The following is a 53508-nucleotide window of genomic DNA, read 5'->3' as shown; positions in this document are numbered from 1 at the left end:
GCCATAGGCTTCCCCTCCTCCATTCGACGCAAACAAGAGGATGCCTGGTGCGTATTTCTCAACCTCATATTCTCGATTGAAGTCTACCAACTCTTCAGCCTTGAAAAAAATTATATAGCTGTCGCCGATGAAGCCTTCACCTCCATTATGCTCCCTAACGAAATCGGCGTAATCCTTCGGCAATGTCACTCCCAGGCTTGCGGGCAGGCCATCGACAACTGCAGCTTGAGCCGGTGGGTCGAAACGTCCCTTAGTTAGTGTATATCCCACTGCTATTCTCCAATGTCTTTTAGTAATTTGTTCCACCAGGGCGTAACCTGCTGCTGATGAACTTCTCGGGGCAGAATCACCTTGTTGGACGGATCGGTCGGACTCCCGCCAAACTTCACTGGCTTAATTTCATGCACATCCACGGGCTGGCCGACAAGTCGTCGCTGCACGCTTCTTGGCATCACCCTTGAAGCAACGGCAGAATCCTCTCATCGAGGAACTCGAGGCGACTTGCCAGCATCTCGGCATTGGCAGGAGTCGCATCGACATTGACTGGTATCAACTTCGCCACGGATTTTCCCTGACGCGCGGCCTCAACCCAATCTTCAAGCGCACCGATGTAGCCATCCAGAGCCTCGAAAGGGGTTTTGGTGTCGTCAGCCGGGTTATATGTCGTTGGCACATCGCCGACGATCACCCAAATCCATCTTGGTATGTCCGGCCTTCCAGGCTCGATCTCGAACAGAAAGATATGATGCCTTCGCCGCCGTAGCCGAGATACTCGCCCTTGATGGACAAAACCCAATCGAAGAATTCGAGGTGTTCGCGAGCCTCGACGCGGGCAGAGTCAAGTTCGCTTTCACCGGTGCCGACATTGGCTGGAGGCAACCTTACAACGGTGGACAGGTCCGGAATTGCGTTGTTCATTTCTCTCCCGCGCCTTCACTCACGCGTTGAGCTTCAAATTATAAAATCCGTCCCATTCGAACCTATCCCATTCGGGATGATGGAACTAACTCAGCGTCGACCCTGGAACCTCGTCAGGCATTTTGGCTCGCTTCCATGGCGAGGTTTTTGCATCGCGCCAAGCATGCCAGCCCAATGGCAGATCCGCCAGCTGTGCAACTGTTTCATCAAGCTCCACGACCTCAACCAAGCCTACCAAAATCAAGTCGTTCTGATCGACTTCAGCTTCATTTCCGTAGAACTGCCACGACTCGTCGTCAGCATCATGTGACGCGTATGCAATCCAGCCGCCGCCACGAAATATTTTACGCGTCGATATGACAGCCAAGTTTCTGGGGTCCTCGAATTTCCATTCGCCCATATTTTAGGCCCTTCTGCCTCGCTTCCATGGCGACGATTTCGTCTCACGCCAAGCATGCCACCCATAAGGCAGGTCGGCCAACTGCATGATAGTATTATCTTTTTCCACAATGTTTCTTAAGCTTAGAATGATAATATCTACATCATCGATATCTTCAGATACATGCGCATGAAACTGCCATGCCCCATCATCATCATCATGCACTACACGGGCAATCCAGCCTCCATCCTGTATGGCCTTTCTATTTACGAAAACAGCTACGTTCTGCGGATCTTCAAATTTCCATTTCATTGTCGCCAACCCTATTTGTTGGATTTTTTTTCTATTTCGTCTTCTTGCTGCCAGACTTGCGTTTCTATAGCTGTTGGTTCCTGGAGATTTGGTCGGATCTGCTGGGTTGAGGGGATTTATGTGATCAAATTGTGCTTCGTTTGGTGGAGGCGTTACACCTTTTTTACTCTTCTGAGGCGGTATCAATTCCTGCCCGTCCTCGTCGTCTCTTAAGACCCCTCGGTTCCATTTTCTATTCTCCTCCGCCATTTTAAACTTCTGCGCCCTTGTAAAATCCTTGCCAGGCGCAACGTTAGGAGGGTCTTCCAAATGTGCATAGGGCCTCCTTATTTCGGGTGCCTGGTCGGTTGAGACTGGAATCTCTTCCGCTTTGACCGGAGGAACCGGGGTTGGATCATTATCTGGGACGGTCGTGGGCTTAGCAACTGCTGCGCGTTTCGCGAGCCGTGCAACCACCTGTCTGCCAATTGAAGCAAGTCCTTCGGCAAGGACATTGCCGGCAGCACCCCAAAGCGCGCCATTCAGGACGCCTTGCGGGACGCTTTCTCCAACATTGTAGGCATATGCCCCACCATAAGCGCCGCCAGTCGCGGAGCCTACCGCGGTTCGAGCTCCAAGACCAGTCAGGCTCTCCGCACCCACGCCGATTCCTGCCCGGCCGAGCACACGGTAGAGGCCGATCGCAGCCCCGTACCCTGCCAAGCCGGCACCGAGGCCCCCGGCCACCCAACCGGCCGAACCGGCCCGGTCCTCGGCATCCTCCGTCTGCTCCTGTTCGAAAGCGAGACGACCTTGGTAGCTTTCACCTGATCCCGATGATGCGAGCTTGGCGACGATTGCATCCGCGCCTCCAGCGGTCGCACCCTTGGCTATGGTCCGGCCAATATCCCCGAATGCCATGCCGAACTGCCGAAACGTCGACATGGTGCTGTACTGGGCCTGAGCCGGATTTTCCCCAATCCACGTCAGACCATTCTTCAGCGCTGCAAGTTGGAGTTCCAATACCTCCGGCGTCATGGTCGGATCTTGGGCGGCCTTGGCTCGCCACCGGGCTTCCGCTGTCAGCAAGATTTGTTTGGCTACTGCCTCGCGCGCTTCCGGATCGCGAACTGCGAGGACAATCGAACTCAACTCCGCGAGACGGGTGTTGAATGGCAAACTTGGGTCGATGTATTTCGCAGCCCACTGGTCAGCTACAGCCCAGGGCAGCGGCAGTCTCGTGTCGAAGCCCATCTGCTCTTGAGCGGCCCTGGCCCAGGTCACCGCTTTCTGGAAATCCTGTGGCGTTGAAACCTTGCTCCAGTCCGGAGCTTCGCCGGGGAACAGTTGGGTGACATAGGCCACGGGATCCCCGCGGCGGGCGGCCATGATCATCTCGGCGGCGCCGGCCCTTATGTCGTAGCGTTTGTGCTCTTCTGGCGTACCCTTCGGGCCGGGTTCGAAATCACGAAGCTCGGCATGTATCTCGCGGTTCGATGCGCGGTAGAAATTGTGAAATGAGTTGGCGGCATCAACCGTCGCCCTGAACTCATCGAAACGCGTCTGCCCGTCTGTGGCGCCGTAGGTACTGACGAAATCCTGAGCGGCTGGCTCTTCCTCTCCCGGGCAATTGCCTGTGAAGGCGATGACAGCGGGCGCGTTTTGTTCGGCAAGCCGCACCCTCGCATGCCCGTCGATCAATCGAGCCGCGGTGGCGGAGTTCGCCTCATTCTTCAATGCGGCAATATCGCTGGACTTAAGGTAGGTGATGGCTTCCAGTGGAATATCCGCTTCGCCATTCGGCGCAGGAGTTCCGCTAGCCTGTGCCCTGCTTTCGTCCAGCGATAGTTTGCCCGACTGTTCCTGCGTCACCGCGGTCGCATTGGATTCACCTGAAACATTCGAGCCGCCTACGGCCGCCGTATCATTTCGTACCCGCCCTCCCACCGGCACCGCACCCAACATTTCAGCAGCGCGCTTCGGGTCCGTGGCGATCATCGCCTGAACCAGCGCCTTGGCCGCGTTGGTGCGCCAGGCTGCTTCCGCCGCTTGCCTGGCAAGCGGGTTGCCGATCTTGGCGATCAGGTCGAGCCCGCTCTGCCGGATCGCTTCGAAGGTCGCGGTGTCGTTCGGGTCGCCTTTTGCGATGGCGATGGCATTGGTTGTCAGCGTCGTGTCGACGGTGGCCTTCTCGTAGTCGTCGCGTTTGGTCCTTTGCCGCAGCGCCATGCGGTATGCGCCAACGAAGCGCTTGTTTTCCTTCTGACCTGCGAAAGCGGCTTGCTGGCTTTCGGGCATCGTCCGTTTCGCATCGTCGAACAGCGTATCGTACAGGCCTGGTTTCACCACCCGGCCGGCGCGCAGGTCGACCTCGCCATACATGGCTTCATGCATGCCTGCGCCATCCGCCGGCGCGTTCGCCGCCACTTCATCTTCGGCCTGCGCGATCCGCGCGTCGAAGCCGCGACGCGCCAGCTCGGCGTCGAACGCGTCCTGCTGGTCCTTCATCTGCTGGTAGCGTTCGGCAAGAGCGGAAAGGTGGTCGCCGAAACCTTGCATGGCGCCGCCGATCGGCGACCCCTGGGGATATTGCACGGCGTTGCCGGTATCGAGCCGGCGCTGGCCGACGGAAAGGGGGATGATGTGTACCATCTAGGTGTTCCCCGCCCACGGAGCCCTGAGGACCGCACTGCCGAAGATCACGGAGCGGCCCGGCACAGCGGCGGCCGCAGCGCTTGACGCTGCCGCTTTCGTCGGGTCGTAGATTTTGGAGAGGCCGCCAACGAGCGCGCTGCCGGCGTTGAAGATCGACGCCGTCACCGCCTGCTTGCCCTGGAAGCGCGAGATGGCGGCTTGGCTGTTGAGATTGTTCTGGCGCAGCTTCGAGCCATACAGCAGCGCGCCGAGATCCGCCTGGCCCTGCCTGGCATTCGCCGCCAGCACCTCGGTCGGCGAGCCGGCTATGCCGACGCCGGACGCGCCGGCCTGGGCGCGCGCCTGCGCCTGCAGCAGGTCCTGCTTGTGGCGCTCCTGGCCTTGCTCGAAGGCGGCGGCTTGAGCGTCCGCCTGCGCCTGCTGCTGATACGCCTTGGCCTGATAGTCGGCCATCTGCTTCGACTGCTGGCCCTCGGCCAGCGCGCCGCCGACGGAAAGAACGGTGCCGAGAAGGGCAAGTGTGCACATGGTCAGCCTCGTTCGCCCAGGGGTTTGATTGCAGGAATGGGTTTTCTCGCGGGAATGGGTTTGATTGCGGGAATGGGTTTGCTTGCGGGAATGAACTTGCTTTTGACGCCGGCGACCGGCGCGCCAAGCTGCGGGCGCGGGTCGAGCGCACCGCCGGTGGCGAGCAGGGACAAAAGCAGCCGGTCGGCCTGCAGGCCGGCGCGGCTGAGGCGAGCGGGTGCGGCTGCCCCTGCGCCGGCCATGGCGGCGCGGCGGGCGGCGGTGAGGTTTATCTTCAGCTCGGCGACGCTGGCGGCGTCGAACAGGCCATTGGCGGTGGCGATGGCACGGACGAGCGCATCGGCGTCGAACAGGCCATTGGCGGTGGCGATGGCACGGACGAGCGCATCGGCCTCGAACAGTTCCTGGCGCAGCAGCTCGACCAGCCGGGCAGCGTTGCGCCAGCGCTCGGTCAGGGTGGCGGCTTTGGCCGCAATCTCGTCGCCAATAGCGGCAATGTCGGCGCGGGCTTCGCTCTCGGCGGCGTCGATGCGGCGCGTGTCGGCGACGCAGATGGTTTTTTCCAGCAAGGTGATGACGTCGTTGCAGGCATCGAGCGCGGCGCGCGCCGCGGCCAGGTCGCCGTCGCCAAAGACGGCCCGGTCCTCGGCCTGCTCCAGCGCGCGCCTGCGGACGACGGCGTCGTTAATGTCGGTGTCGAGCAAGGCGATGACGGCCGCGAAATCGGCAGCCGTCCGCGCCTTGCCGAGGGTCTCGGCATGGGGGGTCATTGGGGTGGGTTCCTTTTTGAGAGGAGCGTTATCTCCCCCCTTGAGGGGGAGATGGCCGGCAGGCCAGAGGGGGTCGTCTCGCGTGGAGCGCTGGCTTCTTTCTCTGCGAGGTGGGCAATTGGGTCGCGTCCGGTCGCACCGACCCTCTCTGTCGCCTTCGGCGACATCTCCCCCTCAAGGGGGGAGATCAGCAGGCCCTACGGCTCGGCGTCGAATACCGGCGTAAACGCCCGGATCGTGCAGGGCGTCGGGTTGACGTGGCGGATGCGGACCCTGCCCTGCCCTTCCCAGCTGTCGTCGACCGGTACATCGACATTGCCGGTGTAGAGTTTCGCATTGCCGTCGGGTGCGACGATGCTCGGCATGCGCACGCTCTCCCAGCGGCCGCGGAGGAAGGACTGCACCTGCAGCCCGGTGGTGTCGGTCTCGAGCAGCGACAGGATGACTTTCGCCACCTTCTTGCGGCGGCCGATGACGGAACCGTCCTGGCCGCCGACGTCGAGTTCCAGCGTGTTGGCCTCGGACTGGAAGGGCAGCCCGACCTGCCACTTCCCAGCTGTGGCGCCGGCGGGCAGCGTCACCTGGCCGGAGGCAACCGGCAGGCCGCGATAGACCTTGCCGCCGGCCAGCACGTCGACCAGTTGGCCGTTGAGATGGCCGAGCCCGGAGACGACGTTGACGGGTGCACCCGAATAGGTCAGTCCGCAATCGACCTGGAAGGCATCCTCCAGCATGCCGTATTCGAATGGCGTGGTCATGATTTCGATGTAGCGCCTGGTCACCCCGCCAATCGTGCGCTTGACGATCAGCCAGATGTCGTCGACGCCGTTCTGGCCAGGCGTCACCACGGCGCTTTCAACGACCGCCCAAGTGGGTTGACCGGGGGCGGATCCAGCGAAGCTGCCGCCGAAGCGATGGCGGTGCATGCCGCGCACCTCCTGGCTCGGCTGGTGGGTGTAGCCGCCAAGTTCGCCATTTTCGAGCGGGAACCACAGCATCGGGTCGGGGTCGGTCTGGAAGGCGAGTTCGACCACGCCTTGCTTGGGGATATGTTCCGAGATCTGGCCGATGTCATCGGAGGTGAATTTGGCTGTAGAACTCTGCGTCAGCTCGGCAATCGATTTGCGCGAGCGGGTGACATAGAGGAAGGACTGCCCGGCATCGACCGGGCGGATGCGGGCGCAGCCAAAGGTGCGCGAACGGCGGTTCTTGAACGAGGACGGGGTGAGTGCCTCGTCGATGCCGGAGCCGGACAGTGCCCTGATACCGCCCGACGTGCCGATCAGCAGCGCACCATCGGAATCGGCGATCCAGACGATGTCGTTGGCCTGGCCGCCGCCGGCCTGGACGAATTCCAGCGCGTCGTCATCTTCCTCGCCGAGCGCGAAATTGTCGAAGTCGCCGGTCGCCGATGCATAGACCGAGAATTTTCGACTGAAGGCCAACCGCTCCTCATAGAGCGAGCCCGCCTCGACATATTTTCCGGGCACGAAGGTACCAAGCCGCCAGCGGCTGATCGGACTGAGATCCGGCAAGGCATGGCCATACAGACGAACGGTAACGACTGTCGCGCTCGTGCGTGCTGCAATCTTGGCCCAGCGCCACCGCCCATCCGAACCGAGCAGCCGGATGGCGCGGCCAATATCCGATGTCTGGAACCCGGTATCATCGTTGATACCGGTGATCGATGACGCCGTCAGATTGAACGGCGTCATAAGGTCGCCGTCCTCGTTCGGCGCCCATTCGGCGAAGTCGGTTCTGGTACTGTCAGAGCCGCCGCCACCGTCCATGTCCATGCGCAGATATTCAAAGGCGGCCTTGTTGAAAAATTCGAAGAACCGGCGCTCGGAGTTACCCCAGCCTATCTGGCCAATCCGCGAGTCGATGGTTGTCCATGTCGATCCGTCGTTCGAGCCCTGGATTTCCCATTGCGTCGGCATGTTTTCTGCTTCCGACGCGCTGTTCATGGCTTGCACCCAGTAGGCGTTGCAAACCTTCTGCGCTCCGCTCGCCTGCCGATATTGGACCCAGCCATTGGTGCCGGCACCGATCTCCGCACCTGTTCTGCTGTCCTTGTCGAAAATCGCCCACGCTGACGCGGAACCGTTGCTGGCCAAAGCCGTTCCGGCCGGAGCCGTCAAGCCTGTCATCTTCGGCACGTACGAGCCGTAACTGGCCGGCGTCATCGTGGTGCCGGTCGTGTTGATTGGATCGTAAGGGCCGTCGAGGAACTCGTAACCTGCCAGCGTCCATGTCGTGTGGGCGGTGCGGGTCAGCACTTTGGGCGCATAGTTCTTGTGGGTGATCCACATCTGGTCGGCTGACTGGACATAGGCGAGGTCGAACAAATCGGCCTCCAGATAGGGCGAGGCCACCTCGACCGTGCCGACGCGGGCGCCATAGGCATAGACGCGGATATAGAGGTCGCCGAACTCCAGGCAGTAGGCCTGCTCGGAGGAGAAGATGAAGGGGATGGCGCGCGTCTTCCTGGCCGAATTCTTCACCTCGTTGACGAAATAGCTGCCGCCGCGGGCGCGGATACCGCCATGCGGCAACGTGACGAAGTTCTCACATTTGGACAGCGCCGCACGATAGAGATCGAGTGAGGCGCGCGCGTGCAGGCGCGGGCTGATTTCGCCACGGGTGAAAACGTCCTGGATAGGGTAGAGCGCGGTCATCGGGCAGACACCCTGAAGTCGCCGCGCTGCTGCGCCCAGGATGAGGTGTAGAGCCGGCCGCCGCGCTGGATGGCGTTGGCGGCGAAGGCCGCGTCCAGCGCCCGGTCATAGGCGGAGCGGGCGATGTCGATCATGCCCGCCTTGTGCGTCAAGGGATGCGCGATCTTGATGGCAAGGGCGGAGACCAGCACTTCGGTGAACAGCGCGTCCCAGTCGTTCGGGTCGGTAAGGTTGGCGATATAACGGATGATCAATGGACCGGACCGATCGCTGTAGATCAGTCCGGCTTCCTGGCGCCACGAGATCGGCACGCCGTTGGGCTCGCCATTTGCGGTCAGCGGCAGCGGCCGCAGGCAATCGGCGGGCAGTTCATAGGCGAAGTTCAAGGTGCAATTGCCGCTGCCGGTGTCGGCGCCGGCGACGCTGGCGGCAAGGATGGCGAACACCCAGGCGTGCCTGGCGAGTTCGGCTTCCCGCGTCAGGTCGAAATGCAGGTTGAGCAGGCGCGCCGCCTTGACGTCCTGGTCGAGACTGTCGATCGGCGCCTCGTCGAGGACGGCGAGCGCCATATTGGCGATGTCGAGCGGGGTGATGGCCATGGATCAGCGCCTCGTGGATGGTGGTTGATTGGGCAAGGGCATATGGCGGAGCGCCAATCTCCCCCCTTGCGGGGGAGATGGCCGGCAGGCCAGAGGGGGGTGCTGTCCCGCCGACCTGACGTAATTTGGAGAAGCGGTTGTGGGTTGAAGGGGGTTGAAAGGGACCGGAAGTTGGCGATCCTTCACACCCCCCTCTGTCCTGCCGGACATCTCCCCCGCAAGGGGGGAGATCAGCAGTTTCGGCGACCCGCTGGCCGGACGAAAGGTACTACGCCTCGGTCGTTTTCAGCGCGATGAACGTCATGCTCTTGACGCTGGAGGCCGTACGGTCCCAGTTTGCCGCCAGCGCGAGTTCGGCGTCGGTGGCGAACTCGCCGGCCGAAGACGCGTCGAGGAAACGGGTGCCGGGCACGTGCGGGACGAAGTGCCTGCGGCCGACCATCTCGGTGACGCCGCCGCCATGGCCCTGGCGCGGCTTGCGGTCGAACTCCAGCGGGCCGCCTTCCGTGTTGACCGGAAGCTCGTTCCACAGGATCGCCTTGTCCTTGAACATGAAGGCGGTGTAGACGCCGGCCGCGACCGGAATGTCGTCATCGACCACGCAGCGCAGCCCCATGTAGTAGGGGATGAGCGGCCCGCCCTGCTCTGACGACGGAACATAGTCGATGAGATCGGCGAGCTTCAGTGCCTTCATCTGCTTGGAGTGCATCCAGATCGTCTTGAACTTGTCCGCGCGGTCGCCCATCAGATAGGCGGCCTCGATGATGTCGGTATCGACGATGGAGGCGCCGGTGACGCGCACCAGGTCGCCGCCGTCATTGGCGATGTTGTCGGCGGCGACACCCTTCAGAATGCCGAGCAGGGTCAGCTTGTTGGCGCGCTGCCAGTACTCGGTCTGGCGCTTGACGATCAGCTTCTGCGGATCGTCGCCGGCCAGGATCGAGGTCAGGTCCGGAACGCCCCAGGCCTGGGCGCGGACATTGCGGGCGGCGACCTCGCGGCGGGCGCCGATCTTCTTCATCTCGATGGAATCGGCCGGATCGTCATTGACCGGTTCGGACGGATCGTTGCCGAGATCCTTCCAGCCGGGCATGTCGACCGAGCGGCCGCCCATCGACAGCTTGGCGGTGATGGCCGGGTCGTTGAACAGGATGCCGGCCTGGAAGATTTCCAGCGACTGGACGTGCTCCTCGAACGAGTACTGGGCATAAACGGACGGAACGATCGCGTCCGCGATACGGGTATAGGCGTCTGCCATTTTTCACTTCCTTTGAGGTTGATGTGGCGGCGAGCTTTGGAGGACTAGAGCGGGTTGTTGGGCATCCAGAGGTCGGGGTTTTCACCGGCCTCGCGTGCCAGCCGCCGGGCGCGGGCGGGGTCGCTTTTGACAAGGGCTGAAATCGCCGAAATGTTGCGGTCACCGGCGGCGTTGCGCTTGAACGGATTGCCGCCGCTCAAAGCCGCGCCGCCGTCGATCGTGTCTTCCCTGAACATCGCCTCGCCGACGGCATGGAACGCCTTGGCGATCTGCGGATCGGTCAATGCGCCGTCCGGCAGCAGGATGCCCTTGGCCTTATAGGCGTCGACCAGTCCGAGCTTCTTCATCGCCCGGTTGGCGACCTCCAGCTTCTGGCGAAAGCCATCACTGCCGGTCGGTCCCCAGTCGCGCACGAGATCGTCATGCGTGGCCTCGACCGAGCGGGCAAGCGCGATGTCCTGGCGCGCGGCCTGTTCGGCCATGTAGCCGACGAAGCGGTCGTGATAGGCCTGCGCCACTTTGGGCGTGGCGCCGGCCTCGACTGCCCAGGCCTTGGACGCCTGGGCAAGCTCGTCCGAATAAGCGAAGTTTTCAGGCAGGCCGTCGGGCCGCCTGTACTCGACCTTGTCGGGCGATGTCAGCGGACGCATGGTCTCCGGCAGCCGGGCATGAAATTTCTGCCAGTCTTCCGGGGATGCGTCCGGTGCGGGAACGCGCAGGCTCTCACCCTGCTGCCGCTCCAGCTCCGCATAGGAATTGAAAACCCGATCGAGGTTTTCGGCCCTGGTCCAGCCCTTGGCTTCAGCGAGCTTGCGGTTGCCTTCGGAAAGACCGTCAAACCAACTTTTGGCCGGAAGCGCGGCGGACCCGTTATCCGCGCCTGCCGGTGGCCATACTGGGTTGCCCGCCGGCTGCGCACGCGCCGCCACGGACCCGGAATCTGCCAGATCTGTCATGAGTGGATTCCTTTGATTGTTGTTAGAAGGAGCCGGCGGCGAAACTGCCAATCTCCCCACCTGTGGGGGAGATGTCCGGCAGGACAGAGGGGGGCGCGAAGGAACGCCAGCGTTCGGGCACTTCGTCAGCCGAAGCCTCTCCGAATAACGCAAGTGTAAAATCGACAGGACAGGCCGGCGGGACAGCGCCCCCCTCTGCCCTGCCGGGCATCTCCCCCACGAGGGGGGAGATTGGCTATATCACCGCCTACGCGTTATCGCCCCAGTTCTCCCACAGCAGCGTGATCGTGCCCGTCACCGCCAGCGTCCCGTCGGCGTCGATATCGGTGCCGGTGGCAAACGCCAGGTTGAGGTAGAGATCCACCGGCGTCGCCGTGCCGTCCAGCGTGGCGGCTGCCGCGACATCCGCGGTCGAGGCCGTCGACAGCGCGGCGCCCAGGCCATCCAGTGTGCGGGCCGTCGAAGCCAGCACATTGACCATGGCGCCGGCCAGCGTCGCACTCGATGCCGCCACAGAGCCCAGCGACCAGGTCAGCGCCGCATTGTCGTTGATGGTCGCCGCGCGGGTGGTCAGTACCGCAAATTGCAGTCTGGCCGTGCCGCCCTTGATGCGCACCTTGCCGTCGGCGAAATCGAGCAGTTTCTGGCTGGCATAGGCCAGCGCGTCGGCGACCGGCACCTGCATGCCGGCAAGGGTGAAGACGGTGCGGTACGAGCCGCCCTGCCCCGTGGTGACGGCCTTGAGGCCGAATTTGGGCGGGGCAGATCCGGCCTCGCGGGCGGCGGCGCGCGACAGCGTCCGGGGAAGACCTCGGGTCATTGGTATCTCCATTTCTGTTCGGAATTCTGGAAAGGACGTTATTCAAAAAGCGCCGGATCAGCGCTGGCGTATCGATTCAAACCGGGGCGCTATGGCCCTGTTCGCGCAAGGCGTTTCCGCTTTGGCGACCATTGTCTTCAAGGCCCGAGAAACCACGTCTCATTTCGTGAGCGGGCGCGCCGCCGTTTGGCCGCAATGCGACAGCTACTGGCAACCATTCGCTCCAATCCGCGTTTGGGGCTTCAAAGGAGTTCCAAGATGATCATCAGACAAGCCATTGCCGCCGTGCTCATGACTGCCGCTCTGGCAGGCTGCGCGACCCAGACCGAACAGCAGCAGAGGGCAACCAACGGCGCGCTCATCGGCGGCGGCGTCGGCGCGCTCGCCGGCCAGGCGCTGGGCGGCAACACCAAGAGCACCGTGATCGGCGCCGCCGGCGGCGCCTTGCTCGGCGCCGTTATCGGCCAGTCGACCACGCCGCAGCGCCGCGGCGAACAGCTCTGCCGCTACCAGGATCGCTACGGCCGCATCTACACCGCGCCTTGCGACGACCGGTATTACAACGGCGATTATTGAGGACGGGTTTCCCCTTCTCCTCGTTCAACGGGGAGAAGGTGCCCGAAGGGCGGTTGAGGGGCAGCGCGATCCTCTGAGAGGCTGGCCCCTCACCTGCTACCGGCATCCTCAATCGTCAGAATTACCTTTTAAGCTCCGGCAAGATTTTTTCGTCGAGAAATTTGAGGCGGCCAGCCAGCATTTCGGCGTTGGCGGGATTTGCGTCGACATTGACCGGTATCAATTTCGCCACCGACTTTCCTTGTCGCGCTGCCTCAACCCAGTCCTCAAGGGCACCGATATAGCCATCAAGAACCTCGAAAGGCGTCCTCGCGTCGTCGGCAGGGATATATGTCGGCGGCACATCGCCAACGATCACCCAGATCCATTGGTTCACATCCGGTCGCGGCTCTATCTCGAACAGGAAAATGTAGATTATTCCTTCCGCGCCATATCCGAAATATTCGCCTTTGATGGATAAGACCCAGGTGTAAAATTCGAGATACTGCCGTGCCTCGATTCGGGCGGCATCAAGATCGTCATCGGCGGTGCTGATGTCGGCCGGAGGCAGACGCATAACGCTGCTTAAGTCTGGTTTGGCGGTCTCTATGGCTAACTCCCTTGCCACCTTCGTCTAGCCCAGCGCACCGAGGCGGTCACCTCAACATCTGCAAAAGCCACGCCCGAAACACCTATCCTCCAAAGGTTCCCGCTTGGCTTGCTCGGTGACAAGATAGCAGGGGAAGCTTGTTATGAGGACGTCACCTATCCAAACGTCAATCTCGTAGTGGAATTTGTGGACAATGGCGGGTGAACGCGATTGTCGAGGAGAGTATTTTTGCCAAAATCACCAGCGGCAAAAGGCTCTACATAATAGTAATCCATTTCTCACCTATATATTCCGAGAAGTGGAATGAGTGACCCAGAATTGGCAACTCTGGTGGATTAGGGTGACTTATTCATTGCATCGGCCCTCGTCATGAGTCTCTTTCGCCAAAAGGCTCAATCACCGCAGAGGGAATTCCTAGTCTTTCAAACAAATCAAGGACTCGCTCTGATATGACGAGATCGTAATTCGAAGCGATGCCAAAATCGTCGCGACCTGCTTGCCCGTCCACTTTTAACCAGACGAAATGTGGCAGTTCCTGCCCAGGCTGCAACTCATGAAATTCCTCCGACTCTGCCACCTCAGCATCGGAAAAATCAGCACCAGATATCCCCATCTTCAGCAACGCCTCCTTTGCTTCATCCGTTACAAGAAAGCATGGAAAGGTTGTGACAAGCGCGTCGCCGAACCATCCTTCTACCTCATAGTGCAGCTTGTGGACGACTGGTGGGTGAACGTCGGTGTCTAAAACCGTATGGTTACCCAGCCCACCAGCCACATCCGGCCTGATATCAAAATATCGCATTATTCACCTATCGGCGGGTCGAACAAATGGCCATATTTCTTGTCGATTTCTGTAATTTTATCAAGCCATTGCTCGCGCGTGAAATTGGGGTTGCGTTTATAGAATTCATCCCATTCAAACCTGATTACCTTTTTGTGTAGGTTTCTATCTCGTTTTTTTGGGATTCCTCGAAGATTTTCGTATGAATTTATTTCTTCTATATTTGTAATTCTTGGATCTCTCTCAACAACCTGCCTCTCGCCAGCATGATGAACAACGTTATCACTGCTCTTTAATTTCGGATTTCTGGCGTAAAAAATCTTGCGGTAATCCTCTGACTCGGCAACGCCTAGTTTTGCGCCGGAGTATCTGACCTTGTCTGGATCCCGGGCGAGCATTGCGCCTAGCATTGCATTGTCAAATGCGCGGTCGGATTTGGGGACCGATTGGAAAGCGAAGCTGGCCAGCCCCTGCTGGTATCGGAGCGTTTGGGCGTCCACGCCACCAACAAGCGCCTCGCCTTCGTCAGCTAACTCGCCCGGCCGCTTGGCGACGAGGCCTTCGGCTCGCTCGGCCGCGATAGCGCTCATAGACTCAACTGCTCGCGGTATGCCTTTCTCGGCGGCTCGGCCAAATCCGGGCACCGGTATCGCCCAGCCGAATGCGTCACCTCCCTGACGCATCATCACTTTCTCGGTGGGATTTGCAGGCTCGTAGTAGCCTTGGCTGAAATCGGGAGGGTCGATTGATCCGAAGGAAAGCCCGTAGCCAACTCCCTTCGTCAATTTGCCCGCGAATATCCCGGCATTTGCACCCGCCTTGCCAAGCGCCTTGGCGTCAGCTCGAAACACCTCGCCCGCTGAAAGGCCAGGCTTGCCGCCGGGGAGTATGCCGCCCAGGCCGGCTTCATCCAATTCCCGGACCAAAGCTGCCCGCGCGACAGGATCTTTGGTGCGCGCAAACAACTCGCTCGCCTTGGCGTAGCGGTCCATCAAGTACGCGCTTCCGCTGTCGCGCTGTTCGGCAAGCTCGAGCAGGTAGGAAAACGTTATTGGCTGAAGATTTTCATCTTCGATGCCCAATACTTTTTGCAGAGCGACAGACAAGGCTATCGTCTGATCGTAAAGGTTCGGATCATAGTTCCCCGGATTCGAAGCCCCGCTGCCAAACACGGCTTCCCAGCCCTCGAAGGTCTTTTGAGACAATCCGCTGACGTAGCCACCGGCACCGACCCGCCGCCTCTCCCGCACCAGCTTTGCCGCGGCGTCGGTGATCTCATAGCGCTCCTGGTCCTCAGGTGAAGCGTTCGGCCCCGGCTCAGCGCTGACAACAGCGGCATCGATCGCCTGGTTCGACATGGTACCCATGTCAAAGATTTTCTTTCCGACCCCGGCTCGCCATTCGAGAACCCGCCGGCGCCTGTCGCCCTCATCGAGGCCATAGATGATCCGGTAGGCATCCTTGCCCGGTATTCCGCCGGAGTAGGCGCCCGTGCGTGCGAACTGGTCCGGCGCTTCCGCCTCGGCGCGACCGATGGCAATGCGCGTCTGGATGTCCTGCGAGAACTTGGCGACCTTTGCCTTTAAGGCCAGGACATCCTGTTCCTCCTGGGGAAGATCGTCCCTGAATGCCTGCGCTATGCGTTCGTCCGGAGTCTGCGTGCCGACGCGGCCTTCTTCCCGGGCGCCATCCTTGGGCCTTCCACAAAGGAGTTGCCCGCAGCCTGCGCGCTGTCGCCCATAGCCCCACTGCCGGCGGCCGGGGTGCCAACGCCAAATATCGCCAGCGCGCGCTTCGGGTCCCTGGAAATCAGCGCCTCGAACCGCGCCTTGGCGGCGGTGCTGTGCCAGTCCTTGGCCAGTTGCTGCCTGATACCAGGATCGACCCCCATCTTGTCGATGAGATCGGGCCCGTCCTGCCTGGCCGCCTCGAAGGTCACGTGGTCGTCGGGGTGCGCCTTGCCGATGGCGATGGCGTTGGTTCGCAGCGCCGTGTCGACTTGGGCCCGCTCATAGTCTTTGCGGCGTTGCAGCTGCTGCGCCGCCATCCGCCAAGCACCCTCGGTGCGCAGCGTCTCCTTGCGAGCGCTGAGGCCGGGGTGCAGCTCGGGCGGCACCTGGCTCAGGAAACCCTTGAACAGGGTGTCGAACCGACCCGTTTGCAGCACGCGCCCCGTGTGCGGGTCGACCTGGCCATACATGCCTTCGTGCAGGCCGGCGCCATCTGCCGGCGCATTGGCTACAGCGTCGGCCTCGGCCTGCGCGATCTCGCCGTTCAACTTGCGTGCGGCGACCTCGGTATCGAAGGCCTGCTGCTGCGATATGAGCTGCTCATAGCGCTCGGCAACCTCCTGCCAGTAGCTGTCGGGCTGCTGGCTTGCCCCGCCTGCCGGCGAGGAGCCAGTACCTTGCGCCGCACTGCCTGACCGACGCCGGGCAACCGAGAGAGGAATGATGTGGACCATGTGTCTGGTTCCTGCCGATGGAGCGCTTTGCCGGAGGCATGGCAAGCCGCAACGCACGCCGATCGCGTCGTTTGCGGACTTTTGGAGTGGCGTTGTTGGAAACACGGCAACGGTTGAGCAGAGCGCCGGTGACAGCTAATCTCCCCCCTCGTGGGGGAGATGTCCGGCAGGACAGAGGGGGGCGCCGTAGAGTGCCCGCATCGGGGCTTTCATAATGCCGCACACACCTTTGCCCCCAAGGCATCGTTCAAAAGCCAGATCGATGCGCAAGGTGATGACCGACGCCGAGTTGAAGCTTTGGAATGAACTTCGCGCGCATCGATTGATGGGGCTTGGCTTCCGCCGGCAATTTCCGATCGCCGGCTACATTGTCGACTTCGCTTGCCCTGAAAAGAAGCTCACCGTGGAAGTTGACGGCTCCCAGCATGCGGAAGCGGATTCAGCCGCGCGCGACGGAGCGAGGACGACGCGCCTTGAGGAAGACGGATGGACTGTTCTTCGCTTCTGGAACGACGACGTCCTTCGCGACATCGATAATGTTTGCCAGCATATCGTGATTGCGGCTGGGCTTGGCGCAGCGCGTTGATTGGGAAATCGATCTGTAGAAACGGCAAACGCTAGCGGGACAGCGCCCCCCCTCTGTCCTGCCGGACATCTCCCCCACACGGGGGGAGATTGGCAGCTTTGCGGATGCCGCCTATCCTTCCGCCCGTGCCGCCTTCTCCAGCGCAGCCAGCTGCGTCTCGTCCAGCGTCAGAAACCCCATAATGTGCTGCACCACCTCAGCCCGCGCATTGCTCAGCGCGCTGTGCAGTTCGAAGCCGTTCGGCGTCCTCGTCCTGGCCATCCACTCGCCATAGGACGGGCGGCGGTAGTAGCCGACGGTTGCCGCGAGATCGGCCAGCACCATTTCGCCGTCCTCGCCGGAGAAGACCCTGAGATAGGCCTTGGTCAGCGCGTCGCGCGCCTTGGCGGGACCGCCGGCCTGACTGGCGCGGGCGAAGCGTTTGCCGCTCATGCTCCCTGCTCACTGTTGGCGGCTGGCGCGGCCGGCACGGCCGTCGCTTGCCCGCCGCCGCCCGCCTGCAGCATCAATGCGTCGAGCAGGCCGCTGTCGCGCGCCTGCACGGCGGCCGGCACGGCATCCTTGGCGACCTTGCCGGCGGAGGCGATCGCCGCCATGCCGGCCTGGGCTTGCTGAGCTTGGGCTCTCGCTCCCCGCAGACCCTCCACCTCCTCCTTGCGCCGAAAGATGCGCTGCGGGCTGCGGCCGGCGCTCTGCACGATCTTCAGCGCCTCGTCGCCGTCAATATTGTCCATGATGCCGGGATCGAACTGCGCCATCTGCATGGCCGTCGTCACCACCTGGATGGTGTCGCGCGCCTCGGCCGAGCGGCGCAGCACATCGAGCGGGCCGGTGAAGGTCGGCCGCACCGCCTTGCCGGCGAGGCTTTCCGGCGGCGCGAAGCGGCTGTCTTCATCATAGAGGCCCTTGTCCTCGAGAATGCCGAGTTCACGGTCGAGATTGCTGGCAAAGCCGGCCTGGATGATCGAACCCGAGGGGCCGAGCAGCGCGCCCTTCTCTTCCTGGCGAATGAGCGCTTCGGTCGCCGTCATCTGCGGGTTCTGCACCAGCGTCTGGAACAGGTTGACGAACATCATGTCGCGGATTTCCTCCGCCCGGCTGGCCGCATAGTTGAAGGCGTAGGTCGGGTTCTGTCCGGTCGCGATCGGCTGGATCAGGGGCCTTCCATTGTCGTCGATGAGGCCGGGATAATTCTCGCCGGGGTTGAGCACCGGGACATAATCGAGCCTGGCCTTGGACGCGGTTGCCGGATCGGTGATCTGCTGCAGGGCGCGCAGGCCCGAGCGGCGCACCGCGTTTTCCTCGCGCACCGTCGTCAGCGCCTCGATGGTCGGCGAGATACCATAGGGATCGCCCTCGTAGCGGCGCCAGTTGAATGTCGACACCGGGAAGGAGCGGAAACCGCTTTCCCTGACGATCTCCTCCTCGTCCTCGATGACGTGATAGGAGGCGAATGCCGTGTCGAGATACTGGTAGTCGCCGGAAAGCCGGTACATCTTGCGCTCGTCGCGCGGCTGGATGCACTGGATCAGCGAGATTTTCGTCTCGCATTTGGCGGGATCGTCGACCAGCATCTTGATCCGCGCCGGCATTTTTTCGTAGCCGAGCAGCTGCGCCGCCTGTCTTGCCGTGCGCTCGTAGCGGCGGTGGAAAATGTCGACCTGGCCCCAGCGGTTGCGGGCGAGATAGCCCTCGACCACGGGGATCGAGGCATAGCGGATCAGCGTGCCGCCAAAGCCTTCCTCGGCATAGAGATAGGCCGGGCCATAGCGCACGACATTGCGCAGGCAGGCCTGCGTGGCCGGCACGAAATTGGAGTTGGCGGAATAGCGCAGCGCAAACAGGAAGTCGCGCAAGCCCTCCGCCCATTCCTTCTCCTCATCGGTCTCCTCGTCGTTCATTTCTGCGGTGGTCAGCCCGTGCCATTTTTCCGACTGCGGGATGATCAGGCTTTCGAGCCCGGCGGCGAGGCGATTGGCGGCCGAGTTGATGGTGTTGGCATAGACGCGGGCACCGCGCCGCTCCTGCCGCTCGGCCTGCGAATCCGGTCCGCCGCTCCTGCGGCCGCTCCAGACATCGGGCGCATCGGGATCGCAAAATTCCGCCACCTGCTCCCACACCGCCTCGTACTGAGAGCGCTCGGTCTCGAGCTCGGATTGGCGAGACAGGATATCGCGGGCACGGGAATCGGTCATGAAGGGCTCGCTGGGTAGGATGTGAATGGACGGCGAAGCAGCTAATCTCCCCACTTGAGGGGGAGATGGCCGGCAGGCCAGAGGGGGTCGCCGCGCGTAGAGCGCTAGCGTCATCTGTCGGTGGTGGAAGGTCGCGTCCGGTCGCACCGACCCCTCTGTCGCCTTCGGCGACATCTCCCCCTCGCGGGGGGAGATCGGCAGCTTCAGCCGACTACGCGCTGCGCTTGATGCCCTCGAGCACCGGCGCAGTTTTCCGGCCAAAGCGCTGGACGACGAAGCGGCCCGCCTTCTGGCCGGGGACCTCGATCAGAGTGTAGGTGATCCAGGACAGCAACGTCACCGTCGGCAGCACAACGGCAACGACGATGGCGAAGCGCAGCGGCGCCGACAATTCGTGGCCGAACTCACTGATGACGAACGCCGCGACGGGCTGCAGCACCAGCAGATGGATCAGGTAGATGCTGAAGGAAAGCTCGCCCATCAGGTGGAAGAACCGGTTGCTGAGCGTCACGGCGATCGCTCGCGCCAGCGTTCCCGCCCTTCCAGGCAGCATGCGGTAGAGAACCAGCGCAAAGAAGCCCGCCACCAGCGCTTCACGCACCAGAAGCTTGCCCAGCCCCTGGTCGCCGCCAAAGGGCAGCGCCGCCAGCAGCAGCGCCAGTGCCAAGTACAGGATAGATCGCGGCTGGCTCTGATGCACGACTCCGGCCAGCAGCATCCCGCACAGGAATATCTGTATCTTGAGCGGCAGAAAGGACGGCATCGGAAAATGGATCGACAACAGCCGCATCGCAAACACGATGACGCAGCCGGCCGCCGCGACCACAAGGGCGCTCCTCATCCAGTCCAGCCTGCGCACCAGCAGCATGACGGCCGGGAACACGGCATAGAACTGCATCTCCAGCCCCAGGCTCCAGTCAGGCAGCGGCGTGCGATAGGCGAGGTTCGGCACCAGCCCAAACAGGAAGGTGAGATGGGCAACGATGTTTTTCAGGCTGCCGTCGAGGTAGCGTTCCGGCGCCTGGTGCGATCTGGAGAGGAAATCGTCGATGATGATCCTGCAATCGTAGAGATAGGGGCCAAGCGCCAGCGCCAGGAAAAGCATGACATAGAACAGCGGCGCGATCCTGAAATAGCGGCGCGTCCAGAATTTCAGCCAGGTTTCCGGTCTTTGCCAAGGCTCCTTTTCCTGGCGCAGCTGATAGTGGAACACCATCAGGAAGCCGGACAGCATGATGAACAGGTCGACGCCGAGATCCGGCTCGCCGACGATCGGAATTTGCCAGCCGGTCAAAAGCATGCAGTGCCCGACCAGCACCCAGATCGCCGCAAGCGCGCGAAGCCCGTCCAGGCATTCGATGCGCGAAGACTTGATGATGCTGGTTTCGTAGCTAGCCATGTTGCACTGCAGCATGGCGCCTGAGGAGCGATTGTCAAGCCGCTGAGAGATGACGAATTGCTACACCCTCTCCCTTGTGGGGAGGGTCGGCGAGTTCGCTTTGCAAAACAAAGCGAGGGAGACGGGTGCAGCGCAGACCCCACCCCGCAGGCTGAACCGCACGTACCGTGCGGCTCAGCCTACGACCCTCCCCACAACGCGGAGGGTAAGATGCGTCACCTCCGCTTCACCAGCCTGGCATGCCGTCGCCAGTACCACCACGCCAGCACGCGCTTGCTGAAACTGCGTTTCATCGCGGTCATGGTCATACCCCCAGCAGAACGCGGCGCTGGCCGGTGAGGTCGCCGGGCGCGAGGTCGGTTTTCACCGTCGCCGCCGTGCCCTGGCGCTGTTCGAGTTCAGTCCGCAGGGCGGCCTCGCGCGCCTGCACGTCCTTGTCTTCAATGGTCGGGGTCGGTGGCAGCGGCTTCAGCGCCGGCGGCTTTTGAAAGAGACACATGGTTCCAGCCTTCTCTTGTCCAGTCGTAGAGGAAAAAGTCTTCGCCATTGCGGCCATATCCAGGCAACCGGCAGCGTTGGGTGGCGCCGAGCCGGCCGAGCCAGCGCAGAGCCAGTTCGTTGGCGGCGAGCGCCCGCGCCTCGACCCGCCAGGCGCCCCGCGCCGCGACCTGCGGCCCGAGCACGGCGTGGAAGTGGCCGGTGATGCCAGGCACGCAGCGCTTCATGCGGCGCGTGCCCCAGCTCCAGGCGATCCACAGCCCGCCGCGCTGTTCGGCAGCGCCGAAGCCGGCCTCCGGATTGCCGTCTAGCTCGGCAACATAGGCAAAGCCCTGCAGCGCGGTGACCGCCAGCAGGGCCGGCGACCAATGGTCAAGCTGGCAGTCGATCTCGGCCCGGTCCTCGGCACGCAGATTCGCGGCGATGTAGGAGAGATCGCGCAGCGTGGCGGGAATGATGCGGACGGCCATGGATATCCCATCCCGCGCGAGGCAGCGTTGCGAAGACCCTCGGAATCCTGCCATCAAAGGCGTCGAAAGATGACGTCAATGCTTTCGCAGCGCTTGCCACAACCATAACAGGGCTATAACGTTCGAAATACAACCATAGGAGGTATCGTTGCGATCGCTCATTCTCGCCGCGATGGCGGTGTTTGCGTTGCCATTTGGCGCGGCTCAGTCGGACGACGTGGATAAGACGGACACTCTGTGGCAAAGCTGCCCAAAGGGCGTGCTCTTCAAGGAACTCGAGTCGGGGATTGTCGTGACCGTCATCAGACAAGGTTCCGGTAAAGCCGCCTTCACGGCGGATAAGAAGCTTTTGCAGCCGGCCACGGCGGCGGAGCTGGTGACGAAAGAGGGCGACCACGGATTTATCAGTGGTCCGATGCCTTCCTATATGTTTGCGGTAGGTCCGGATACAGTCAAGAACTTCAATTGGAGGTCCGCTGAAACTTACCCAGATGCATTCTATACCGTTCGGGACGATGAAGGCGTCGAACCACTACTAAATTTTGTTGATGTTGGCTGCGCGCCGTAGCTGAACGGATGATGATTGTTTTCACAATAAAGGACACCGCCTAATAAAGAGGTGGCCCTTTCTGAGCGGCACCGATATCGATCTATTTTACGGCCAAGCTGAATAGTAGTCCTCTGGTAAATTGATACCAAATTTTCCCGGAAGGAACCGCAGCAAATCGGGAGGCGTACCATGCAAATGAAGACCACGCTTCATTTTAATTTCAGTAACCACTTAAGACCAGATTCGCCTGCATAATCTGGACTACCATAGCTAAGATTATCATCAACCGATGACGGCTCGCCTGATGCACGCTGCATTAGGTATTCGTCAACTATCCTCGATGCTTTAGGAAAACGTGGGTCGCCGATGGGTACTTGATCGATGTCGGATCGATTATGCTTAGACCTGGAGGTCGGACCATTAACGTCTGAGAATTGATCCTTGCTGTTTACTACGCTTTCAATGCTGTAGCCCCAATCCGTGTCCTTGCCGTGCTATCCCGCCACGCGGCTTCGGCCTGCAACTTGCCCTGCGGGTCGAGGCCCATCTTGTCGAGAACATCGAGGCCGCGCCGGCGAGCGGCGTTAAAAGCCACAGTGTCGTTGGGATTGCTTTGAGCGATGGCGTCAAGCTCGGCGCGCTGGACCCCGGACCATTGGTTCTGTTCATAATCCTTGCGCCGCTGGAGCTGCCGCTGCGCCATGCGCACCGCGCCTGCCATGCGCATCGCCTCCTTCTGCTTGGCAAAGTTGGCGCGTTGGCTTTCGGGCATGCTCGGCAAGACCTCGCCGAACATCTTGTCGAACAGACCGGGCTTCACCGCTCGGCCGTCATACGGGTCCAGCTGGCCGTACATGGCCTCGTGCATGCCCGCGCCGTCGGCCGGCGCCTTCGCCGCCACCTCGTCTTCGGCCAACGCGATCCGGCCGTTGAATTGGCGGCGCGCGATCTCGGCGTCGAAGGCCTCCTGTCGCTCTGTCATCTTCCGGTAGTGCTCGGCCAGTGCGGAAAGCTCGTCGCCAAAACCCTGCATGGCGCCGCCGATGGGCGACCCTTGCGGATACTGCACTGCGTTCCCCGTATCGAGCCGTCGCCGACCAACGGAGAGTGGGATGATGTGTACCATTGTTGGCTGCTCCCTGGCTTTGAACAAAGGCGCGCAGCGCTGGCGACCACAGCAGGGCCGGGCCACACGCGTTCGCCCGCCCGCCTCGCGGGCTTTGTCGGATCGAAGACTCTTGGAAAGATCGAGGGCGCTTGCCCCTCACCGAAACGCCCCCAGCGGATCACTCTGCCCGGTCGTCCGCCTTCGCGCCGCCCTGAACTCCGCCGGATCGACCACCGCTTCCCGCAGCATCATCAAGCCGTAGCGCGTCGCCGCCATCAAATCGTCGCGCAGCTTGACCACATGGCCGTCCTTGCGGTGGTAGAGGCGAAACTCCTCGAACCAGGGCAGCAAGGTCGAAAACACCTTGAAGCGGCCGGACTGCATGCGGTCGAGCATTTCCATCAGCCCGGCCTCGACCGAGACCGAGCCGTCGGCAAAGCGGGCGTGGCCGGTGAGCATGTTCAAGCCGTGGGCGGCATATTGCCTGGCGAGCGCCGTGCCCGCCCCTTCCAGCGTCTCGCGGCGGCCGTCGCGCGGCCAGGCCCAGGGCAGCCATTCGCCCCATGGCTTCAGCGCCAGCACCTGCATGGCCGGCGTCTGCTGCGAGGCCCGCGCCGCCTTGGAGATATAGACGACATCGGCCTCCGTATCCCAGGCCAGCTCGACCGCGGCCGACGGATGGTCCCAGCCGAAATCGAGCGCGCCGATCCGCGGCCAGTAGCGCGGCAGCCGGAACGGCTCGCAGGCGATCAGCTCCTCGGCAATCGGAAAGATGCGGCCGGAGCCCAGCACCGGAATGCCGCGCGCCCGCGCCTCGCGCTCATGTTCGGGATAGGCGGCGACGATCGCGGCGCGCTCGTCAGGCGAATAGTGTTCGACGTCGTCTATGGTCATGAAGGTGACGTGACGGGTCATGCAAGCATGCTCCAATAGAGTGTGGCCATTGATACCAGCGCTCATCAATGCGAAGCTGACCCAAGACTTGGGGGAACACATGATTCGGATTGCAATCGTTGTCGGCATTGCCGCCAGTGCATCGGCATGCACCAGCCAGGCGAATGTTCCTTACGATACTAGTAAAAAAATCTGCAGAACCCGTACCGATCCAGGAACAGGGTTCAAACGCGAGGTCTGCGTCCCCGACACTCCCAATCAATCCTGTATGCTCTATATATATCAGTATACCGGTCGAGAGAAAATATTGTGCGGCCCATTAACGCGCAAATCGCCAACCGCCGAAGGTCGTGCCAGGCAACTTGCCGGCACCAAATACCCCTGATTCGACTTATCAACTGGGTTTGATGCGGATCACCTTTGGCGCCTGCGCATCCATGAACATGTAGCACCTGCCAAGCAGCGCCTCTTTGCCGAGCTCATCGAACACATTCTGCCCCAGCGGCGTGATCAGCACCTCGCCCGTAGCCAGCCCATCCTGGTGGCGGGCCTCGATCTCTTGCCAATGCGCATTCGCAACGTCGGAAAGCACGACATTGAAGGCTGGATGATTGTAGCTGACCAGCACGTTGCCATCATCCATGTCGGACGGCTTCATGTCCGGGTGATAGTTGTAAATCATGGCAAGCGTCTGGATGGCGGCCATGGCTGCCGCCTCATCGGACAGGCCGGCTTCCGTCAGCACGCAGGTGCCGTTTTCAAGGATGGCAAAGTCACGGCCTCTGTCGAAGTAATAGCCGAACCGTTCCTCGATGCGATCGATGGGTTGTGAAAACGAGGGTCGCCATTTGGGCACCTGGGGCTTTGATACCTCAGCACCACCCGCCGGCGACACGACAAGCGACGACAAACCGCCTGTCAATACCTGCCGCCTGTTCATGGACTTGGTTCCTCGACAACCTGGCCACCAGTCTAGTCGCGGTTCGCGATTCCGCAACGCGCCGAAACGGGAAAGCTTCGCTCTCATCTTTTCCTTTATCGCTTTATGCGGTAGGTCTTGCCGTGCATCGGCGACATCGATGCGTCTGGGCTGGTGCATTCTGCGCGGCCTGTACTCTACGCGGGTGGGACAGCCACTCTTTGCCATGACAGATCTATTCGAGGCGATGCGCCTGTCCGCCGAGGACAGCGAGGTTGCTCATCTTTTTTTCAGCGAAGGCGGTAAGATCCTGCTGCCACTCGGCAAATCGACAAATGCCATGACAGGTCAGGAGATGCTGGAGCGGCTGCTGTCGTCCCCGCATGATGACGATGGCGCGCTTGCCAACGACCTTCTCGGCGAGCTCGGCAAGACGGTGCCGTTGGAAAGCCTTCGTCTCCTGCTGACATCTGCCAATGCTGAGACGCGAGCGGCGGGTGCGTTTATTGCCACCTTTCAAAACCAGAACATAAGTTCGATGGTGGGTGAGCTGGCCGCGCTGCTTGGGGACAGCAACCCGCGCACGCGCTTCGATGCCGTGGAGTCTATCTTGCGATGCAGTACGCGGAACGATGGTCAGCATCTCGCGCAGGCGTTGTTTGCCCTTGATGATTATCACGATGGTGTACGCATGGGAGCCGTCAAATTTGTGCGCTTTGCAAAAGACTGGCAGTTAAAGCTTGCGCGTCAGCACGCCGCGTTGCTCAGGCCGCAAACGCCGTTTTCGGCGATCGCCGATATCTCCGGGCAATGGCGAGGTGATGCATCAGGCATGATCCGTGCTATGCTCGACCATTCAGAGCCGGTAGTGCGCCGTTACGGCTTGGGGCTGGCCAGCCGGGCGAGGTTGGTCGTTGTTGACGCGTTCGTCGAATGGGCGCAGGCGTCCGCCGATCCTGAAATCAGCAAACTGGCAACCGATTGCATCGAGCACAACCAGATATCGCACCACGCCGTATGGCAATCATCATTGCCGGCAATCGCCTGAGGCACCGCTGATCTCGGGGTCAAGATAGCGACGTGACAGGACGTAGAGCCTGCCGAACTGATTCAAAGTAATGTCGTATGATGTTGTCCGCGCACGATATTTGCGCCGGGCGTGGCGGTTCTTACCTTCTCCCCTTGTGGGGTGAGAAGCGGTCCGCGTGGCGGACGAAAAGCCAATTGCTTGGCTTTTCGAGCTTCGAACGCCCTGAGCCTGCGAAGGGCCGGGTGGTGGCCGATCCAACCTGCCGGGTCCCCGCCGCTCCGCAGCGTCCCGGCGTTCGCCGGCCTTTCGTCGTGCCACTGGCACGACGAATTCGCTTCGCGAACCAGCTGCTCACCCCACAAGGGGGGAAGGGAGAACCTCCTGCGCCGTCAAGAACCGCAACACCACGTCGCTCATGCCCAGCAGCGGCGTGAACGTCACGATGGTGATGCCGCCCGTCGCGTTGGTGCGGGTCAGGCCTTCGGAATAGATATCGAGCGGCGGCTCCTCGTCGAACCAGACGCCGTGCAGGGTTTCGCCCTGCCACTTTTCGCGGCCCTTCTCATAGCTCTTGAACGAAAGCACCGATTCATCGGCCTGCACGTCGCCGCCGCCGCCCCAGCGCACCACGATGCTGTCGAGCGCGCCCGGGGCGCCGCGGCCCATCGTCGTGTGCAGGATGGCGTTGGCCGGGATCATGCCGGTGCCCCATGCCGCCTGCTGCTGCGGCGGGCCGACCAGCACGCGCTGCGGGTTGTCGCGCGTGCCCTCGCCCGTCACGCCGGCAGCCCATAGCCTGACGGGGGTGTCGAAGGTCTTGCCCTGCCACCACGCGGGGTAGCGGCCGGTGAGATGCATGGCCCATTCGGCGCCGCCGGCCCTGGTCTTGCCGAGCTGGTTGCCGGCCATGAACAGACGTTCCCGGTTCTGCGCGCCGGCGGCGTGAAACTGAGCCTGCCTGGGATAAGGCCGGTAGGCGGCAAGCTGGTTAGTCCTGTGCCTGCGGTCCAGCTCCTGCAGCAGCGCCAGATAGTGGCGGCGCGTCTTCAGGCTGGTCGCCAAACGGCCCGAGGACGGCTTCGAAGCCACGGATGCGGCGGCGGATCTCGTCATCGCTCAGGGCTTCCAGATTGTCAGATGAAACATGCAAATCCTTGGCCAGATCCTTGGGCAGCACCGATTGCACGATCTTCAGATACTGGTCGGGCTTGTCGGCCCGGACCGCGGCAATCACGCCGGCGCCATGGGCGCGGAAATCGGCGCGAACCGCGTCGAGGAAATCATCGCCAAGCGTCTTCTTCGTCCGCTTCGGCTTGGCAGCGGCGGCAGTCGCCTTGCGGCCAGGGCGCGCACGCAGCGCCGTCCGGTCAGCCATGATCCGAGATCCCGGCGGGCTCGGCGGTCGCTGCCTGCTTCGCCTGCTTTGCCGGCCTTGCCCGCTTGATCTTGCCGGACTTGATCTTGCCGGACTTGCGCCGTGCCGATTTTGGCCCTGACCGTCTTGGGGCGGCCTTGCGGGCTGCATCAGCGGCCGGCGCGTGGCGCTTTCCGGCAGACGCGGCTTTCAGGCTTGCCCTGGCGATCGCCCTTGCGTCGTGCGCGCCGCGCGGAAAGCCGAAGCCGCCGATGGCATCGACAGGACCACCGCGAACCATGCCGATCAGCACGCCCGGCACGACCGGCTCGATACGGCCGATGCGCGCCTGCGGGGCAGCGCCCTCGAACACGCCAATGGCGCTGACGACCTCGCGGCCGTCATCGTCGGTGATGATGGTGGCATAGCGGTTGGACAAGGGAGGCCTCGCGGATAAGGCAGAATGAACCGAGGATAGCGTTCCTTCACGCCCCCCTCTGTCCTGCCGGACATCTCCCCCTCAAGGGGGGAGATTGGCAGCTCCAGGGTCGCGACCAATTTGCAGCGCTGACGATTGGCGAAAGCAAGGCGGCAGTCCGATCTCCCCCTTTGAGGGGGAGATGGCCGGCAGGCCAGAGGGGGGTGCTGTCCCGCCGACATCCGATATCCGCACGTTGTGGCATCAGGAAAACAAAACCCGCCTCGTGGGCGGGTCGGTGGCGCAAATCAGCACCATGGACAAATCATAGCAAAGCTGCCCTCACCCGTCAATGCAGATAAGAAATAATTCCTACTCCAGTCAAAGCCTCGTCCTTTGGCGCCGCCAGCATTGCGCGAGGGCCGCTTCGATGGGATGCTGGGCCTCGTCGGAGAGCGCAATGAGCAATGTGACCAGTCACTATGGCAGCGGCGGCATCGTCGAGCGCATCCTGTCGGCTGTGCCGGACGCCAGGGCCGGCAGCCTCGCAGCCAAACAACTCTATCCGTTCGATCAGCTTCATGGCCGCGAGCTGATCGCCACGCAGGAGCATGCCGCGCGTCTTGCGCCCTCCGCTGGCGATCGGGTTCTGGACATCGGCAGCGGCATTGGCGGCCCGGCCCGGTTCCTTGCCGAGACCTATGGGTGCAGCGTCGACGGCGTCGACCTGACGCAGGCGTTCGTCGAGGCATCCCGCCGATTGACCGAGCTCTGCGGCCTCGGCGACAAAGTGCGTTTCCATGAGGCCGATGCGACAAGGCTGCCTTTTGCGGACGACACATTCGACGCGGCAATCTGCTTCTATGTCGGCATGAATATCGCTGACAAGGCGGCGGTCATTGGGCAAGCGTGGCGCGTGCTGAAGCCGAAAGCCAGGCTTGTCTGGACCGAGGCGGTGCTGGCGGACGGCGAGCCTTACTATCCCTTGCCTTGGGCGGTGTCGTCGGCGGCCAGCCATCTTGTCGACGGCGAGACCCTGAAGGCTGTGTTTGCTTCAGCCGGATTCCGGGTCGACGATGTCATCGACGAAACCGGCGATCACGTCGAGCTGGCGTTGAAACGGGCAAATTCCAGCATCGTGCCCTCGCCCGCCCAGCAGCAGGCCAATGAGATCGTGCTCGGCGCCGAGTTCGTGCATCGGCGAAAAAACTACATAAGCAGCCTGAGCGAGGGAAAACTCGCGTCACTGGCCGTCATCGCTTCCAAGCCGGCCTGAAAAACAAAACCCGCCTCGGCGGCGGGTCGGCGGCGCAAATCAGCACCATGAACAAATCATAGCATAGCTGCCCTCACCGGTCAAGATATGTCAGGAAAGAATTCCTACATCGACATCGATCGGAGACTCGGCGATGCTAGCGCTACCACATCCGGCGTCAAGTCATATGCATATGTTCTAAAGTGCCATGCCGTCGGCGGATGTTGTCTGATAATTTGCCCTTTGGCATCAAGGGGGCAAAAGAAGCCATGTCTGAGGACAAAATCCGAAATATAAATCTGACCGCCGACATCGTCGCGGCATTCGTGCGCAACAATTCAGTGCCTCCGGATAGCCTGCCGGCGTTGATCGAGAGCGTCAATGCAGCGCTCGCGGCCGTGGACAATCCCGTTGCTCCGCCGCAACCTGCGCCTGAGCCCGCGGTCAACCGCAAGCGCTCGGTAACGCCGAATTTCATTTACTGCCTCGAGGATGGCAAGAAGTTCAGGTCGCTGCGGCGTCATCTCGGCTCCGCCCATGGCATGACGCCGGAAGCCTATCGCGCCAAATGGGACCTGCCCGGCGACTATCCGATGACGGCGCCCAGCTACGCCGCCAAGCGATCGGAGCTGGCAAAGGAGTTCGGGCTCGGCATCAGGACACCCGAGGCGCCGGCCGCCAAGGCGCCGGCCAAGAGCAAGACCAAGGCGTAAAGGCACGCCCCCTCCGTGCCGTACGCCTGCTGGAGGACGATCGTGGTGGCCGGAGAGCCCAATGACGTTCGCGTGGAACGTGTCGACCGCCGCCAATGGGCGGTGCTGGTTGCCGAGAATGGCACGGTGACCCAGCATCTGTTCATGGCCCAGGAAGCGGCCGAGGAGTTTGCCGACGGCGAGCGGACAAGGCTCGGCCTTCCCGCCAGGCCGCCGGCGGCGGATCCGCTGGCCTGAACAGTCCTTCAACCGGCTGCAGGATACAAGACGCAGCCTTCGACAGGCCGTCTAGCGACTGGTCATTAGCTGGCTCTTATGGAATCATTCCACTCCAACTCGGGGGAGAGCGGGATGGACAAACCAGCCATGGCATCCGTGTTCAGGATGCGGCAAGCGCCAGCCACTGTTTCGGGCGTTCGCAGCGTCGGCCAAGGCCAGGCCGATCCGGTCATCGGCAGAAGGCCGCTCGGCGAGGCGATCCGCTTCGTCATCGACGCCCATCCCCATTACGACATCAGCGGCGTTTCGATCGCCTATGGCGACGGCTCGGCCCCGCGCCTCGGCAGCCGGGAGGTCAAGGCGCTGTGGGCCGAATATGGCCGCCGCTGGATGGAAGAGTAGCGCAGGCCATCGGCCGACGCCTATCGCTTGCATCCCCGTCCGGATCGTAACAGCGGCTCATGCGTTGAGCGTGAGCCAAATGGGAGCAACAGCCATGAACGTCGCCAATCTGCAACTCGAAGGCCTGCTGATGGCCGTCGCCTCGATCAATCAGGTGCTGGTGCGCAAGGGTCTGCTCACGGTGGAGGATATCGACATTGCGCTGCGCAAGGCCGAGGCCATCGAAACCGGCGAGGAGCGGTCCGACGGCATGTCGGAGTCCAACCGCGACGCCGTCAACTTTCCGATCCGACTGCTGGAACTGGCCAATCAATGCCAGCCGGAGGCGGACATGCCGTCCTTCTCGAAACTGGCCCGCATGGTCGGTCAGATGAAGGAACCCTACAACGACCAGATGTGAGGCGGTCTGCCGACGCGGGGCCTCACCCTCGGCCAATCTTCGAGGCCAGCACGCTGCCCGGTCCATGCACGGCGGCGAACAGCAGGCCGGCGGCGAACGGGAAATGGGACATGAAGGCGCCGAACTCGGCCTGGTTGCCGGTCCAGTGCGACGGACCGTGGAAGGCAAAGCCGAGGAAGACCACGTAGACGGCGGCGACCAGGGCGGCCGGCGTGAAGAACGCTCCGGTCAGCAAGGCGATCACCAGCAGCGTTTCGAGGATCGCGGCGCACCAGGCCAGAAACAGCGGGAACGGGAAGCCGGCGGCGGCGATGTAGCCGGCGGTCATGTTCATATCCATGAACTTGAAGGCTGCTCCCATCGCGAACATGGCGGCCAAGGTCAGGCGGGCGATGAGAATGGCCGCGGTCTGCCACGGCGATTGAACGGCTTCCATGATGTGCTCCAAAGGTTTGCAACGGGTTTCGCCCCAAGGACGGGCGCCACGCCGCCGATCCTACACCAGCCCGCGAAATTCTTTCGCGGCAAAGCCGGACCTCGCAAAAGGAGGCGCTTGCAATCCTCTTGCCGCGCGTGGCCGCTCAGAGCTTCGCCATCAGCTCCCGCCCCAACCGTTTCGGCGGCTCGGCGCGCAGCACCACATTGGTCGTCACCGCGCCGTAGCGGCCGATGGCATCGACGATGCTTTCGAGGTCGGGCGGCGACGGCACGACCACCTTGACCAGAAAACAATCCTCGCCGGTCACCCGCAGCACCTCGACCACTTCCGGCATGGCCGCGAATTTCTTCAGGCAGGTCTGGATGTGCTCATGCGTGGTGCGCAGGCGGATCATGGCCATGGTGCCGAGACCGAGGGCGGTGGGATCGATCGCGGCCCGGTAGCCGGCGATGATGCCGCGCTCCTCCAGCCGCTTCACCCGCTCCGACGTCGCGGGCTGGGACAGGCCGACGCGGCGGCCGAGTTCGGAAATGCCGATGCGGCCATCCTCCTGCATGATCTCGATGATTGCCATGTCGGTGGGGTCGAGCCGTGGCCGGTAATCGCCGTTTGCCATGAACACCTTCAATCCATCGGAATTCTTCATCGCTTTCCGATGATCTCTCATTCCGCGAACAAGGAGAAGCCCTAGGATTGGGACATCATCTGCGGCGAAGAAACAGGATTTTCCATGACCGACTTCATCATTCTGCCGGGCAGCGGCGGATCGGGCGAGGCCCACTGGCAGACACGCTGGCAACAGGCCGACCCGGCGATGCGCCGCTTCAGCCCGGCAAGCTGGGAGCTGCCGGATTTCGACGACTGGGTGGCGGCGCTGGACGTCGCGGTGTCACAGGCACAGACCCCGCCGGTGCTCGTCGCCCACAGTCTCAGCTGCCTGCTGGTCGCGCATTGGCAGGCGGTGTCGAGCCGTCGGATCGGCGGGGCGTTTCTGGTTGCGGTTCCCGACCCGGCCTCGCCGGTCTATCCCGCTTACGGAATTCCCTTCGCCGATACGCCGCGCGGGCCGCTTCGCTTCCCCTCGCTGATCGTGGCCAGCACCGACGATCCCTATGATCCGAACGGCTATGCCGGTGAGAAAGCCACACAATGGGGCAGCGAACTGCACATCGCCGGGCCGCTTGGTCACATCAACAGCAATAGCGGGCTGGGCGACTGGCCGGCGGGAATGGAGCTGCTGACGGCCTTCGTGAGAGACAGACAGGCCGACCACGCAATCGCACCGTAGGCGCCCGAAGCGTGCGCGCGGGCTTGCCCCGACTTGTCCCGCCAGCTATCTCTCGGGAGGGGCGTTTGTGAGGGAGCCTGCGAATGGTGTCCGTCCGATATCTGGTCCGCGATGTCGATCTGTCCATCGCGTTTTATACGAGCTATCTGGGCTTCGCGCTGAAGCAGCAATTCGGTCCGGCGATGGCCATCCTGACGCGCGGCGACCTCTCGCTCTGGCTCGCCGGTCCCTTGGCGTCGGCAGCCAGGCCGATGCCGGACGGCCGGACACCCGAGCCGGGCGGATGGAACCGCTTCGTGCTCGAGGTCGAGCAATTGCCGTCAATCGTGACTAAGATGGTCGAGGCCGGCGTGCGGTTCCGCAACCAGATCGTCGAAGGTCCGGGCGGGCGACAGATTCTTTGTGAAGACCCGTCCGGCAACGTGATCGAGCTGTTCGAGCCCAGCTAGACTTCGGCCGTCGCCTCGGATTCGGCGCCGGGCTTTGCCTGGCCTTCCCACTGCCGCTCCGCCTCTGCTTTACGCTTCGGACAATCCTCGTAGTCATGCTCTCGCGAACCGCAATAGGAGCAGCATTTTGCCGGCGTGTCGGTTCGAAGCATTGTGGCCATGCACAAGAATGCACGAAAATTCATCCGGTTGCAGCAGCGTCCGCGACGTCGCTGCTGGGATGCGTGACCGCCAGCCTGGCACCGCCCTCAATAGCCGCCGCCGAGGATCGGCAGAATCTCGGCGGCAGACATTGCGCGCGGCGCGTATTCGTCCGGCCTATATCAAAGTTAAATGCGGATGCTGGGCGTGAGGTGGTAGGTGATCGCGATGGGGGGACTCTCAACGCGCTCGAGGTGTCCCATGGACGTTCGAAATCTGATTGCCAAATTGTCAGCCGCGGTATTGCACCGCCGCGCCGCGTCTTCGCCGATACTGTTCAGGCCGATCCGCAACTCGCTCGCCGACATCCCGTTGAAGCCGGCGCCGCGGCCGCCTTATCGTCCGCATCGGCCGATCTGGCCGGCAAGCAACATGTAGCTCGCCGGGCTGCAACCAGTTTGTGATTTCCTCGTTTATGGCGATCCCGTTTTCAAGGAGGCAAGTGATGAGATCGATCCGGGCGAGGCGCGAATGGTTTGGATGGTGAGCGCATGAGCCGTTTTCTGCCCCTGACGATCAGATTCGTGGACGGCAGCGCGATGACGGTGTCGTCGATCGCCGACGCCAGGAGGGCGCTAGGCGGAACATGGAAGAACAAGCAGACGGCGGCCTACAAGGCGGCCGACAGGCTGGTGGATGACGCGTTGAACGGCATTTGCCGCCCGGACATCGCCTTTGCCGCTTTCCAGAATGCCGCCGCCCAACAAGGCTTGCTGAAGCCGGCGAAGCCAAGTGCCGCCCTTGCCATGCTCGACGAATTGGCGTCGCTGGATGGGCATCGTTGAAAGACCGGCTGACGGATTGCCTGCGATGTCATGGCGAACGCCGGATAGCCTATCTCGGCTCGCGGTTCATGCTGAGATAAGTCGGGTCGAACTCGGCGATTTCCACCAGCTGCTGCCAGTCCAGAATGGTCACCATGTAATTTGCCCAGCCGATCACACCGATCTTGCGCAGCGCGCCGATGACCCGGTTCATGTGGACGACCGAAAGCCCAAGCACATCGGCCAGTTCCGCCTGCGACAGGGGAAGCCGGAAACTCATGCCGTTGGTCTGCTTGACGACCTGGAGCCGCACGAACAGCTCGCACACAAGATGCGCCAGATGCGAAGTCTTGGACCGCCGGCCCATGGCCACGATCCATTCCCGATGGATGGCGCCATCGACGAGCGTGTCCAGCCAAAGCAAGCGGCTGAGATGAGGTGCCTGTTCGGTGATCGTCCTTAGCCGACTGTGGTCGGCGGCGATCACCCGGCATGGCGACAAAGCTATAATGCCATGGTCCATTGTCTTGAGCAGGAAGGCGTGCAAATCGACAAAATCGCCTGGCACCTGCAACGAGGTGAACTGGCGCCCGCCATCCTCCAGCACTTTGTAGCGCGCCGCCAGACCCTCGATGATGAGCGTGCTGTAGCCTGGCCTCGATCCCTCGGAAACGATGTCCTGACCGGTGGCAAAATCCATCTCGATGGTCATGGCGGCGGCCAGCAGCCCCTTTTCCTGCTCGGACAAAGCGTCATGCTGGCCAAGGTTGAGATAAAGCGGTTCTAGCATCGAGGATCCAGTTCGAGATTTCGTGGACATTCGTGGCCTAGCCAAACGCCGGAGATCGGGTGCGGTTGCAATCGGCCGGCACGGCGACGGCTCCTGGCAGGAAATCTGCTCAGGACACAGTCGCATGGAACCATGGGTGCGGGTTGGGATTTAATCCATGTCGCTCAAAAATGGCCCCGATTTGAGACAACGACATGCATAAAAACACAGACCTGAAGCGCGTCGCCTGCGCCTTTCAACCGCGACGCGCTTTAGCGTTCTCCAGCAGGGATCCTTGCACACATGGAACGGTTCTACTTCGACTTGTACAACGCCGAGACCCAGATTGACGAAGAGGGGCAGCTTTTTCCCAGCCGGGAGCGCGCGGGAGCCGAAGCGCTGCGCATATTGCACGATGTGGCGCGCGACGAGATACCGGAGGGCGACCACCGGCGGATCACCGTCAAGATGCTGAACGAGAACAGGGAGCAGATATTCGAAGCGTCGCTGACAATGGCGTCGCTGTGGAGTTGAACTCGTCGACCCTGTCGAGGACTGTATGGAACCTCTTGCCCTCCCCTCTGTTTCCTAAGGAGGGGCCAGCGGCAGAAGCTGCACGGCTGATTGACTGGAGGCATCTATGTCCTTGCAAAAGCTTCATCCCGAGCAGGTCGACGACACACGCAGGCTTGCCTATTCGACCTTTGCCCCGGCGCTGATCGGTTGGCTCACCAAGCGTCTGGCGCGGTGTCAGGGCGTCAAGGAGCTGGGCGCCCTGGAAAAGTCGCTCATCCGCCTGATCGAAGACTCCGATGTCGATGGGCCGCAAGCCGAGGCGATGAAAGAGTTCGCCATCGAGCTGGTGGTGTCGACGATATCGGAAGCCCGCGCTCACCCCGACACCAAGAGCGATGTCGAAGCCGTTGGCGAGCGCCGCGCCGAAGGCCGCTCCGAGAACCCGCAGACGCTCGAGGAGCAGTTGCAATCAGGCCTCGAAGACAGTTTTCCGGCCAGCGATCCGCCCGCCGTCGTCTCGACCGCCATTTCCGGCGGCTCGAAGGACCTTGTCGGTACAGATGAGGTGTTGCGCCGCAAGAAAGAGGCGGCGCAGCGAAAGCAGGAAAAGGCCGACGCCGGTTAGCCGGACAAGTCGCGCGAGCCCGAGGCGATGAGAGCCGTCAGCCGAAGCGCTTTTCCGGCGACTGTCCGCTGGCCGGTGACTGTTCGCCGGCCCGCGCGACGATCGCCTCGAGCGGCTCCGGCCGGTGAAGCAGAAAACCCTGGCCATAGGCCACGCCCATGCCGCGCAGAATGTCGAGCGCTTCCTGCTGCTCGATCTTTTCGGCCACCACCGCGCAGCCGAGACTTTTGGCGATGCCCGCTATGGCCGAGACGATCTCGCGGTCGAAACGGCTTTCCGCGATATTCTCGATGAACGAGCCGTCGATCTTGATCTGATCGACCGGAAAGCGCCGCAAATATTCGAACGAGCTCATGCCGGCGCCGAAATCGTCGAGGCTGACGCGGCATTGCCGCTCGCGCGCCTTGCGCACGAACTGCTCGGCGGCGTCGAAATTGGTGACGGCCGCGGTCTCGGTGATCTCGAAGCCGATGCCGGAATGCGGCGCCCCGGTCTCGGCGATGACGGCGTCGACGAAATCCCACAGCAGCGGATCGCTCAGCGTCTGCGCCGACAGATTGAAGCCGAGCATGATGGCGCCTGACCGCATCGCCTTGCCATGCTGCGAAAGCGCTGTCCTGATGATCCAGCGGTCCAGCCGCGAGGCAATGCCGAAGCGCTCGGCGACCGGAATGAATTCGCTGGGCGGGATCAGCTTGCCATTGCGCCCGGCAAGCCGCGCCAGCACCTCGACATGGCGGCTCTCCTTCCAGGGCTGGCCGAGCAGATGGATCTCCTGGCCGAACAGTTTCAGCCGCCCGTCATCCATGGCGTCGACCGTGTCGGCGGCGACACGCGCCGCGTTGAGGCCGCCGGAGCCCGACGCCGCATCGGCCGAAAACACCGCGAAGCGATTGCGCCCGGCCGCCTTGGCGGCATAGCAGGCGTCGTCTGCGCAGGCCAACGCATCGGCAACCGTGGTGGTGGTGTCCTCGACGAAGGCGATGCCGATGCTGGCCGCGAGTTTTCGCGAGGTCGCCGGCAGTCCGAGGTCGGCGTCACGGACCGCCGCAAGAATCGCGCCGGCCAGCGCCTCGGCCTTGGCCGATTGGCAATTGGGCACCAGCAGCGCGAACTCGTCGCCGCCGAGGCGCGCGGCACGCGCCGATGCCGGCAGGCAGCCCAGAATACCGGCGGCGACACCCCTCAGCGCCAGGTCGCCGGCGGCGTGGCCGGCAAAGTCGTTGAGCGCCTTGAAGTAGTCGAGATCGACATAGAACACCGCCAGCGGCAAAGCCCGCTCGGTGGCGATATGCACGGCCAGCAGCCGGTCGAAGGCGGCACGGTTCAACAGGCCGGTCAGCGCATCGTGGTGAGCGGCGTAGGCGAGTTCCCGCTCGCGCTTCTTGTCCTCGGTGATGTCGCGCACGGTGCCGAGAATCTGGCCCGCCGTCTCGGGCGCCGCGATGAAGCGCACCAGCGATTCGACATGGCGGATTTCGCCGTCGCGCCTGACGATGCGGTATTGCGCGGCGACGACGCCGTCGGTCGAAAGCGGCGCCAGATGGGCGCGCTCTGCGGCATCCTTGTCGTCGGGGTGCAGATAGGAATGCCAAAGGTCGGCGGCCACCTCGTCGGTGTCGGCGACCAGGCCGAATATCTCCCTGGTGCGGGCGTCCCAATAGCTCTTGTTGGCGTCGATATCGTGATGCCAGATGCCGGTGCCGCTGGCCGCCAGCGCCAGGCGAAAGCGCACATTGACCCGCTCCAGTTCGGCTTCCGCCTCTTTCTGCCGGCTGATGTCGGTCTGCACGCCCATCAGCCTGACCGGCCTGCCCGTCTCGTCACGCTCGACAATGCCGCCGCGGTCCAGCACCCAGATCCAGTGGCCGTCCTTGTGCTTGAGGCGTAGCTCGGTCTCGATCGAGGCGGTCAGGCCGGAAATGTGCCGCTCTCCGCTGGCCAGCGCCCGCTGGCGGTCGTCGGGATGCGTCAGCTTCAGCCAGAGGTCGTCGCTGTTGGCAAGCTCGCCATCCTCATAACCCAGCATGTGCGACCAGGTCGGCGAATAGAAACAGTCGCCGCTCAAAATATCCCAGTCCCATACGCCGAGATGAGCGCGTTCGAGCGCAAGCGCCCAGAATTCGCCGTTGCGTATTTTCTCTTCAGCCATGCCCTGGTTTCGCTCACTCCGTCGCCGCCACTATGCACGCAAGCAGAGAAGAAAGCGTTACCGGGTGCGCCGCGCCCACAGTGCGGACAAGGCCTGCAATCGTGCCGGACCATGCCGTAAGGCGTCATCATGCGATTGGGGCTCGTCATGCCATTGGCGCCCTGATTGGAACCGCCCTGCCCGGGCCTGGCTCGACGATCCTTATCGCGCGGCGGCGCGCATTGTCCTCGAGCAGGCCGCGCAGTTCCTCACGGCCGCGCGCGATGCGCGACATCAGCGTGCCGGCCGGCACGCCGAGCATCTCGGCGGCCTCGGCATAGGAGAAGCCCTCGATGGCGACCATGGTCAGCGCGGCACGGCGGTCGGGGCTGATCGCCTGCAGCGCGTCGATGATCTCGCGGGCCGCGACATTCTCCAGCTGGTCGGCGGGAGAGGCCTGCACCTCGCCGGCCTCCAGCGGCAGCATCGAGGCCTCGCCTCGCCGGTTCACCTTGCGCATCTGGTCGATGAACAGATGATGCATGATCGTGAACAGCCATTTTCGCGGGCTCTCTCCCGTCTGCCAGTTGTCCAGCCGCAGCAGCGCCCGCTCCAGGCAGTCCTGGACGAGATCGTCGGCGGAATCGCGGTCGCGCAGCAGCGAGCGCGCATAGCGGCGCAGGCGCGGGATTTCGTCGAGAATTGCTCTCTGCTTTTCGTCCATGACCTTTTGTCTTCGTTTCGGCATGCCGTTGCCGCAAAACCGCTGCGCCCCCGGGTGAGGACAGCTTTGGCTGATCTGAAAAATTCCTCTGTTCATGCCTGTCGTCGGCTCCAAAAACGCTGGGCACTTTTGGGCGACAGGCATGACGCGCTCAGCGCGGCGCGGCGTCGATGGTGACCCGGTGTGGGTAGAAGGCACCGTGGTCGCGAATTTCAGTCATCTCGTCGAAAGGCTGCTCATAGGCCCACATCGCGTCGTTGCCGGTTTCACCCGCCGGCAGCACGTTCCAGTAGCTGGCGTCACCCTTGTAGGGGCACAGCGTCGACCGCTCCGTCTTCTTGAGCTTGCGGAAGTCGATGTCCTCGAACGGGATGTAGAAGGAGAAGGGATGGGGCGGCTCGGTCACCATTTTGGCTTTTGCCGAGGAAGCGATGATGGTGCCGTTTGCAAACACGACGACACGCCCGGTGAAGGGCTCGACGGTGATCACCTTGCCCGGATTGCGCCTGAAGCCGGGTGACGGGTTCGCATGCTGATCCATGACTGCTCTCCTTGTCCGCTGGTGGTTCGATGCCGGTCGACGGCGTCAGCTCTCACTGGTCACTGATGGGCCGGCGACAGCGGTCACACGCGACAGCTTCTGGCGCTTTTCGAGCTGTGGCTTTTCATAGGTCTTCTTCATCGTTCTTCCTTTTCTGACGTCTGGCAGCCGGTCCGCGCGGCTGCCGGTCGTGGATCATGGCTCCAAGGGACAACAGGCGCATCTCCCGTCCGGCCGATGCGCCGCCGAAGGAAATCCGGGCCAGCGTGGCAAGAACGATTCGCATGTGTTTCGCCGCGATCCGACGGCGGTGGATTTATCTCAGCCGGGACGGCCATGCTTGGGCCGGGCGGAACACGGTTTTGGCGAATGCGGCCCTGTCAGCACGACCGCAAGGCTTGGACAGGCGCGAACAGCTACCGGCGCGGCTATGGCGATGGCTGCTTGGCGCCGGTGCACGCCGCGAAATATCGATAATAAAGGACGACAGGTGAGACTCTACAAAATCAAGATGATTTGCCAGATATTTCGCCTTTTCGGCACGAGAAGCAAAATAAATTTTCGACAGACAAACTTTCACTTCGGAAAAATGTCCATTTCATCTCTGTTAACCAAATATTAACCAAAATTATCCGATACATACCGAAGTTATTCGCTGTCGCAATCCGAATCTAAGTTGTAATAATCATTGCACAGTTCGCTTATGACATTACTGTATCGTTGATGTCTTGCGAAGCATGCAACGGAGGAGCTGTAGGAGTGAAATCCGGGTCAAGACTGTGTTGCGAGGAACGGTCTGCCCGACGGAGGAAACACGCATGAGATTGCTGAAATATGCGCTGCTGGCGGGAGCGTCGCTGCTTCCCATCCTGCCCGCGATCGCCGCGACCGCGACGGGCAGCATGAATGTCCGCATCACGATTACCGACGAATGCAAGGTGCAGACGGCGAGCGATCTCGATTTCGGCTCGCACGGTGTCATTGATGCGAATGTCGACCAGACCAGCACCATCAACGTGCAATGCACGACCGGCAAGTCCTACAATGTTGGTCTGAGCGCCGGAGCGGGCGCGGGCGCAACGGTTGCTGTTCGCAAGATGACCGGGCCGGCGTCGGCGACGATCGACTACACCATCTACAGGGAAAGCACCCGGACGCAGCTTTGGGGCACCACGATCCCCACCGACACGGTCGGCGGAACCGGCAACGGCGCCATTCAGCCGCTGACGGTCTACGGGCGTGTTCCACCGCAGACGACACCGGCGGCGGGCCTCTACACCGACACCGTTGCGATCACCATAACGTACTGACAATCGATACCAACACGAGGACGATCATGCGATCCATGCTTTCACGCATCGGAGCCACGGCTGTTCTGTTGCTGTGCGCCGGTCTCTCACAAGCCGCTTCGCTCAGGGTGGCGCCGACAGGTCTCGAGCTGATCTCGCCCGACGCCTCGGCGGTTCTCAACCTCAGCAACGATGACCCCAAGCGGCCGATCAATGTGCAGATACGCGTCTTCGCCTGGAGCCAGGCTGGCGGGATCGAGACGCTGACGCCGACTACCGACGTCGTCGCCAGCCCGCCATCGACCAAACTCGGACCCAATGCCCAATACGTGGTTCGCGTCGTGCGCGTCAGCAAGGCGCCGGTGCGGGCCGAGGAAAGCTACCGCGTCATCGTCGACGAGTTACCCGACCCGTCGCGCAAGAAGGCCGGTACGGTCGCGCTCGCGCTGCGCTACTCCGTGCCGGTGTTTTTCCGCGACGCCGATGCGGCCGCGCCGGCAGTCGCCTGGAGTGTTTCGCGCAAGGGCGGCAGTCTTGTGCTGACAGCCAGCAATACCGGTGAAAGTCGTCTCCGCTTGTCCAACCTATCCCTGACCCAGAACGGCAAAAAGCTCGGCAACCGAAACGGGCTCGTCGGTTATGTCCTGGGCGGCGCGACCATGCAGTGGCCGATCGGCAGCGGCAAATCACTGTCCGCGGGCTCCGTGCTTTTGAAGGCACAGAGCGATCTTGGACCCTTCGATGCCAACGTTGCCGTCAAGGGCAAGTAGCGTCGCTGTCATCGTCGCGGTTGCGACTTTCACACCTTGCTTGGCGGTGCGTTCGCAGGAATTTCCGGCCGTGACGAACCTCGAACAGCCGGCTTCCGTTTTACCAGCGGGCCGCAGCCTCTATCTCGAGGTGTTCATCAACGACGTTTCGACCAAGCTGGTCGGCAATTTTATCGAGATGCCGGATGGTGGGCTGGCGGCGGCGCCCCAAGAGCTGAAGGAGGTCGGCCTGAAACCGCCGGAGGACATAGCCGACGCCGGCGGCCTGGTCAGGCTCGACCAGTTGGCCGACGTTTCGTTTCGGATCGATGAGGTAGCCCAGCGCCTCTACGTCACCGCCGCCAATGACAGCCGCGAGGCGCGCATGGTGGATCTCGGCTTGCGCTTGCAGGACCGGCCGGCGCCGCAATCGGGCTTGGGCGCGGTTCTCAACTATTCGCTGTTTGCCAGCTCCAACACATTGTTCGACAAGGACGTCGAGCTGTTCCAAGGCGTTTCCGGCGGCTTCGATGCGCGCGCGTTCAGCCCCTATGGAACGCTCAGCCAATCCTTCATCGCCGGCTATTCCGACGGCAGGCTGGGCGGCTTCACGCGGCTCAACACGACATGGAGCTATTCCGACCCCGACCGGCTGATGACCTACCGCGCCGGCGACTTCATCTCCGGTGGATTGTCGTGGACGCGTCCGATCTATCTCGGCGGCATCCAGGCGCAACGCAACTTCCACCTGCGATCGGACCTGGTGACGCTACCCCTGCCCTCCTTCGGCGGCACGGCGGCGGTGCCGTCGACGCTCGAGGTCTACACGCAGAACGTGCGCACCTATTCCGGCGACATCCAGCCCGGGCCGTTCCAGGTCACCAATCTGCCGGTGTTCACGGGCGCCGGACAGGCGCAGGTGGTGCTGCGCGACAGCCTCGGCCGCGAGACCACGGCCACCTTGCCGTTCTATGCCTCCAGCATGCTGCTGCGCCAGGGACTGCTCGACTTTTCCGTCGAGGCAGGGATGGCGCGGCGCAATTTCGGCATCTCCTCCGACGATTATGACGGCCGCGTCATGGGGGTCGCCAGCGCGCGTTACGGCGTGACCGACCGGCTGACATTGGAAGCCCATGCCGAGGGCGGCGCCGATCTGATCAATGGCGGCATAGGTGCTGCCTTCCCGCTCGGGGCATATGGCGCGGCTTCGCTGGCGGTCGCCGGCAGCCATCATGACCGGCGCACCGGCTCGCTGGTCGATGCCAGTGTCGAATTCGGCTATGACGGCTGGGCGATCAACGCCCACATGCAGCGGGCCTTTGGCGGCTATGAAGACATCGCCTCGGTGACGGCGGAGCCGGTTCTCGACCCCGACGACTTCACCCGTTTCAGCGCTGGCGTGCCGCGCTCGGTCGACCAGGTGACGCTCAGCGTGCCGATGCCGATCGATTTCTCCAGCCTCAACCTGTCCTATACGCATTTGAAGAGCGCCGAGGGCGAAAACAGCCAGATCGTCGGCCTGTCCTACAGCCAGGCGATCTTCAAGCGCAGCACGCTCTATGCCACCGCCTTCGCCGATCTCGACGACGACAGCAGCTATGGCGTGTTCGCCGGGATTTCGATCCCGTTCAACGACGAGATCTCGGCGTCGACAGGCGTCGAGCAAGGCCCTGAGGGCCTCAATGTCACTGCCGACCTCGCCAAATCGGAGCGGGCCGAGGACGGCAGCATCGGCTGGCGGCTGCGCACCTCCGAAGGCGAGGTTCCCAACCGTTCGGCAGCGGTGAGCTACCGCGCGTCGTTTGCGCGTTTTGAGGCCGGCGCCCAGCAATTCGACAAGGACTTTCGCGTGACCGGCCAGATGGACGGCGCCATTGCGGTCGCAGGCGGCGGGGTGTTCGCCACCAACCGCATCGACGATGCCTTTGCCGTCGTCGATGTCGGCACGCCTGATGTCGAGGTCTTGCATCAGAACCGGCCGGTAGGCAGGACCGACAGCAAAGGCCGCATCCTGGTCACCGGGCTCAACTCCTATGAGCTGAACACGGTCTCCATCGACCCGAAGAATCTACCAGTCGACGCGGATGTCCCGGCTACCAAGGAGACCGTCGTCCCAGCCGACCGCAACGGCGTCGTGCTGAAGTTCGGCGTGTCCGAGGCGGCGCAGGCCGCGCTGGTGACGCTGGTCGACTCGAGCGGAACGCCGCTCGAAGCCGGACTGTCGGGACGCGTCGATGGCGGCACCGAAGACTTCGTCGTCGGCTATGACGGGCAGGCCTATATCAAGGGCCTCGGCAAGCAGAATTCCGTGCAGGTCGAGCGCGCGGACGGCGGTTCATGCCGGGCAGAGTTTCCCTTCGAGGCGGTGCGCGGCCGGCAGGTGGTGATCGGGGACGTGGTGTGCCAATGAACATCCGACGCCAGGTGCTGCGCGCAACGTTCATCATTGTCCTTATGCTGCTGCCGTCGCTCGCCCGCGCGCAAAGCTGCAGTTACACCGTCACCAGTATGAATTTCGGCCTCATCGACACACTGTCAGGCACGGCGGCGACATCGACCGCGACCCTCAGCATGAATTGCAGCGGCAGTTTGCCGTTTCTGCTGCCCGTCCTGGTCTGTCCGCACTTCGCCTCCGGCACAGGCGGCGCTTCCTCGGCGGCCGCCAGGCAGATGGCGAACGGCGCCAACAGCCTCAACTACCAGCTCTATTCGGATCCTGGAATGAGCGTCGTCTGGGGCTCCTACAACTGGGCCTATGCCTCGCGCCCGCCGCCGCAGACGCTGAACCCCAATCTCTTCGGCAACTCATCGGGCACGGCGACCATCTATGGCCGCGTGCCCGGCGGCCAGTCGACCGTTCCGCCCGGCACCTATCTCTCGACGTTTTCGAGCACGCATGTCGAGATCCTCTCCCGGACGACCCTGTTGGGCAGCAGCTGCAGCGGCGGCTTGGGCAACCCCGACACCAATCCGACCTTCACCATCAACGCGACGGTTGCGGCCAATTGCCTGGTCACCACCCAGAACATCGATTTCGGCTCCAAGGGCGTGCTCACCGCCAATGCCGACGCCACCGGCCAGGTCTCGGTCACCTGCACGCCGTCGACCGCCTATACGGTGTCGCTGAATGGCGGCACGACAGGCGGCACGCCGACCAACCGAAAGATGTCAAAGGGGGCTGAGCGGGTGACCTACGGCCTCTACAAGGACGCCGCGCGCTCGCAGCCCTGGGGTGACGCCGGAACGCCGGGAAGCACGGTGGCCGGTACCGGAACCGGTACGGCCCAGGCGCTCACCGTCTATGGCCGCGTGCCGCCGCAGACGACGCCCTCGGCCGGCGTCTACACCGACACGGTGGTGGTGACCATCACCTATTGATCGCGGCCCGCCTCGCCGTTGGCCGGCGCCAGCCAGCGCGCGTAAATCTCGCCGACGATGCCGCGGCGAAAGACCAGCACGCAGATCATGAAGATCAGGCCGGTGGCGATGGTCACCGGGAAGCCGGAGGTGGCGAGCGTGTTTTCCAGCCCGACGACGAGGCCGGCGCCGACGACAGGACCGACCATGGTGCCGATGCCGCCGAGCAGCGTCATCAGGATCACCTCGCCCGACATCTGCCAGGTGACGTCGGTCAGCGTCGCGAACTGGAAGACGATCGCCTTGGTCGCGCCGGCAAGCCCGGCAAGGGCTGCCGACATGACGAAGGCGACGAGCTTGTAGCGGCCGACCGAATAGCCCAGCGAGATGGCGCGGTTCTCGTTCTCGCGGATCGAACGCAGGATCATGCCGAACGGCGAGTTGACGATGCGCCAGACGGCGAAGACGCCGATGAGGAAGACGGCAAGCACGACGAAATACATGTTGAGCGTGACGTTGAGATCGACGATGCCGAACAGATGCCCGCGCGGCACGCCCTGTATGCCGTCCTCGCCTTCGGTGAACGGCGCCTGGACACAGAAGAAATAAAACATCTGCGCCAGCGCCAGCGTGATCATCGAGAAATAGATGCCTTGCCGGCGGATGGCGAGGAAGCCCATGACCAGGCCGAGCACGGCCGCTCCGGCGGTGCCGAGCAGGATGCCGGCCTCGGGCGGCCAGCCCCATGCCTTGACGGCGTAGGCGCAGAAATAGGCGGCGGCGCCGTAGAAGGTGGCGTGGCCGAACGACAACAGCCCGGTGTAGCCGAGCAGCAGGTTGAAGGCGCAGGCAAACAGCGCGAAGCACAGCATCTTCATCAGGAAGATCGGATAGACGAAGAAGGGCGCGGCTATCAGCGCCAGTATGGCCAATGCCAGCAATACCCGCTCCAGCCGCACGGAGGCGGCGGTGCGCTGTTGGTGAAGGGTTGCCTCGCTCATCTCAGGCGTCCCTTCCGAACAGGCCGGCGGGGCGCAGGAGCAGCACGACCGCCATGATGACGAAGACGACGAGGTTCGACGCCTCGGGATAGAACACCTTGGTCAGGCCCTCGGCGAGGCCGAGCATATAGCCGGTGACGATGGCCCCGAGGATCGAACCCATGCCGCCGACCACGACGACGGCAAAGACGACGATGATGATATCGGAGCCCATCAGCGGACTGACCTGGTAGATGGGCGCGGCGAGAATACCGGCAAGGCCGGCGAGCGCCGCGCCGAGCCCATAGGTGAGCGTCAGCAGCAGCGGCACGTTGACGCCGAAGGCCTGCACCAGCTCCGGATTCTCGGTCGCGGCGCGCAGATAGGAGCCGAGCCTGGTCTTTTCGATCAGGAGCCAGGTGCCGATGCAGATAATGAGCGAGGCCACCACCACCCAGCCGCGATAGTTGGGCAGGAACATGAAGCCGAGATTGGTGCCGCCGGCAAGCTGCGCCGGAACGGCATAAGGGTTGCCCGACACGCCGTAGTAGAAACGGAACACGCCTTCGATGACCAGCGCCAGTCCGAAGGTGAACAGCAGCCCGTAGAGCGGATCCAGGCGGTAGAGCCGCGACAGCGCCACGCGCTCGACCGCCATGCCGAAGACGCCGACGATGAGCGGAACCAGGAGCAGCGCCGGCCAGTAGCCGATGCCGAGATGGACGAGCAGCAGGTAACCGATGAAGGCGCCGAGCATATAGAGTGCGCCATGGGCGAAATTGATGATCCGCAGCAGGCCGAAGATGACGGCCAGGCCGAGGCTCAGCATGGCGTAGAAGGAGCCGTTGATCAGCCCGACCAGCATCTGGCCGAGCAAGGCCTGGACGGGGATGCCGAAGATCATGGTCATGGCGTCACCGATGGTGTTGCAAGGGGGATGCGTCTGTGCGGCACGTACCCCCACCCGGACCTTCGGTCCGACCTCCCCACAAGGGGGAGGTAGGGCGGTGGCCCTCCACCCTCCCCCTTATGGGGAGGGTCGCTGCGCAGCAGCGGGGTGGGGGTACTGCCGTGGGCTGTCGTCATCATACCCCCAACACCTCGTGCAGCTGTTGCGTGTGAGCGGCAAGCTCGCTTACGGCAAAACCCTCCACCACCTTGCCGTGCTCCATCAGGTAGAAGCGGTCGGCGATGCGGGCGGCGAAGCGGAAATTCTGCTCGACGAGCAGGATGGTCATGCCGCGCTTTTTCAAGGTCGCCAGCAGTTCGCCGATGCGCTGGACGATGACCGGCGCCAGGCCCTCGGTCGGCTCGTCGAGCAGCAGCATCTGCACGCCCGTCCGCAGGATGCGGGCGATGGCCAGCATCTGCTGTTCGCCGCCGGAGAGTTTGGTGCCGGGGCTGTTGCGGCGCTCCTTGAGGTTGGGAAAGAGATCGAAGATCTCGTCGACGCTCATGCCGCCCTTGGCCACCACCGGCGGCAGGATCAGGTTCTCGTCGACGGTGAGCGTGGCGAAGATGCCGCGTTCCTCCGGCACGAAGCCGATGCCGCGATGGGCAACACGATGCAGCGGCAGGCGCATCAGGTCGCTGCCGTCGAAGGCGACGCTGCCGCTGCGCTTGCGGACCAGCCCCATGATGGCGCGCAGCGTTGTGGTCTTGCCGACACCGTTGCGGCCGAGCAGCGTCACGGTCTCACCGCGAAAAACGTCGAGGTTGACGCCATGCAGCGCATGGCCCTCGCCATACCAGGCGTGGAGATCGCGCACGGCAAGCATCGGCTCACTCATGCTCGGTTCCCCTGCTCGGTCCCCATGTAGGCGACCCTGACGCGCTCATCGTTGCTCACCGTTGCGTAGTCGCCGGCGGCGAGCACCTGGCCGCGCTGCATGACGGTGATCCAGTCGCAGAGGTCGGCGACGACGGTGAGATTGTGCTCGACCATCAGCACGGCGCGGTCCGTTGCCAGCGAGCGGATGATGCCGGAAATGACGCCGACATCCTCGTGCCCCATGCCGGCCATCGGCTCGTCGAGCAGCAGCACTTTCGGGTCGAGCGCCAGCGTGGTGGCGATCTCGAGCACGCGCTTCCTGCCATAGGAGAGATCGCCGGCCGGACGATGCGCGACATCGTCGAGACCGACGACGGCAAGCAGTTCGCGCGCCCGTGGAGTCAGTTGGTCAAGCGCGGCCAGCGAGCGCCAGAACTGGAAGCCGAGCCCGCTCGGCCGCTGCAAGGCGACGCGGACATTGTCGAGCACGCTCAGATGCGGAAAGATCGCCGATATCTGGAACGAGCGGACGAGACCCATGCGCGCCACCCTGGCCGGCGCGGTGCGGGTGATGTCGTTGCCCAACAGTTCGATCCTGCCGCTGCTCGGCTGCAGGAACTTGGTCAAGAGGTTGAAGATCGTCGTCTTGCCGGCGCCGTTCGGCCCGATCAGCGCATGGATCTGGCCGTGATGGACGTCGAGGTCGACATTGTTGACGGCGACGAAACCGGCAAAATCGCGCCGCAGGCCGCGGGCGGAGAGCACCACCCGCGGCTTGATTTCGGCACCGTCCGGCTGGACGGCCACGGCTTGCGCCAGCGTCACTTGGTGACGAGCGGGCAGCCGCTGTCTTCAGCCTTGATGAAGGCCTTGTCGCCCGGAATGGTCGCAAGGTAGGTGTAGTAGTCCCAGTCCTTCTTCGACTCCTCGGGCTTCTTGACCTGATAGAGATACATGTCGTGCACCATCGAGCCGTCGGCCTGTACCTTGCCGTTGGCGTTGATGATGTCGTCGACGGGCATTTCATGGAGTTGCTTGGCGACCGCCTCGGTTTCGTCGGTGCCGGCCTTGTCGATGGCCTTGAGATATTGCAGCACCGCCGAATAGGTGCCGGCCTGGATCATGTTGGGCATGCGGTTGGTGCGCTTGAAGAAGCGCCCGGCGAAGTCGCGGCTCTTGTCGTCGCGGTCCCAGTAAAACCCTTCGGTGAGCACCACGCCCTGCGCCGCCTGCAGGCCGAGGCCGTGCACCTCGGCAAGCGTGAACAGAAGTGCTGCCAGCCGCTGGCCGCCGGCGACGATGCCGAACTCGGCCGCCTGCTTGATGGTATTGGAGGTGTCGAGGCCGGCATTGGCAAGGCCGATAACCTCGGCGCCGGAGGACTGCGCCTGCAGCAGGAAGGAGGAATAATCCGTCGATCCCAAGGGGTAACGCACCTCGCCCAGCACTTTGCCGCCGCTTGCCTCAACAACCTTTGAGGTCTGCTCCTTCAGCGAATAGCCGAAGGCATAGTCGACGGTGATGAAATACCAGCTGTCGCCGCCCTGCTGCACAAGCGCGCCGCCGGTGCCGACCGCCTGCGAGTGGGTATCGTAAGCCCAGTGGAAACCGTAGGGCGAGCATTGCTTGCCGGTCAGGTCGGCCGATGCCGCTCCGGTAACGATGTCGATCTTCTTCTTTTCCTTGGACAACCCCTGGACGGCGAGCGCCACCGAGGATGTCGTCAGTTCCATGATCGCGTCGACCTGCTCGGTGTCGTACCACTGGCGCGCAATGTTGGAGGCAATGTCGGGCTTGTTCTGGTGATCGGCGTTGACGATCTCGATTGGCGCGCCCTGCACCTTGCCGCCAAAATCCTCGACCGCCATCCTGGCGGCCTCGACCGACCATTTGCCGCCGAAATCGGCATAGACGCCCGACTGGTCGTTGAGGATGCCGATCTTGACCTTGCCGTCGGAAATTTCGCCGGCCGCCGCCGGCATCGCAGTCGCCGCAAGCAGCGCGGCTGAGACGAGATAGGATGCTTTCACAGGTGGTTCCTCCCTTGTGGCCGACGCCGGGAAACGCGGCGGCCTTGCAATGGTTCAACAGTTCCGTCCGGTTCTCGCTGAAATCCGGGCCAGCGCCCGCCACTTCTCCTCTTGGCAACCCCTCCGCCCTGGGTGCGCCGGGAACCGTAGCATCACATTTCGCGAGGCGAGAATGCTATTTTCGTAGCATGGCGTGCTAGCGCGGCCGCTACCAGTCGGGCTCAATTGGAGAGTCTTCGGAAAAGCCGCTCGGGCCAGGCAGCGAGAGCGTTGCGGCCGCAGCGTCCAACAGTGCCCCCGGAAGCCCTTTGAGATGCTCGCTGTCCAGCGGAAGCGCAAGATAGCCCGTGGCAATGCGTGCAGCCGCTTCCGCCTGTTCACGATCTCTCATTGCCTTGACCGCAGACTGATCAGGCAGCGTGGCCAGCCAAGCCTTGTGCAGAGCGAACATTCGAGGGTCGACCGTCGGCATGCTTACGGGATAGCCACGCTCATCGATCGCCACAGCCTCCACCTTCGGGGCGTTGATGAGCCATTGCAGCCCCTCCATGGGTGCGCTGTCGAGGTCATCGGCAAGCTGTGTAATCGAGGTAATGGCGTTGTTCTTGAGGACATGTCTTGCCTGCGGACGGATCACGTCGACCAGATAGCCATCACGGTTCGCTGCCCTGAAGGCCCGGGGCTGGAGCGGCTTGAAGGACCTGTCCACTTTACGCAACACGCCTATCAGGCCGGACTGGCTTACCCTCTCGCCGGTCACGAAGCTGATGCGGCGTCGGGAATCGAAGAGCAGGTCAATGTCGCCGGTTGCCGTGAGACCGCTGGTGATCTGGACGCCCGCCAGAGCCTCGTAAGCGAACAGCGCATTCGTGCCGACGACCAGCAACTGCTTGCCCAGCAGGTCTGTTTCGGCGCACCGCCGCAATATCCGTGCGGCGATGGCCGGTACCCTGCCCAACCCCATTGCCACATTGACTTTCGCCAGGCCGTTCAGGCGATCGGCCAGACCTGCCAGCAGATCCTTGTTCTGCACCCTGCCCTCGGAAAACGCAGCGAACGCCTTCTCCGTCTGGCTGCTTTTCGGCCCGAGTGAATTCTCGACCTGCCGGACCTTCCGCAGCAGGTATTCAGCACCGCTGCGCTCAACCCAGCGCATGCTGCCTGCAAAGCGCCTTTGGCGCTGGTCATCAGCACGCTGCCAGGCCTCGTAGACCTGTTGCGTATCTATGAGTTGGCGCCGCTGCTCGCCGGTCAACTCTCTCAGCATCGTTTTCCACTCTTAAGCCAAGATCAAGTTAACATAGTGGAAAACTCTTAATTAACAATATGTTGCTATGTTTTTTCCACTATCGCAGCTATCACCCACACGCCGAGTGGAAAATACCGTAAAAACAATAGGTTATGTCCGAGAAAGGGAGGCCAGAACCTCACACGCGGGTTTTTAGCTGCGCGCACCATGGCAGCCGCTTGCCGTCGCCTCACCGCTTCTGCGGATAGATCGTCTCGCCGCGCTTCAGCATCTCGACAAAAGCCTCGATCTTCTTCCTGCGCCCCGCCTCCGTCTTCATGTTGTGCGTTCGAAACGCCAGCGCGAACCGGTTCTGGGCGGAAAGCTTTGCCAGCATCTCCTTCGCCTTCGGCTCGGCGTCGATGGCGGCCTGCAGATCGTCAGGGATCTTCATGTCCTTGCCTGAGGCATAGGCGCGGTCCCAGCGGCCGTCGGCCTTGGCCGCCTCGACCTGTTTCAGCCCGTGTTCGGTCATGCGGCCCTCCTCGACCAGGCGGGCGACATTGTCGATGTTGATCTTGCTCCAGATGCTCTTCTTGCCGCGCGGCGTGTAGCGCTGCAGAAAGCTCTTGTCGTCGAGCGGCTTGCGTATGGCGTCGATCCAGCCGAAGCACAGCGCCACGTCGATGGCCTGCTTCGGCGTGATCGAGGCGAGGCCCGAGCCGACCTTGTGGACCTTGATCCAGACCTCGCTCTCGCCGGCATGATTTTCGCGCAGCCAGGCGTAAAAACTGTCGGGATCGGGGAATTCATGAACCTTGTCGGGATCGACCTTGAACGGCGCCATCATCACCTCGTTGTTGCCGGGCCGGCTGTATCGGCTGTCGATGCCAGTTTCCGTCAGCGGCGTCGATACCCCCTAGCCTATTGCGAGCCGGCTTGCGCCCAAGCCGGCGCTCATGGCAGTTTCCCGGCTGGTCGAGCCGGGCAAGGCAGACTGCAATTCGGGGGAAATGCCATGCGATCGATGTTACTCGGCCTCATCCTTCTGCTGCCGGCCTCGGCGCTCGCCGAACCCATCGAAACCCAGAAGATCATCACCGCGCTGACCGGCGACTTCAATGGCGACGGCGCCGCCGATCTGGCGATGATCGTCGAGACCGAGCCCGAAGATGGCACCATGGACATGCATTTCTTCCTCAGGGACAAAAAGTACAATTTTCTGAAACCCGCCGGCATCGTGCATGAGCAGGTCTACGGCGAATGGAACGACTACGACCAGCCGCATTATGAGGGCTCCGGCATCGAACCGGAGTTGACCTTGCTGCCCAACGGCTCGATCAAGATCTATCTGCCGGGGCTGATCGGCCCCGGCGAGCGGACCGACATGACGCTGACCATCGCCTGGCGCAACGAAGCCTTCGTCGTCGCCGGCGTTGCCTATGACCATTACAAATACCAGTCCGTTGTCGTCTACAGCAGCTGCGACTACGACGTGCTGACCGGCAAGGGCAAAAGTATGCAGACGCAGGATGATGACAGCAAGGTGAACAGTATCGTGTCTGTCGAAGGCCAGGTCGTGCCCTTCGCGGAGTGGGACACGGGGACGCCTTTTAGGGTATGCGGGGATTGAGGGGGCAGCCAATCTCCCCCCTCGTGGGGGAGATGGCCGGCAGGGGGGCCGCTGTCCCGCCAACGCACCGGCCAGTGTCAGCCACGTTTATCCCGCGATTCTTGTCAGAAAATAGATCGAGAGGTCGCGATCCTTCGCGCCCCCCCTCTGCCCTGCCGGGCATCTCCCCCACTTGGGGGGAGATTGGCTTCACTGCAGATGCGGTTTCTTCAAAAAGCTGTTTCGGTCGGCGGATTTCACTCGCAGCCAAGTCTCACGACCGTCACGCACGACCCTGAGAGGAATCTCCGAACCCGCCGGATTCTGCCATAGCTTGCGGTAGAAATCGGCGAGCCCGTCGACCTCGCCATCGCGCACGTCGGAGATGATGTCGCCCTGGCGCAGGCCGGCCTTGGCTGCGGGGCCGCCTTCGGCGACGCTCATCACCACGACCGCACCGTTGCTCTCGGCCGAGAAGGCGCCGAGCCATGGGCGCGGCGGCTTCGCCACCTGGCCGCGCGTCAGGAGATCGTCGAGGATCGGGGTCAGAAGGTTGATCGGCACGACCATGTTGATGTCGGCGACCTCGCCGTTGCGGCTCATCTGCAAAAGCAGCGAACCGATGCCGAGCAGGCTGCCATCCTGGCCGATGAGTGCCGCGCCGCCCCAGGACGGGTGCGCCGGGGCAATGAAGATCGCCTCGTCGAGCAGATATTCCCAATAGCCGGCGAATTCCTGCTTGGTGACGATGTGTGCCTTGACCGAGCGGCCGGTGCCGTCGGCAAACACCACGGGGTCGCCGATCTTGGCCTTCGAGGCGTCGCCCAGCGCCACCGCCGGCAGGCCGAGCGGCGCCAGCGCCTGCACCAGGCCGAAGCCTGTCTCCTGGTCATAGGCCAGCGCATGTGCCGGCACGACGCGGCCGTCCTGGTCGGTCAGCCAGACCTCCTCGGCCTCGGTGATGAGATAGCCTATGGTGAGCACCAGCCCGTCGCCGCGGATGACGACGCCGCTGCCTTCCCGGCGCGTGCCCAGGGCATTGGCCGTGAAGGCATCGTCGGGAACCATGGCGCGCACGCCAACGACGGAGCGCAAGAGCGGGGAAACGGGATCGATCGGCATGCTTTCATCCTGGCAGATATGCGTGGGCAGTATCCTCTATAGGTATGCCGCGCTGCACAGGGCGCAAGGGCTTAGGCAACAAGGCAATCATTTCAGAGGCTGGCGCTGCTCCTCGTCCGCCTGCCGGCACCTTCTCCCCGTATAGCGACGGGGAGAAGGGAGATGGTGTCCGAACCGGATAGATAGGTAACAGAATGGACCGATAGCATGGGTGACAGTTTTCTTGTCCGCCGGAGGACCGGCGATGGTTT

61 protein-coding genes (1 of these 61 only partly in view) are annotated in these 53508 nt (G+C 62.7%); 20 read left to right on the top strand and 41 right to left on the bottom strand.

All coding sequences use genetic code 11. The annotated features are described in order from the left end of the window. The 12 genes from NKJ75_RS03105 to NKJ75_RS03050 all read right to left on the bottom strand — a co-directional run. Nucleotides 1–270: the 5' portion of an SMI1/KNR4 family protein gene (locus tag NKJ75_RS03105; RefSeq protein ID WP_023743957.1), read on the bottom strand. The gene continues 126 nt to the left of window position 1, outside the view; only the first 270 of its 396 coding nucleotides appear in the window; the start codon lies at nucleotides 268–270; its stop codon lies off the left edge, out of view. Between the two features lie 181 nt (nucleotides 271–451). Beyond that, complete coding sequence (locus NKJ75_RS03100) at nucleotides 452–688, bottom strand: hypothetical protein (protein ID WP_023734797.1); 237 nt, start codon at nucleotides 686–688, stop codon at nucleotides 452–454. After that, nucleotides 685–918, bottom strand: a complete 234-nt coding sequence (locus tag NKJ75_RS03095) for a hypothetical protein (RefSeq protein WP_050592344.1) — start codon at nucleotides 916–918, stop codon at nucleotides 685–687. Before NKJ75_RS03095 ends, NKJ75_RS03100 begins: the two co-directional genes overlap by 4 nt. An 85-nt stretch (nucleotides 919–1003) precedes the next feature. Then, the gene (locus NKJ75_RS03090; protein WP_084558240.1) at nucleotides 1004–1318 is read right to left on the bottom strand and encodes a hypothetical protein; all 315 of its coding nucleotides are present in this window, start codon (nucleotides 1316–1318) and stop codon (nucleotides 1004–1006) included. A gap of 3 nt (nucleotides 1319–1321) precedes the next feature. Next, complete coding sequence (locus NKJ75_RS03085; RefSeq protein ID WP_352499188.1) at nucleotides 1322–4240, bottom strand: hypothetical protein; 2919 nt, start codon at nucleotides 4238–4240, stop codon at nucleotides 1322–1324. Continuing rightward, nucleotides 4241–4771: a hypothetical protein gene (locus NKJ75_RS03080; protein ID WP_352499187.1), complete on the bottom strand. Its 531-nt coding sequence runs from the start codon at nucleotides 4769–4771 to the stop codon at nucleotides 4241–4243. Between the two features lie 2 nt (nucleotides 4772–4773). Further along, a complete protein-coding gene (locus NKJ75_RS03075; protein WP_352499186.1) occupies nucleotides 4774–5541 on the bottom strand; it encodes a hypothetical protein in 768 nt (255 codons plus the stop codon). 197 nt (nucleotides 5542–5738) lie between these two features. Beyond that, entirely contained in the window at nucleotides 5739–8219 is a 2481-nt protein-coding gene (locus tag NKJ75_RS03070) for a phage tail protein (RefSeq protein ID WP_352499185.1), read from the bottom strand. Continuing rightward, nucleotides 8216–8818 (bottom strand): phage connector family protein, encoded by a 603-nt coding sequence (locus NKJ75_RS03065; protein WP_023743951.1) that lies wholly within the window; start codon nucleotides 8816–8818, stop codon nucleotides 8216–8218. Before NKJ75_RS03065 ends, NKJ75_RS03070 begins: the two co-directional genes overlap by 4 nt. A gap of 268 nt (nucleotides 8819–9086) precedes the next feature. Continuing rightward, a complete protein-coding gene (locus NKJ75_RS03060; protein WP_352499184.1) occupies nucleotides 9087–10076 on the bottom strand; it encodes a Coat protein in 990 nt (329 codons plus the stop codon). Between the two features lie 44 nt (nucleotides 10077–10120). Beyond that, complete coding sequence (locus NKJ75_RS03055; protein ID WP_352499183.1) at nucleotides 10121–11032, bottom strand: hypothetical protein; 912 nt, start codon at nucleotides 11030–11032, stop codon at nucleotides 10121–10123. Between the two features lie 247 nt (nucleotides 11033–11279). After that, nucleotides 11280–11852, bottom strand: a complete 573-nt coding sequence (locus tag NKJ75_RS03050) for a hypothetical protein (RefSeq protein ID WP_352499182.1) — start codon at nucleotides 11850–11852, stop codon at nucleotides 11280–11282. Nucleotides 11853–12110: 258 nt separating this feature from the next. Here NKJ75_RS03050 and NKJ75_RS03045 point away from each other — a divergent pair, with 258 nt between their 5' ends. Then, the gene (locus NKJ75_RS03045; protein WP_023743948.1) at nucleotides 12111–12428 is read left to right on the top strand and encodes a YMGG-like glycine zipper-containing protein; all 318 of its coding nucleotides are present in this window, start codon (nucleotides 12111–12113) and stop codon (nucleotides 12426–12428) included. A 121-nt stretch (nucleotides 12429–12549) separates the two neighbouring features. On the opposite strand, the gene NKJ75_RS03040 is transcribed toward NKJ75_RS03045, so the two are convergent. From NKJ75_RS03040 to NKJ75_RS03025, 4 genes are all read right to left on the bottom strand, one after another. Then, a complete protein-coding gene (locus NKJ75_RS03040) occupies nucleotides 12550–13035 on the bottom strand; it encodes a hypothetical protein (RefSeq protein WP_245265730.1) in 486 nt (161 codons plus the stop codon). 349 nt (nucleotides 13036–13384) lie between these two features. Further along, entirely contained in the window at nucleotides 13385–13819 is a 435-nt protein-coding gene (locus NKJ75_RS03035) for a hypothetical protein (RefSeq protein WP_023743946.1), read from the bottom strand. Further along, nucleotides 13819–15165, bottom strand: a complete 1347-nt coding sequence (locus NKJ75_RS03030) for a hypothetical protein (protein WP_352499181.1) — start codon at nucleotides 15163–15165, stop codon at nucleotides 13819–13821. The genes NKJ75_RS03035 and NKJ75_RS03030 overlap by 1 nt, the downstream gene beginning before the upstream one ends. A 269-nt stretch (nucleotides 15166–15434) precedes the next feature. Further along, nucleotides 15435–16262: a hypothetical protein gene (locus NKJ75_RS03025; RefSeq protein ID WP_352499180.1), complete on the bottom strand. Its 828-nt coding sequence runs from the start codon at nucleotides 16260–16262 to the stop codon at nucleotides 15435–15437. Nucleotides 16263–16476: 214 nt separating this feature from the next. Between NKJ75_RS03025 and NKJ75_RS03020 the strand changes: the two genes are divergently transcribed. After that, entirely contained in the window at nucleotides 16477–16848 is a 372-nt protein-coding gene (locus tag NKJ75_RS03020; protein ID WP_352447935.1) for an endonuclease domain-containing protein, read from the top strand. A gap of 111 nt (nucleotides 16849–16959) precedes the next feature. Here the strand turns inward: NKJ75_RS03020 and NKJ75_RS03015 are convergent, their stop codons facing one another. From NKJ75_RS03015 to NKJ75_RS02995, 5 genes are all read right to left on the bottom strand, one after another. Then, complete coding sequence (locus tag NKJ75_RS03015; RefSeq protein WP_031246925.1) at nucleotides 16960–17280, bottom strand: Bbp19 family protein; 321 nt, start codon at nucleotides 17278–17280, stop codon at nucleotides 16960–16962. Next, nucleotides 17277–19043, bottom strand: coding sequence for a portal protein (locus tag NKJ75_RS03010; protein WP_352499179.1), 1767 nt, complete (start codon nucleotides 19041–19043; stop codon nucleotides 17277–17279). The genes NKJ75_RS03015 and NKJ75_RS03010 overlap by 4 nt, the downstream gene beginning before the upstream one ends. A gap of 211 nt (nucleotides 19044–19254) precedes the next feature. After that, on the bottom strand, nucleotides 19255–20442 hold the full coding sequence (locus tag NKJ75_RS03005; protein ID WP_352499178.1) for an acyltransferase family protein: 1188 nt from the start codon (nucleotides 20440–20442) through the stop codon (nucleotides 19255–19257). A 304-nt stretch (nucleotides 20443–20746) separates the two neighbouring features. After that, complete coding sequence (locus NKJ75_RS03000) at nucleotides 20747–20941, bottom strand: hypothetical protein (protein WP_156033718.1); 195 nt, start codon at nucleotides 20939–20941, stop codon at nucleotides 20747–20749. Beyond that, nucleotides 20883–21410, bottom strand: coding sequence for a hypothetical protein (locus NKJ75_RS02995; RefSeq protein ID WP_352499177.1), 528 nt, complete (start codon nucleotides 21408–21410; stop codon nucleotides 20883–20885). Before NKJ75_RS02995 ends, NKJ75_RS03000 begins: the two co-directional genes overlap by 59 nt. A 148-nt stretch (nucleotides 21411–21558) precedes the next feature. Between NKJ75_RS02995 and NKJ75_RS02990 the strand changes: the two genes are divergently transcribed. Next, nucleotides 21559–21978, top strand: a complete 420-nt coding sequence (locus NKJ75_RS02990) for a hypothetical protein (RefSeq protein WP_156929835.1) — start codon at nucleotides 21559–21561, stop codon at nucleotides 21976–21978. A gap of 433 nt (nucleotides 21979–22411) precedes the next feature. On the opposite strand, the gene NKJ75_RS02985 is transcribed toward NKJ75_RS02990, so the two are convergent. The 3 genes from NKJ75_RS02985 to NKJ75_RS02975 all read right to left on the bottom strand — a co-directional run bounded on the left by NKJ75_RS02985 (nucleotide 22412) and on the right by NKJ75_RS02975 (nucleotide 25061). Continuing rightward, entirely contained in the window at nucleotides 22412–23086 is a 675-nt protein-coding gene (locus NKJ75_RS02985) for a hypothetical protein (protein ID WP_352447931.1), read from the bottom strand. A gap of 138 nt (nucleotides 23087–23224) precedes the next feature. After that, complete coding sequence (locus NKJ75_RS02980; protein ID WP_352499176.1) at nucleotides 23225–23983, bottom strand: phage terminase large subunit family protein; 759 nt, start codon at nucleotides 23981–23983, stop codon at nucleotides 23225–23227. Between the two features lie 373 nt (nucleotides 23984–24356). Beyond that, the gene (locus tag NKJ75_RS02975; protein WP_156936549.1) at nucleotides 24357–25061 is read right to left on the bottom strand and encodes a hypothetical protein; all 705 of its coding nucleotides are present in this window, start codon (nucleotides 25059–25061) and stop codon (nucleotides 24357–24359) included. A 46-nt stretch (nucleotides 25062–25107) separates the two neighbouring features. Here NKJ75_RS02975 and NKJ75_RS02970 point away from each other — a divergent pair, with 46 nt between their 5' ends. Then, nucleotides 25108–25929 (top strand): HEAT repeat domain-containing protein, encoded by an 822-nt coding sequence (locus NKJ75_RS02970; protein ID WP_023697745.1) that lies wholly within the window; start codon nucleotides 25108–25110, stop codon nucleotides 25927–25929. 333 nt (nucleotides 25930–26262) lie between these two features. Here the strand turns inward: NKJ75_RS02970 and NKJ75_RS02965 are convergent, their stop codons facing one another. Genes NKJ75_RS02965 through NKJ75_RS02955 form a run of 3 tightly spaced genes read right to left on the bottom strand, consistent with a single transcriptional unit; the run spans nucleotide 26263 to nucleotide 27704 of the window. Continuing rightward, nucleotides 26263–27000, bottom strand: a complete 738-nt coding sequence (locus NKJ75_RS02965; protein ID WP_245260234.1) for a terminase large subunit domain-containing protein — start codon at nucleotides 26998–27000, stop codon at nucleotides 26263–26265. Next, nucleotides 26900–27286 (bottom strand): hypothetical protein, encoded by a 387-nt coding sequence (locus NKJ75_RS02960; RefSeq protein ID WP_352499175.1) that lies wholly within the window; start codon nucleotides 27284–27286, stop codon nucleotides 26900–26902. Before NKJ75_RS02960 ends, NKJ75_RS02965 begins: the two co-directional genes overlap by 101 nt. Next, complete coding sequence (locus tag NKJ75_RS02955; protein WP_352499174.1) at nucleotides 27279–27704, bottom strand: hypothetical protein; 426 nt, start codon at nucleotides 27702–27704, stop codon at nucleotides 27279–27281. The genes NKJ75_RS02960 and NKJ75_RS02955 overlap by 8 nt, the downstream gene beginning before the upstream one ends. Before the next feature lie 439 nt (nucleotides 27705–28143). On the opposite strand from NKJ75_RS02955, the gene NKJ75_RS02950 reads away from it, so the two are divergent. The 5 genes from NKJ75_RS02950 (at nucleotide 28144) to NKJ75_RS02930 (ending at nucleotide 30672) form a co-directional block, all read left to right on the top strand. After that, nucleotides 28144–28959, top strand: coding sequence for a class I SAM-dependent methyltransferase (locus tag NKJ75_RS02950; protein ID WP_023835349.1), 816 nt, complete (start codon nucleotides 28144–28146; stop codon nucleotides 28957–28959). A 248-nt stretch (nucleotides 28960–29207) separates the two neighbouring features. Continuing rightward, entirely contained in the window at nucleotides 29208–29651 is a 444-nt protein-coding gene (locus tag NKJ75_RS02945) for a Ros/MucR family transcriptional regulator (protein WP_023671447.1), read from the top strand. Between the two features lie 42 nt (nucleotides 29652–29693). Continuing rightward, complete coding sequence (locus tag NKJ75_RS02940) at nucleotides 29694–29888, top strand: hypothetical protein (RefSeq protein WP_023689866.1); 195 nt, start codon at nucleotides 29694–29696, stop codon at nucleotides 29886–29888. Nucleotides 29889–30002: 114 nt separating this feature from the next. Then, complete coding sequence (locus NKJ75_RS02935) at nucleotides 30003–30272, top strand: hypothetical protein (RefSeq protein ID WP_023697755.1); 270 nt, start codon at nucleotides 30003–30005, stop codon at nucleotides 30270–30272. Between the two features lie 94 nt (nucleotides 30273–30366). Further along, on the top strand, nucleotides 30367–30672 hold the full coding sequence (locus NKJ75_RS02930; protein ID WP_023671444.1) for a hypothetical protein: 306 nt from the start codon (nucleotides 30367–30369) through the stop codon (nucleotides 30670–30672). 22 nt (nucleotides 30673–30694) lie between these two features. On the opposite strand, the gene NKJ75_RS02925 is transcribed toward NKJ75_RS02930, so the two are convergent. Both NKJ75_RS02925 and NKJ75_RS02920 read right to left on the bottom strand, forming a co-directional pair. Next, entirely contained in the window at nucleotides 30695–31108 is a 414-nt protein-coding gene (locus tag NKJ75_RS02925) for a DoxX family protein (protein WP_023700688.1), read from the bottom strand. Between the two features lie 145 nt (nucleotides 31109–31253). Beyond that, nucleotides 31254–31757, bottom strand: a complete 504-nt coding sequence (locus NKJ75_RS02920; RefSeq protein WP_023671442.1) for an Lrp/AsnC family transcriptional regulator — start codon at nucleotides 31755–31757, stop codon at nucleotides 31254–31256. A gap of 84 nt (nucleotides 31758–31841) precedes the next feature. On the opposite strand from NKJ75_RS02920, the gene NKJ75_RS02915 reads away from it, so the two are divergent. From NKJ75_RS02915 to NKJ75_RS02900, 4 genes are all read left to right on the top strand, one after another. Beyond that, nucleotides 31842–32399, top strand: coding sequence for an RBBP9/YdeN family alpha/beta hydrolase (locus tag NKJ75_RS02915; protein ID WP_023697757.1), 558 nt, complete (start codon nucleotides 31842–31844; stop codon nucleotides 32397–32399). Nucleotides 32400–32482: 83 nt separating this feature from the next. Further along, nucleotides 32483–32848 carry a VOC family protein gene (locus tag NKJ75_RS02910; RefSeq protein WP_023697758.1) on the top strand — a complete coding sequence of 122 codons (366 nt, stop codon included), beginning with the start codon at nucleotides 32483–32485 and terminating at the stop codon, nucleotides 32846–32848. Nucleotides 32849–33250: 402 nt separating this feature from the next. Further along, the gene (locus NKJ75_RS02905; RefSeq protein WP_023671438.1) at nucleotides 33251–33427 is read left to right on the top strand and encodes a hypothetical protein; all 177 of its coding nucleotides are present in this window, start codon (nucleotides 33251–33253) and stop codon (nucleotides 33425–33427) included. 113 nt (nucleotides 33428–33540) lie between these two features. Continuing rightward, on the top strand, nucleotides 33541–33834 hold the full coding sequence (locus NKJ75_RS02900; protein ID WP_023685943.1) for a DUF982 domain-containing protein: 294 nt from the start codon (nucleotides 33541–33543) through the stop codon (nucleotides 33832–33834). 49 nt (nucleotides 33835–33883) lie between these two features. Here NKJ75_RS02900 and NKJ75_RS02895 read toward each other — a convergent pair whose 3' ends face one another. Continuing rightward, nucleotides 33884–34603 (bottom strand): Crp/Fnr family transcriptional regulator, encoded by a 720-nt coding sequence (locus NKJ75_RS02895; protein ID WP_023671436.1) that lies wholly within the window; start codon nucleotides 34601–34603, stop codon nucleotides 33884–33886. Nucleotides 34604–34885: 282 nt separating this feature from the next. On the opposite strand from NKJ75_RS02895, the gene NKJ75_RS02890 reads away from it, so the two are divergent. Together NKJ75_RS02890 and NKJ75_RS02885 are read left to right on the top strand one after the other, a co-directional pair. Then, on the top strand, nucleotides 34886–35116 hold the full coding sequence (locus NKJ75_RS02890; protein WP_023671435.1) for a DUF6894 family protein: 231 nt from the start codon (nucleotides 34886–34888) through the stop codon (nucleotides 35114–35116). A gap of 106 nt (nucleotides 35117–35222) precedes the next feature. Beyond that, nucleotides 35223–35723 (top strand): hypothetical protein, encoded by a 501-nt coding sequence (locus tag NKJ75_RS02885; RefSeq protein ID WP_023753171.1) that lies wholly within the window; start codon nucleotides 35223–35225, stop codon nucleotides 35721–35723. Between the two features lie 37 nt (nucleotides 35724–35760). On the opposite strand, the gene NKJ75_RS02880 is transcribed toward NKJ75_RS02885, so the two are convergent. From NKJ75_RS02880 to NKJ75_RS02870, 3 genes are all read right to left on the bottom strand, one after another. Next, nucleotides 35761–37875, bottom strand: a complete 2115-nt coding sequence (locus tag NKJ75_RS02880; protein WP_352499173.1) for an EAL domain-containing protein — start codon at nucleotides 37873–37875, stop codon at nucleotides 35761–35763. A 145-nt stretch (nucleotides 37876–38020) separates the two neighbouring features. Beyond that, entirely contained in the window at nucleotides 38021–38578 is a 558-nt protein-coding gene (locus tag NKJ75_RS02875) for an RNA polymerase sigma factor (protein ID WP_023693751.1), read from the bottom strand. A gap of 151 nt (nucleotides 38579–38729) precedes the next feature. Continuing rightward, a complete protein-coding gene (locus NKJ75_RS02870; protein ID WP_023693752.1) occupies nucleotides 38730–39119 on the bottom strand; it encodes a DUF427 domain-containing protein in 390 nt (129 codons plus the stop codon). Nucleotides 39120–39937: 818 nt separating this feature from the next. Here NKJ75_RS02870 and NKJ75_RS02865 point away from each other — a divergent pair. From NKJ75_RS02865 to NKJ75_RS02850, 4 genes are read left to right on the top strand one after another with little or no spacing between them, the layout of a single operon-like run. After that, nucleotides 39938–40429: a Csu type fimbrial protein gene (locus tag NKJ75_RS02865; RefSeq protein WP_023685937.1), complete on the top strand. Its 492-nt coding sequence runs from the start codon at nucleotides 39938–39940 to the stop codon at nucleotides 40427–40429. A gap of 26 nt (nucleotides 40430–40455) precedes the next feature. Then, nucleotides 40456–41178 carry a fimbrial biogenesis chaperone gene (locus tag NKJ75_RS02860; RefSeq protein ID WP_023715167.1) on the top strand — a complete coding sequence of 241 codons (723 nt, stop codon included), beginning with the start codon at nucleotides 40456–40458 and terminating at the stop codon, nucleotides 41176–41178. After that, nucleotides 41150–43567, top strand: a complete 2418-nt coding sequence (locus NKJ75_RS02855) for a fimbria/pilus outer membrane usher protein (protein ID WP_352499172.1) — start codon at nucleotides 41150–41152, stop codon at nucleotides 43565–43567. Before NKJ75_RS02860 ends, NKJ75_RS02855 begins: the two co-directional genes overlap by 29 nt. A gap of 14 nt (nucleotides 43568–43581) precedes the next feature. Then, nucleotides 43582–44535, top strand: a complete 954-nt coding sequence (locus tag NKJ75_RS02850; RefSeq protein ID WP_031204808.1) for a Csu type fimbrial protein — start codon at nucleotides 43582–43584, stop codon at nucleotides 44533–44535. On the opposite strand, the gene NKJ75_RS02845 is transcribed toward NKJ75_RS02850, so the two are convergent. From NKJ75_RS02845 to NKJ75_RS02815, 7 genes are all read right to left on the bottom strand, one after another. Continuing rightward, entirely contained in the window at nucleotides 44529–45515 is a 987-nt protein-coding gene (locus NKJ75_RS02845; RefSeq protein WP_023671424.1) for a branched-chain amino acid ABC transporter permease, read from the bottom strand. The two genes, NKJ75_RS02850 and NKJ75_RS02845, sit on opposite strands and share 7 nt — an antisense overlap. A gap of 1 nt (nucleotide 45516) precedes the next feature. Beyond that, nucleotides 45517–46404, bottom strand: coding sequence for a branched-chain amino acid ABC transporter permease (locus NKJ75_RS02840; protein WP_352499171.1), 888 nt, complete (start codon nucleotides 46402–46404; stop codon nucleotides 45517–45519). 175 nt (nucleotides 46405–46579) lie between these two features. Continuing rightward, a complete protein-coding gene (locus NKJ75_RS02835; RefSeq protein ID WP_352499170.1) occupies nucleotides 46580–47284 on the bottom strand; it encodes an ABC transporter ATP-binding protein in 705 nt (234 codons plus the stop codon). Then, a complete protein-coding gene (locus tag NKJ75_RS02830; RefSeq protein ID WP_352499169.1) occupies nucleotides 47281–48072 on the bottom strand; it encodes an ABC transporter ATP-binding protein in 792 nt (263 codons plus the stop codon). The genes NKJ75_RS02835 and NKJ75_RS02830 overlap by 4 nt, the downstream gene beginning before the upstream one ends. Before the next feature lie 14 nt (nucleotides 48073–48086). Beyond that, entirely contained in the window at nucleotides 48087–49295 is a 1209-nt protein-coding gene (locus NKJ75_RS02825; RefSeq protein ID WP_352499168.1) for an ABC transporter substrate-binding protein, read from the bottom strand. A gap of 208 nt (nucleotides 49296–49503) precedes the next feature. Then, on the bottom strand, nucleotides 49504–50562 hold the full coding sequence (locus tag NKJ75_RS02820; protein WP_352499167.1) for a GSU2403 family nucleotidyltransferase fold protein: 1059 nt from the start codon (nucleotides 50560–50562) through the stop codon (nucleotides 49504–49506). A 211-nt stretch (nucleotides 50563–50773) separates the two neighbouring features. After that, nucleotides 50774–51370 carry a YdeI/OmpD-associated family protein gene (locus tag NKJ75_RS02815; protein ID WP_023693762.1) on the bottom strand — a complete coding sequence of 199 codons (597 nt, stop codon included), beginning with the start codon at nucleotides 51368–51370 and terminating at the stop codon, nucleotides 50774–50776. Nucleotides 51371–51541: 171 nt separating this feature from the next. Between NKJ75_RS02815 and NKJ75_RS02810 the strand changes: the two genes are divergently transcribed. Continuing rightward, on the top strand, nucleotides 51542–52156 hold the full coding sequence (locus NKJ75_RS02810) for a hypothetical protein (RefSeq protein ID WP_352463047.1): 615 nt from the start codon (nucleotides 51542–51544) through the stop codon (nucleotides 52154–52156). 189 nt (nucleotides 52157–52345) lie between these two features. Here NKJ75_RS02810 and NKJ75_RS02805 read toward each other — a convergent pair whose 3' ends face one another. Next, nucleotides 52346–53257, bottom strand: a complete 912-nt coding sequence (locus NKJ75_RS02805; protein WP_023671416.1) for a S1C family serine protease — start codon at nucleotides 53255–53257, stop codon at nucleotides 52346–52348. Between the last annotated feature and the right edge of the window lie 251 nt (nucleotides 53258–53508).

Origin of the sequence: Mesorhizobium sp. M0058 (assembly GCF_040323095.1) — a bacterium.
Lineage (GTDB): Bacteria > Pseudomonadota > Alphaproteobacteria > Rhizobiales > Rhizobiaceae > Mesorhizobium.
This window is presented reverse-complemented; position numbering and strand designations above follow the sequence as displayed.

What these genes read in the sequence shown, in the direction of transcription:
- NKJ75_RS03095 (WP_050592344.1), bottom strand. Translation starts at nt 918, where the DNA reads ATGAACAACGCAATTCCGGACCTGTCCACCGTTGTAAGGTTGCCTCCA.
- NKJ75_RS03090 (WP_084558240.1), bottom strand. Translation starts at nt 1,318, where the DNA reads ATGGGCGAATGGAAATTCGAGGACCCCAGAAACTTGGCTGTCATATCG.
- NKJ75_RS03085 (WP_352499188.1), bottom strand. Translation starts at nt 4,240, where the DNA reads ATGGTACACATCATCCCCCTTTCCGTCGGCCAGCGCCGGCTCGATACC.
- NKJ75_RS03080 (WP_352499187.1), bottom strand. Translation starts at nt 4,771, where the DNA reads ATGTGCACACTTGCCCTTCTCGGCACCGTTCTTTCCGTCGGCGGCGCG.
- NKJ75_RS03075 (WP_352499186.1), bottom strand. Translation starts at nt 5,541, where the DNA reads ATGACCCCCCATGCCGAGACCCTCGGCAAGGCGCGGACGGCTGCCGAT.
- NKJ75_RS03070 (WP_352499185.1), bottom strand. Translation starts at nt 8,219, where the DNA reads ATGACCGCGCTCTACCCTATCCAGGACGTTTTCACCCGTGGCGAAATC.
- NKJ75_RS03065 (WP_023743951.1), bottom strand. Translation starts at nt 8,818, where the DNA reads ATGGCCATCACCCCGCTCGACATCGCCAATATGGCGCTCGCCGTCCTC.
- NKJ75_RS03060 (WP_352499184.1), bottom strand. Translation starts at nt 10,076, where the DNA reads ATGGCAGACGCCTATACCCGTATCGCGGACGCGATCGTTCCGTCCGTT.
- NKJ75_RS03055 (WP_352499183.1), bottom strand. Translation starts at nt 11,032, where the DNA reads ATGACAGATCTGGCAGATTCCGGGTCCGTGGCGGCGCGTGCGCAGCCG.
- NKJ75_RS03050 (WP_352499182.1), bottom strand. Translation starts at nt 11,852, where the DNA reads ATGACCCGAGGTCTTCCCCGGACGCTGTCGCGCGCCGCCGCCCGCGAG.
- NKJ75_RS03045 (WP_023743948.1), top strand. Translation starts at nt 12,111, where the DNA reads ATGATCATCAGACAAGCCATTGCCGCCGTGCTCATGACTGCCGCTCTG.
- NKJ75_RS03035 (WP_023743946.1), bottom strand. Translation starts at nt 13,819, where the DNA reads ATGCGATATTTTGATATCAGGCCGGATGTGGCTGGTGGGCTGGGTAAC.
- NKJ75_RS03030 (WP_352499181.1), bottom strand. Translation starts at nt 15,165, where the DNA reads ATGGGTACCATGTCGAACCAGGCGATCGATGCCGCTGTTGTCAGCGCT.
- NKJ75_RS03025 (WP_352499180.1), bottom strand. Translation starts at nt 16,262, where the DNA reads ATGGTCCACATCATTCCTCTCTCGGTTGCCCGGCGTCGGTCAGGCAGT.
- NKJ75_RS03020 (WP_352447935.1), top strand. Translation starts at nt 16,477, where the DNA reads ATGCCGCACACACCTTTGCCCCCAAGGCATCGTTCAAAAGCCAGATCG.
- NKJ75_RS03015 (WP_031246925.1), bottom strand. Translation starts at nt 17,280, where the DNA reads ATGAGCGGCAAACGCTTCGCCCGCGCCAGTCAGGCCGGCGGTCCCGCC.
- NKJ75_RS03010 (WP_352499179.1), bottom strand. Translation starts at nt 19,043, where the DNA reads ATGACCGATTCCCGTGCCCGCGATATCCTGTCTCGCCAATCCGAGCTC.
- NKJ75_RS03005 (WP_352499178.1), bottom strand. Translation starts at nt 20,442, where the DNA reads ATGGCTAGCTACGAAACCAGCATCATCAAGTCTTCGCGCATCGAATGC.
- NKJ75_RS03000 (WP_156033718.1), bottom strand. Translation starts at nt 20,941, where the DNA reads ATGTGTCTCTTTCAAAAGCCGCCGGCGCTGAAGCCGCTGCCACCGACC.
- NKJ75_RS02995 (WP_352499177.1), bottom strand. Translation starts at nt 21,410, where the DNA reads ATGGCCGTCCGCATCATTCCCGCCACGCTGCGCGATCTCTCCTACATC.
- NKJ75_RS02985 (WP_352447931.1), bottom strand. Translation starts at nt 23,086, where the DNA reads ATGGTACACATCATCCCACTCTCCGTTGGTCGGCGACGGCTCGATACG.
- NKJ75_RS02980 (WP_352499176.1), bottom strand. Translation starts at nt 23,983, where the DNA reads ATGACCCGTCACGTCACCTTCATGACCATAGACGACGTCGAACACTAT.
- NKJ75_RS02975 (WP_156936549.1), bottom strand. Translation starts at nt 25,061, where the DNA reads ATGCACCAGCCCAGACGCATCGATGTCGCCGATGCACGGCAAGACCTA.
- NKJ75_RS02970 (WP_023697745.1), top strand. Translation starts at nt 25,108, where the DNA reads ATGACAGATCTATTCGAGGCGATGCGCCTGTCCGCCGAGGACAGCGAG.
- NKJ75_RS02960 (WP_352499175.1), bottom strand. Translation starts at nt 27,286, where the DNA reads ATGGCTGACCGGACGGCGCTGCGTGCGCGCCCTGGCCGCAAGGCGACT.
- NKJ75_RS02950 (WP_023835349.1), top strand. Translation starts at nt 28,144, where the DNA reads ATGAGCAATGTGACCAGTCACTATGGCAGCGGCGGCATCGTCGAGCGC.
- NKJ75_RS02945 (WP_023671447.1), top strand. Translation starts at nt 29,208, where the DNA reads ATGTCTGAGGACAAAATCCGAAATATAAATCTGACCGCCGACATCGTC.
- NKJ75_RS02935 (WP_023697755.1), top strand. Translation starts at nt 30,003, where the DNA reads ATGGACAAACCAGCCATGGCATCCGTGTTCAGGATGCGGCAAGCGCCA.
- NKJ75_RS02930 (WP_023671444.1), top strand. Translation starts at nt 30,367, where the DNA reads ATGAACGTCGCCAATCTGCAACTCGAAGGCCTGCTGATGGCCGTCGCC.
- NKJ75_RS02925 (WP_023700688.1), bottom strand. Translation starts at nt 31,108, where the DNA reads ATGGAAGCCGTTCAATCGCCGTGGCAGACCGCGGCCATTCTCATCGCC.
- NKJ75_RS02920 (WP_023671442.1), bottom strand. Translation starts at nt 31,757, where the DNA reads ATGAAGAATTCCGATGGATTGAAGGTGTTCATGGCAAACGGCGATTAC.
- NKJ75_RS02915 (WP_023697757.1), top strand. Translation starts at nt 31,842, where the DNA reads ATGACCGACTTCATCATTCTGCCGGGCAGCGGCGGATCGGGCGAGGCC.
- NKJ75_RS02910 (WP_023697758.1), top strand. Translation starts at nt 32,483, where the DNA reads ATGGTGTCCGTCCGATATCTGGTCCGCGATGTCGATCTGTCCATCGCG.
- NKJ75_RS02905 (WP_023671438.1), top strand. Translation starts at nt 33,251, where the DNA reads ATGGACGTTCGAAATCTGATTGCCAAATTGTCAGCCGCGGTATTGCAC.
- NKJ75_RS02900 (WP_023685943.1), top strand. Translation starts at nt 33,541, where the DNA reads ATGAGCCGTTTTCTGCCCCTGACGATCAGATTCGTGGACGGCAGCGCG.
- NKJ75_RS02895 (WP_023671436.1), bottom strand. Translation starts at nt 34,603, where the DNA reads ATGCTAGAACCGCTTTATCTCAACCTTGGCCAGCATGACGCTTTGTCC.
- NKJ75_RS02890 (WP_023671435.1), top strand. Translation starts at nt 34,886, where the DNA reads ATGGAACGGTTCTACTTCGACTTGTACAACGCCGAGACCCAGATTGAC.
- NKJ75_RS02885 (WP_023753171.1), top strand. Translation starts at nt 35,223, where the DNA reads ATGTCCTTGCAAAAGCTTCATCCCGAGCAGGTCGACGACACACGCAGG.
- NKJ75_RS02880 (WP_352499173.1), bottom strand. Translation starts at nt 37,875, where the DNA reads ATGGCTGAAGAGAAAATACGCAACGGCGAATTCTGGGCGCTTGCGCTC.
- NKJ75_RS02875 (WP_023693751.1), bottom strand. Translation starts at nt 38,578, where the DNA reads ATGGACGAAAAGCAGAGAGCAATTCTCGACGAAATCCCGCGCCTGCGC.
- NKJ75_RS02870 (WP_023693752.1), bottom strand. Translation starts at nt 39,119, where the DNA reads ATGGATCAGCATGCGAACCCGTCACCCGGCTTCAGGCGCAATCCGGGC.
- NKJ75_RS02865 (WP_023685937.1), top strand. Translation starts at nt 39,938, where the DNA reads ATGAGATTGCTGAAATATGCGCTGCTGGCGGGAGCGTCGCTGCTTCCC.
- NKJ75_RS02860 (WP_023715167.1), top strand. Translation starts at nt 40,456, where the DNA reads ATGCGATCCATGCTTTCACGCATCGGAGCCACGGCTGTTCTGTTGCTG.
- NKJ75_RS02855 (WP_352499172.1), top strand. Translation starts at nt 41,150, where the DNA reads ATGCCAACGTTGCCGTCAAGGGCAAGTAGCGTCGCTGTCATCGTCGCG.
- NKJ75_RS02845 (WP_023671424.1), bottom strand. Translation starts at nt 45,515, where the DNA reads ATGAGCGAGGCAACCCTTCACCAACAGCGCACCGCCGCCTCCGTGCGG.
- NKJ75_RS02840 (WP_352499171.1), bottom strand. Translation starts at nt 46,404, where the DNA reads ATGACCATGATCTTCGGCATCCCCGTCCAGGCCTTGCTCGGCCAGATG.
- NKJ75_RS02835 (WP_352499170.1), bottom strand. Translation starts at nt 47,284, where the DNA reads ATGAGTGAGCCGATGCTTGCCGTGCGCGATCTCCACGCCTGGTATGGC.
- NKJ75_RS02820 (WP_352499167.1), bottom strand. Translation starts at nt 50,562, where the DNA reads ATGCTGAGAGAGTTGACCGGCGAGCAGCGGCGCCAACTCATAGATACG.
- NKJ75_RS02815 (WP_023693762.1), bottom strand. Translation starts at nt 51,370, where the DNA reads ATGGCGCCGTTCAAGGTCGATCCCGACAAGGTTCATGAATTCCCCGAT.
- NKJ75_RS02810 (WP_352463047.1), top strand. Translation starts at nt 51,542, where the DNA reads ATGCGATCGATGTTACTCGGCCTCATCCTTCTGCTGCCGGCCTCGGCG.
- NKJ75_RS02805 (WP_023671416.1), bottom strand. Translation starts at nt 53,257, where the DNA reads ATGCCGATCGATCCCGTTTCCCCGCTCTTGCGCTCCGTCGTTGGCGTG.